At 42.0% G+C, this 57,671-nt stretch carries 39 protein-coding genes (1 of these 39 running past the window's edge); 34 read left to right on the forward strand and 5 right to left on the reverse strand.

Annotation, left to right across the window (positions count from 1 at the left end; translation table 11 throughout):
* The 3 genes from NST74_RS06975 to NST74_RS06985 all read left to right on the forward strand — a co-directional run.
* Positions 1 to 4,536, forward strand: partial view of an RHS repeat domain-containing protein gene (locus NST74_RS06975; RefSeq protein ID WP_341111133.1) — the 3' portion only. The gene continues 1,002 nt to the left of window position 1, outside the view; 4,536 of the gene's 5,538 nt are visible here — the last part of the coding sequence; the start codon falls outside the window, past its left edge; the stop codon is at positions 4,534 to 4,536.
* Positions 4,512 to 4,973: a DUF7878 domain-containing protein gene (locus NST74_RS06980; protein WP_341111134.1), complete on the forward strand. Its 462-nt coding sequence runs from the start codon at positions 4,512 to 4,514 to the stop codon at positions 4,971 to 4,973. Before NST74_RS06975 ends, NST74_RS06980 begins: the two co-directional genes overlap by 25 nt.
* Before the next feature lie 178 nt (positions 4,974 to 5,151).
* Positions 5,152 to 5,379, forward strand: a complete 228-nt coding sequence (locus tag NST74_RS06985) for a hypothetical protein (protein ID WP_341111135.1) — start codon at positions 5,152 to 5,154, stop codon at positions 5,377 to 5,379.
* A gap of 171 nt (positions 5,380 to 5,550) precedes the next feature.
* On the opposite strand, the gene NST74_RS06990 is transcribed toward NST74_RS06985, so the two are convergent.
* Positions 5,551 to 5,799 (reverse strand): hypothetical protein, encoded by a 249-nt coding sequence (locus NST74_RS06990; protein ID WP_341111136.1) that lies wholly within the window; start codon positions 5,797 to 5,799, stop codon positions 5,551 to 5,553.
* A 265-nt stretch (positions 5,800 to 6,064) separates the two neighbouring features.
* Here NST74_RS06990 and NST74_RS06995 point away from each other — a divergent pair, with 265 nt between their 5' ends.
* Entirely contained in the window at positions 6,065 to 6,424 is a 360-nt protein-coding gene (locus NST74_RS06995; RefSeq protein WP_341111138.1) for a hypothetical protein, read from the forward strand.
* A gap of 355 nt (positions 6,425 to 6,779) precedes the next feature.
* On the opposite strand, the gene NST74_RS07000 is transcribed toward NST74_RS06995, so the two are convergent.
* The 3 genes from NST74_RS07000 to NST74_RS07010 are packed head-to-tail and all read right to left on the reverse strand — an operon-like array spanning position 6,780 to position 10,209.
* Positions 6,780 to 7,769: a tyrosine-type recombinase/integrase gene (locus NST74_RS07000; protein ID WP_341111139.1), complete on the reverse strand. Its 990-nt coding sequence runs from the start codon at positions 7,767 to 7,769 to the stop codon at positions 6,780 to 6,782.
* A complete protein-coding gene (locus tag NST74_RS07005) occupies positions 7,770 to 8,867 on the reverse strand; it encodes a tyrosine-type recombinase/integrase (protein WP_341111140.1) in 1,098 nt (365 codons plus the stop codon).
* The gene (locus tag NST74_RS07010; protein WP_341111141.1) at positions 8,845 to 10,209 is read right to left on the reverse strand and encodes a tyrosine-type recombinase/integrase; all 1,365 of its coding nucleotides are present in this window, start codon (positions 10,207 to 10,209) and stop codon (positions 8,845 to 8,847) included. Before NST74_RS07010 ends, NST74_RS07005 begins: the two co-directional genes overlap by 23 nt.
* A gap of 649 nt (positions 10,210 to 10,858) precedes the next feature.
* On the opposite strand from NST74_RS07010, the gene NST74_RS07015 reads away from it, so the two are divergent.
* From NST74_RS07015 to NST74_RS07160, 30 genes are all read left to right on the forward strand, one after another.
* Positions 10,859 to 11,743: a hypothetical protein gene (locus tag NST74_RS07015; protein ID WP_341111142.1), complete on the forward strand. Its 885-nt coding sequence runs from the start codon at positions 10,859 to 10,861 to the stop codon at positions 11,741 to 11,743.
* A gap of 67 nt (positions 11,744 to 11,810) precedes the next feature.
* Positions 11,811 to 11,942: a hypothetical protein gene (locus NST74_RS07020; RefSeq protein ID WP_341111143.1), complete on the forward strand. Its 132-nt coding sequence runs from the start codon at positions 11,811 to 11,813 to the stop codon at positions 11,940 to 11,942.
* A gap of 525 nt (positions 11,943 to 12,467) precedes the next feature.
* Positions 12,468 to 14,138 (forward strand): recombinase family protein, encoded by a 1,671-nt coding sequence (locus tag NST74_RS07025; protein ID WP_341111144.1) that lies wholly within the window; start codon positions 12,468 to 12,470, stop codon positions 14,136 to 14,138.
* A gap of 208 nt (positions 14,139 to 14,346) precedes the next feature.
* Complete coding sequence (gene sigK, locus NST74_RS07030) at positions 14,347 to 15,048, forward strand: RNA polymerase sporulation sigma factor SigK (RefSeq protein WP_042125228.1); 702 nt, start codon at positions 14,347 to 14,349, stop codon at positions 15,046 to 15,048.
* Positions 15,049 to 15,498: 450 nt separating this feature from the next.
* The gene (locus NST74_RS07035; protein ID WP_076099596.1) at positions 15,499 to 15,684 is read left to right on the forward strand and encodes a hypothetical protein; all 186 of its coding nucleotides are present in this window, start codon (positions 15,499 to 15,501) and stop codon (positions 15,682 to 15,684) included.
* Positions 15,685 to 16,935: 1,251 nt separating this feature from the next.
* A complete protein-coding gene (locus tag NST74_RS07040) occupies positions 16,936 to 18,636 on the forward strand; it encodes a sensor histidine kinase (RefSeq protein WP_341111146.1) in 1,701 nt (566 codons plus the stop codon).
* A 2-nt stretch (positions 18,637 to 18,638) separates the two neighbouring features.
* Entirely contained in the window at positions 18,639 to 20,045 is a 1,407-nt protein-coding gene (locus NST74_RS07045) for a response regulator transcription factor (RefSeq protein ID WP_341111148.1), read from the forward strand.
* Positions 20,046 to 20,069: 24 nt separating this feature from the next.
* Entirely contained in the window at positions 20,070 to 21,701 is a 1,632-nt protein-coding gene (locus NST74_RS07050; protein WP_341111149.1) for an extracellular solute-binding protein, read from the forward strand.
* Between the two features lie 218 nt (positions 21,702 to 21,919).
* Positions 21,920 to 23,704 carry a glycoside hydrolase family 66 protein gene (locus NST74_RS07055; RefSeq protein ID WP_341111150.1) on the forward strand — a complete coding sequence of 595 codons (1,785 nt, stop codon included), beginning with the start codon at positions 21,920 to 21,922 and terminating at the stop codon, positions 23,702 to 23,704.
* Positions 23,705 to 23,752: 48 nt separating this feature from the next.
* Positions 23,753 to 25,339 carry an ABC transporter substrate-binding protein gene (locus tag NST74_RS07060; protein ID WP_042125234.1) on the forward strand — a complete coding sequence of 529 codons (1,587 nt, stop codon included), beginning with the start codon at positions 23,753 to 23,755 and terminating at the stop codon, positions 25,337 to 25,339.
* Positions 25,340 to 25,436: 97 nt separating this feature from the next.
* The gene (locus NST74_RS07065; RefSeq protein WP_341111152.1) at positions 25,437 to 28,436 is read left to right on the forward strand and encodes an extracellular solute-binding protein; all 3,000 of its coding nucleotides are present in this window, start codon (positions 25,437 to 25,439) and stop codon (positions 28,434 to 28,436) included.
* On the forward strand, positions 28,426 to 29,370 hold the full coding sequence (locus NST74_RS07070) for a carbohydrate ABC transporter permease (RefSeq protein ID WP_341111153.1): 945 nt from the start codon (positions 28,426 to 28,428) through the stop codon (positions 29,368 to 29,370). Before NST74_RS07065 ends, NST74_RS07070 begins: the two co-directional genes overlap by 11 nt.
* Before the next feature lie 39 nt (positions 29,371 to 29,409).
* Positions 29,410 to 30,270 (forward strand): carbohydrate ABC transporter permease, encoded by an 861-nt coding sequence (locus tag NST74_RS07075; RefSeq protein ID WP_076119313.1) that lies wholly within the window; start codon positions 29,410 to 29,412, stop codon positions 30,268 to 30,270.
* 1 nt (position 30,271) lies between these two features.
* Positions 30,272 to 32,308, forward strand: coding sequence for a YIP1 family protein (locus NST74_RS07080; protein WP_341111154.1), 2,037 nt, complete (start codon positions 30,272 to 30,274; stop codon positions 32,306 to 32,308).
* Positions 32,302 to 34,584: a DUF5696 domain-containing protein gene (locus NST74_RS07085; protein ID WP_341111155.1), complete on the forward strand. Its 2,283-nt coding sequence runs from the start codon at positions 32,302 to 32,304 to the stop codon at positions 34,582 to 34,584. The genes NST74_RS07080 and NST74_RS07085 overlap by 7 nt, the downstream gene beginning before the upstream one ends.
* Positions 34,581 to 35,450 carry a carbohydrate ABC transporter permease gene (locus NST74_RS07090; protein WP_341111156.1) on the forward strand — a complete coding sequence of 290 codons (870 nt, stop codon included), beginning with the start codon at positions 34,581 to 34,583 and terminating at the stop codon, positions 35,448 to 35,450. The genes NST74_RS07085 and NST74_RS07090 overlap by 4 nt, the downstream gene beginning before the upstream one ends.
* On the forward strand, positions 35,447 to 36,439 hold the full coding sequence (locus NST74_RS07095) for a carbohydrate ABC transporter permease (RefSeq protein WP_341111157.1): 993 nt from the start codon (positions 35,447 to 35,449) through the stop codon (positions 36,437 to 36,439). Before NST74_RS07090 ends, NST74_RS07095 begins: the two co-directional genes overlap by 4 nt.
* 89 nt (positions 36,440 to 36,528) lie before the next feature.
* Entirely contained in the window at positions 36,529 to 38,277 is a 1,749-nt protein-coding gene (locus tag NST74_RS07100) for a sensor histidine kinase (RefSeq protein ID WP_076099585.1), read from the forward strand.
* Positions 38,278 to 38,283: 6 nt separating this feature from the next.
* Positions 38,284 to 39,906, forward strand: coding sequence for a response regulator transcription factor (locus NST74_RS07105; RefSeq protein WP_042125252.1), 1,623 nt, complete (start codon positions 38,284 to 38,286; stop codon positions 39,904 to 39,906).
* 75 nt (positions 39,907 to 39,981) lie between these two features.
* Positions 39,982 to 40,944 (forward strand): ABC transporter permease, encoded by a 963-nt coding sequence (locus tag NST74_RS07110; protein WP_076273963.1) that lies wholly within the window; start codon positions 39,982 to 39,984, stop codon positions 40,942 to 40,944.
* Between the two features lie 12 nt (positions 40,945 to 40,956).
* A complete protein-coding gene (locus NST74_RS07115; RefSeq protein WP_042125254.1) occupies positions 40,957 to 41,835 on the forward strand; it encodes a carbohydrate ABC transporter permease in 879 nt (292 codons plus the stop codon).
* Positions 41,836 to 41,915: 80 nt separating this feature from the next.
* Complete coding sequence (locus tag NST74_RS07120) at positions 41,916 to 43,490, forward strand: ABC transporter substrate-binding protein (protein ID WP_042125256.1); 1,575 nt, start codon at positions 41,916 to 41,918, stop codon at positions 43,488 to 43,490.
* Between the two features lie 122 nt (positions 43,491 to 43,612).
* The gene (locus tag NST74_RS07125) at positions 43,613 to 45,328 is read left to right on the forward strand and encodes a glycoside hydrolase family 66 protein (protein ID WP_081382503.1); all 1,716 of its coding nucleotides are present in this window, start codon (positions 43,613 to 43,615) and stop codon (positions 45,326 to 45,328) included.
* Positions 45,329 to 45,339: 11 nt separating this feature from the next.
* Complete coding sequence (locus NST74_RS07130; protein ID WP_076099583.1) at positions 45,340 to 46,971, forward strand: glycoside hydrolase family 13 protein; 1,632 nt, start codon at positions 45,340 to 45,342, stop codon at positions 46,969 to 46,971.
* Positions 46,972 to 47,078: 107 nt separating this feature from the next.
* Complete coding sequence (locus tag NST74_RS07135) at positions 47,079 to 48,146, forward strand: Gfo/Idh/MocA family protein (protein WP_256717860.1); 1,068 nt, start codon at positions 47,079 to 47,081, stop codon at positions 48,144 to 48,146.
* A gap of 15 nt (positions 48,147 to 48,161) precedes the next feature.
* The gene (locus NST74_RS07140; protein ID WP_042125259.1) at positions 48,162 to 48,890 is read left to right on the forward strand and encodes a ThuA domain-containing protein; all 729 of its coding nucleotides are present in this window, start codon (positions 48,162 to 48,164) and stop codon (positions 48,888 to 48,890) included.
* Positions 48,891 to 49,068: 178 nt separating this feature from the next.
* Positions 49,069 to 50,055, forward strand: coding sequence for a LacI family DNA-binding transcriptional regulator (locus NST74_RS07145; RefSeq protein ID WP_341111158.1), 987 nt, complete (start codon positions 49,069 to 49,071; stop codon positions 50,053 to 50,055).
* 221 nt (positions 50,056 to 50,276) lie between these two features.
* Positions 50,277 to 55,379, forward strand: coding sequence for a glycoside hydrolase family 66 protein (locus tag NST74_RS07150; protein WP_341111159.1), 5,103 nt, complete (start codon positions 50,277 to 50,279; stop codon positions 55,377 to 55,379).
* Between the two features lie 317 nt (positions 55,380 to 55,696).
* On the forward strand, positions 55,697 to 56,269 hold the full coding sequence (gene sigK, locus NST74_RS07155; protein ID WP_445668176.1) for an RNA polymerase sporulation sigma factor SigK: 573 nt from the start codon (positions 55,697 to 55,699) through the stop codon (positions 56,267 to 56,269).
* A 457-nt stretch (positions 56,270 to 56,726) separates the two neighbouring features.
* Positions 56,727 to 56,876 (forward strand): hypothetical protein, encoded by a 150-nt coding sequence (locus NST74_RS07160; protein ID WP_341111160.1) that lies wholly within the window; start codon positions 56,727 to 56,729, stop codon positions 56,874 to 56,876.
* A gap of 583 nt (positions 56,877 to 57,459) precedes the next feature.
* Here NST74_RS07160 and NST74_RS07165 read toward each other — a convergent pair.
* On the reverse strand, positions 57,460 to 57,648 hold the full coding sequence (locus tag NST74_RS07165) for a hypothetical protein (RefSeq protein WP_341111161.1): 189 nt from the start codon (positions 57,646 to 57,648) through the stop codon (positions 57,460 to 57,462).
* Positions 57,649 to 57,671 lie beyond the last annotated feature (23 nt).

A 57,671-nucleotide genomic window follows, 5' to 3' on the forward strand; every position in this document is an offset into this window, starting at 1 on the left:
ATATACTACCACGATGGACAAGGGGCTGTGTACCGGGTTGATTTTAACGGAAGTGATTCTTTAAGCAACTACACACATTTAGTAGGTTATCAAGGAAAAGACATTCAATTCATTCAAGATAATGGAACATTTAGTAATAGTCTAACAAGCTCAGCTTACTATTTACAATATAGCGATAAAAAACGAGAGTACTTTGCTAGCGATGGTCGCTTGTTAGGAATTGTCGACCGATTTGGAAATACTATTAAGTTCGAGCATATAGATCGATTAACCTATGATGGACAAACTAATAAAGTTATCTCTACCATTACAGATAGCTTGGGGAGAGTAGTAACATTCAATTATGAAAGTAATCTAAATGCAACGGATACGTTTAATGGAGAAAACATTGTTATACGTGTTCTTAATACTAATGGAACTGATGCACAAAAGGTTACCTTGACTAAATGGAGAAATACGTTAACTTTTAATGGTATTCCTGATGGTTATGTTCCTACATTATGGAGGGTTTTAGACCAAATAGATCAAGCCACATGGTTTGATTATGATAGTGCAGTTGCAGCGAAATTCCACTATACCCAAAAAGAAGTGAATAGTTATTCAGGTTCTAACAGTTATCATAGATTAATAGGGGTCCATTATCCTATCTCAACTACTAATTACCAGTATGAACTAGTTACGAGAAATCTGGGCGTCTACGGCTTCGGAGAAGAGTATCGAATAAAATCTAGAAATGATATGGCAAAAAACACCTATAATCAGGTCAATTATACGTATTTGGGGGATTACACGGGATACTCTACTTATTCTGATCCCAATAATTTATCTGAATCATATAGATTTTCATCTACCTCTACAGTGCAGAGCACTTCAGCAACCAATGGATTGTCAACAACTACACACTTTAATGGACTACAGCAGAATATAGCTACTATAACGCAAGCACCAAATGGTGAGCGAAAAGAGGCACGTAATACAGCATTTCATTCAACATTCAAATATTTACCGACACGCACAACTAATGCAGACTTTGCAGTTGGTGACAATGTCAGCACTGCAAATATCTTGTATTCAGATATCTCATACACCGACTGGGGAGCAATTCAGAGTCAGACTCAACCCTTAACGTTAAGTCAAATCAACAACTCCAATACTAAAAGTAAATTTACGACGTCATTAGACTATGAACCTAATTATCATTTCATAAAATCAAAATCTTGGTACCAGAATGATTCCACTTATGTCACTGAAAATTATGAATACTATGATAATGGTCGAATAAAAAGCTATACAAATCCTAAAACTGAAATAACTAATTACACCTATGAATCAGTACCTGGTGATTATGGTAAAATAAGTAAAACAATTGAAGAGAAATCCATAGAAAATGGTCTGGTATATAGAGCGACAACGGTTTATGGACCTGATAGCAATTATGCTTACCCCACTGAAATAACCAACAACTTTACTAACATCTCCACTAGTGGTCAGGCAACGCCTTCTTTCGTCCAAAAAACGATGAAATATGATATGAGCTCAGGTGCACTGAAGGAAGAAACTGATCTAGATGGTAAGACAACGAAGTACACCTATGATCTATTAGGTAGGGTCAAAACCATTTCCTATCCAACGATAACCAATCTAAACGAAGAAAAGTATGATGTTGAAGATCAATATAACTACACTTCAGGTATGTTTAATTCTTCATTATTTGATTCAGAAAATCAATCGGTTTATATGCTTCAGGTCAATTCCAAGCGGAAATACACGCAGAAGTCGAATGGAGCGATCACGTATTTATCCAATCAAAATCAGTATTACGATGGACTAGGTCTCCTTAGACTAGAAGAAACAGTGGATTCAAAAGCTAGGACCCAATTCCATGTGGATGATTTATCCAGAGCCGTGTATGTGATAGATCCTGTTGAGAACGTAACTACCGTAAAATATAATGCTTGGGGTCAACAATATGAGGCTGAAGATACTTATGGTAATTTGTACATTAGTGAGTATCATTTGAAGCTCCGTAAAGAGACGAAATACACGGTTTCAGCTTCTGGAGTTGAAGCTTATCGAAGAACGAACGATGCCACACTGAAGAGCAGTTATATAGAACAAAATTATGATCAATGGGGTCAATTACTCTCCAATGTAACGTATAAAGACTGGCCCATTCAAAGTGAGTCTTATAAGATTTCCGAATCGTATAGTTATGATATTGCAGGCAATGTATTGACCTACACAGATCCGAAAAATAACAAAAACGATGAGGGAGTGACTACAAAGTATACGTATGATAAATTGAATCGCTTAAATACTGTAAAAGATTCGATGAATCAAATTACCAGTTACCAATATGATCGCAGCGGACAGGTCATAAATACTACTATGCAAAATAGTAGTAATGGGCCAGTGGTCAGCTTAAAGAGTAAAGCGAATAATGAATTGGGATTACTCTATAACAAGAAAGATGCCGCGTCGCTCAGCGAGAATCAAACCTATAATCAAATAGGGTTGCTTGCACAAAAAACTGATCGCAATGGTACGGTTTTTAATTATCAGTATGATGAAAGAAATCAGGTAGTCATTAGTTTACTCACGGGAAGTGGAGGGATTACACAGCAAAATAAGAGTATCTTTGGGAGTAGTGGAATCAAAAATGACACCAATGAACTTTATCTAAATGGAACAAAGGTAGCCTCGCAAACAGAAACTATAGATAATTTGAAAAGAGTAACAACAATACTCTCTTCAAATACAGCAGACTACTTAGCTTCGACAGCTTATGTCTATGATAAAGCAAATCGAACAACGAGGTTGACAGGTACACACAGTGGGATAAGTGCCTTTTATGTCAATTATCAATACAGTATGCAGCGCCTAGATAAAGTTCAAACAAACGGAAGTTCGACCCTTAATACTTCGGCAATGGTGAATGCTACCTATGAGTATTTTCCAACAGGACAGGTAAAAACTATTATCTATCCGACCTTGGCGAATGGTACTGTATTAAAAACAGAGTATACGTATAATAGTTTAAATCAGTTATGGACATTGAAGAATTCAAAAGGCACAGAAGTTCTCTCCTCATACACGTATTTTTACGACAACAACGGAAATATAACTATAGTGACAGAAACGTTAATTGATGGAACGGCTAAGTCGACAATTTATGGATATGACAAATTAAATCGAGTTAACAGTATTTCACGTCCTAATGGAGGTGGAACTATAACCTATGCTTACGATTTGCTAGGAAATCGACAGATTATTTCGGATACGTATTCTAACTCATATGAATATGCAGATACAAGCTATACTTACGACTTGCAAAATACATTAACTGGTGTTACGAAAAATAATACCACAACTACAATAAGCTATTTACCTAGTGGGTTAAGATACCAAAAAACGAGCGGTAACCTAAAAACGCAATATAACTATAATGGGAATGGAGAGGTGATCTCAGAGACCAAAAGTAATGGACAGAGAGCAACCTATATACGGGGAGATCGATTGCTAGTAAAAAAGGATGTCACCACAACTACAACGAAGGACTATTATTATTTATACAATGGTCACGGAGATGTGGTACAAATCTTAGATACAAATGGGAACGTTGTTAATTCGTATTCTTATGATGCATGGGGGAACATTACGAATCAGACGGAAGGAATCTCTAACTCTTTTAAGTATGCTGGGGAAATCTATGACGAAGAAACCGGGCTTTACTATCTGCGGGCGCGGTATTATGATCCCTCTATAGGGAGATTTTTAAATGAGGATACGTATGAGGGGCAGATTGATAATCCGCTTAGTTTGAATTTGTATACGTATGTGCATAACAATCCGTTAATTTACAGTGACCCATCAGGTAATTATTGCGTATCTTCTAATGGGAATTATACACATGCTGGGAATTGTACAAGTACATCGCAAAAAAATGAAATGTCTGATGTAATGATAGAAGGTATGCCATATATAAATAATGGAGTTCTGCGTGGTTACTATCGAGCTGATGCCTCCATAATATATTTATCAAACGATGAAACGAGTAAACAATCGTTTTGGCAGTTTATGTCCAAAAAACAGTATCAAGAATACGTAGAAGCAGTACCTTTAGGTCATATGATAGTAATGGGTGGCTTTAGTAGCTTAATGTCAGTCACCACGGCACCCTTATACGCTTCTAAGCCTGAAGTGATTAAGGGGACGGGTAATTCTGTATTGAAGAAAGCATCTGAAGCATCATTTAAGGCAGCAAATAATGTGGATAGTTTCAAAGTTTCCAACAAACATCTTCAGAGTGCTGGGGGAAACTATAGGAAATTTGCAACAGATAGTGTTGGCGATGTGAATAATATGGTAAAAGAAGGGCTTAAATCCCCCAATGCACAATTCTTAATGAATAACCAACCAAACTCCTATAAAGTTATTACGGATTTGGGAAGAAGTATTGGAACTAAAGGGGAAACTAAAATTCAAGTTATTGTAGGAGCTGATGGTAAGATATGGACTTCCTATCCGATAAAGTAACGATAATCTTTCAATTTTCATTAGGTAATGACAAGGAAATTGAGAGAGAACTAGTTTTAACAAAAAACTTTAAACTACTTGCCGATATTGAAGGTGAGCTAGATATCATCATTAACAACAAAATTTTCTTTTCAGAAAAATACTTTTTGCTATTAGAGTTTGGCATTGAACTTAAGAAGTGGTGGGTTAAGGTAAAATCTAATGAAAAGACGAGCTTTTCATATGAAACAATGTCCTTCAATGAAGGTCCGATATTAGAGCTTACGGACATAGCTGAGGGAAGCTGGAGAGTTTTCTCTCAGTGGCAGAAGTTCGATTGTAACCAAGAGATTCCTCAAAAGGTTTTAATGAACTCGGTCGAGAAATTTTTATGGGAACTTGAATCGCAGTTCGTAAAGTTATATTCTCTAAGAATTAGCGACTTTATCGACAAGTAATAGTACGGAGACCACAGATGACTTTGTTCTCTGTGGTTCTTTTTTTTGGTGGGAACTACCCAGTGTCGAATGAAACCCTCATTTAACCCATGTAATGCTGTTATAATAATTATTGAGTTCTTTTGTACGCACGATGGTTACTATTGAGACTACTCTAAGGGGAAAAGAGAAGTCCTTTATGGCTTTTTCAACTAAAATAGAAGAATGTTATGGGGTCGGTACGACGAAGCTTTTAGGTTATTTTGAGATGATCAGTGATCCTTACATTTGGGACAGCACAAGTAGATGGTCGTGGTATTTAAGGGATGGCATTCATGTTTTATTTACTTCAAAACCTGAACTCAGGGAGCAGTATATCGACGCATGCAGAGTATTCGAGGCTCTTACTGCAGACAGATTGTTGTAGTAAGAGCCGGCTTAAAATTCAGCAGCGTATCTTATCTGCATAGGTGAATTATATTGCCGTTCTAATGAAGCGGGGGAATTTCGAATTTATACTGCAAGGAAGAAAAGAACAGAAGTGATGTAGAAAGGACACATCACTTCTGTTCTTTTCAGGGGACGAGTTAATTACAGCTCAGCACGTAGGGTTTCCATTCTTTTGAATTGGATGATCTATCTTTTGGCGTACCCCAAAAATTAGGGCAGGATGAGCACGAACACAACCAGCAATTCGCTTGCGATTGTGAAAATCCACTTTAAATTGTTCTGCATTTGAGTAATCAGAAGCTTCATTCAGCAGCGTTGCTTTGTGGTTTCTTAAAGCTAAGTCTGATGTGGAACCCAGGCTACTTAGAATAATGTACGTCCCGTCTTTATCTGCCATCTCTCTGATAACCTGCTTAAGCTGATTGAGAGGATGCATTTCAGTCCTCAATCCACTAGCTAAATACTGCTAAGTGTGGTAATAGGTTTTCACTCTTAATTCCTAAACCTTCACTGATGAATTTATCTAGCATTTTATCTCCCTTGTAAAGCTGGCTAGTATAACTCTACGCAATATTGTCACCTTGTTTTATGCCTGATTCGATTCAGAATAGGACATCCTAAAGTTGACGCTTTTCAATACGTGGTAAAAGAGGTGTAATAACATGAGCCTGAATTTTTTGGATCACCGTGAAACGATTGCTAAAAACTTGGTAACCTTTATTCGGATGAAAGGTTATTCCAAATTAACTTTTTCGAAACTATCTGGCATCTCTCGAATTACCATTGATCGGATCATGAAAGGTGGAAGTTTTGAATCTGAGCAATACAATAGACAAATTGAAAAAATCAATAAAGCATTTGATTTGCCAAATAACTATTTCATAAACCCCCTCATTTCTACAGCCTCAACAACGTATACTCGCTCAAATGATTCCGTGGGTTCAGAGAGAGATCCACAAGTTGAAGAATTATTGGATGGATTGGATAATATTCTTGACATTTATTCACTGTACTTAAAGTGAAAAATGATCTAAATAGTACAAATTACAAGTGTAATTCAGATGAAATCTGGAACGCCATGTAATTATCTTATTGAAATCCTTTTACCGAATGAGAGTTGGGGGAGGAGAGATACGGAAGTCTGCACTGGGAAAACCCTTCGTTTATAAACACCTTACAATCCACATTTGTATTCACATTTCATTTACTGTCACGCAGCTAGTCAATTAAATATTATAAGTTTTTGTAATCGGAGACGGTCAGAGAATATGGCATATTGGGCTCAGCTATTTTTTGTGATATGAAATAATTATTCAAACACTATTAATGTCTAGTTATAATTATTTTCATCTGAAGTCGGGATCCTTTATGAGTTGCTCATAAACTACGATCTGTCTTATTCAATCGTTTTTTTCTCATATCTGAAAATATTGAATCGTACAGTGGAATATTTATGGTTTTGTTACGTACGATACCATCCCCAATATAGATTTTTGTAGAGTTTATAGTTTCATGATTTATGAGTTGTCTAATAATATCGATATCTGTGCCGTTCTCATACATGATGGTAGCGAATGAACGTCTGGTATCATGGATTCTTGCTGGAAGGATATTTTTTTTTTCAAGATAGTAATTTAATAATTTTCTGACACTACTCTGTGATATTGGTTTACTGTTACTTCCGTTAGTGAAAATATAATCTTCATTTTCTATATGGTTTTTTTGACAGTAAATTTCAATGGCTTTTGTTAATCCAATTCTTGTGACCACATATTTGCTTCTTTTGTTCTTCGTTTTGGCTAGAAAAAAAACGTGGTTTTCTGTACGAATATCTTTCTTTTTTAAATTAAGTACCTCGTCAATTCTGCATCCAGTCGAAAGTAAAGTGACGAAGAGAAGACAGTCTCTCTCAACATCTTTACTGTACTCGACAATACTCATCATCAATTTTAGTATTTCTTGTCTATTTAAAATACGCTTGTTTTTTGGTTCTGGCTTATGATCTTCTAATCGAAACTCAATTTCATAAATAGGGTTTTGAAAATCATAATTTGCACCTAGGTATTTAAAAAGACTGCTAATGGCTGACTTGAAGGCTGCTAACCACCTATATCCTTTGGCTAGATGTAACTCAAAATATTCATCTAAAATCGGAGCATCGATTTGATAAAAAATAGAATTCGCTTCAGCATCGTTCATTGAGATGTAGTATATCTTGCTTAGTGTGACTTGCTCTACAGGTTCATTAATTAATTTAGAGAGATACTCAGTAAAAGTAATGAGGTGTTTTCGATATCTTTGTTTGGTGATATTTACATAGTTTGCGCTGCTTAAAAACCTTTCTATCTCTTCGATTAACGGTCTCATCTAGTCTTCAACTCCTAATAAAGTAAAAAGAACTTCCTCAAGGGGAATAGGGTATTTTTGAACTTCTTTTAATAAATCCTCAGAAAGCATAGTAGTATAAATCATCGTTGTCTCAATATGTTCATGCCCCATTAATTCCGCGATGTACTCAATCTTCATGCCGGCTTTTAGGCAATTGACTGCAAACGTATGTCTAAAACAGTGGGTTGAATATTCATTGGCATAGCCTATATCCTTAAATAGTTTGAAAATCATTTTCTGAACAGAAGATTTGGTCATTCCATTCTCTTTTTTTCTATATGAAGTCGTAAATAGGTATTGGTTTGATGTGAGATTGCTTATTTGACGCAGATCAAGATAGGCAAGTAAAACTTTTTTTAGTAAAGGATACAGTGTCACAAGTCTTGTTTTTCTATACTTGCCTGTGAGTTTGATGAAATCTTTTTCAAAATTAACATCGTTGATTTTTATATTTACAAGTTCCTCTACTCGTGCACCAGTTGCAAGAAGTATACAGAGTATGGCGTGATTACGATAAGGGTTTTTGGTAAAGGTGGATGCTCGTAGAATCCTCTTAACCAACTCATCTGGTATACACCTTGGATCACGAGGTATGCGGTCCCATCGAAACTTATTTTTTATATGGTATTCTCCATCTTTTAAAAACAAATATCCATTATCCATTGCAAAATATAGCATTTTACGAATGAATTTTAAGTAGGTATTTTTAGTACCTGCTGTTACGGCATCTTTATTTTTAAAAGACTTGCATGTAATTAGATATTCGTTAAATATAACTATATCAAGCTTACTAATATCATATGTTTTATAGTTGCTCTCAATGAATTGAAGGAATGGTCTAAGAAAGTGGATGTAACTCTCAGCAGTTTTCGCTTCAATGATCCCCAGCTTTACATTTTTTCTTAGATATTCAATAAATTCTTGGATCACTTCGGATATGGTCTTTAGCGCATTCAATGAAAGCAGTTGATGCGATACAAATTCTTTATTCTCTTGAACAGCCTTTAATAGCTCAAATTCTATGTTTAAAGCATCACATAACTCTCTCAGACCATTAATTTTTTTTTGAATGGCCATCTTCAAACTCCCTCTCATATAACCCTGTGGGGTCATATTCAATAGTATTATTTTTCAAGCGTTCCGTACTTCTATATCTGTAGTAGTCTGTTGAACTCCATATTTTGTGACCTGCGGCTTCTGCTACTTTTCTTATGTCATTTAGACTGTCCAAAGCATTTGTTATATAAGTATGCCTGAGAGACTTGGGAGAATTAATCATCTTATTAAAAGTTTTTTTATTTACTCCCTGGAAGACTTTATAGATGTTTCTTTGATACATACCGTCACCATCTTTTTTGAGAAAAAGAATGTTGCTCTTGGGATTAAAAGTGTGACGTATTTCACAGTAATGTTTAAGATAATATACAACTTCACGGTCTAATTTTAATTTTCTCTTTCCTGATTTTTTAGATCTTAACAAAATTGCTCCTTCAGATAACCAAATATCAGAGGTACTAAGATTGCAAATTTCAATGGGACGACATCCTGTATTCAATAAAATCAGGAATATGGCTAAATTTCGATATAGGAATTTTGGGTTTCTGTTTGTTGCATTTATTTCTTTAAAGAAAGAATCAATCATTAATCTTATATCTGTTACTTCTACGTACTCGTTCGCCCGATTACTATCTCTTTGTAAGAAACTGGGAGGAACATACTTAATATTCGATATTCCTTTTTTTCTCAAATAATCGAAAAACATTCTCAATGAGCGTGTTATTGAATAAACATATTTTTTTGATATTTTTTTAAATGAAGCTCTTTCTAATTGATATTTTTCAAATTCTTTGATATGGTGCAATCTCACATTTGAGAAGTCTGATTGCTCGTCCAACTTTAAATTTGGAAAATGTTCTTTAAGATATTTATAAAAAGTTTTCAGATGTTTCTTGTTATTGATAGTTTGGCTGAACTTTTTAAAGTTATCTAGATAAGATATAAAATCTAAAATCTTTAGATTTTCAAGCTTTTTGTTTGGATTATGATTCATTTTTTTGGATCTAACAGATGGAAGAGTGAGTAAATGATCAAATTGATATATACCATAAAAATGAAAGACACTTTTAACTACAATTAATAGGTTAGACTGATAAGATACTGAATATTGTGATATTTTTTCTTTATAGTCCTTAAGATACCGTTCGTTCAAATTGGCCAACTGTTCATCAAAAGATACGGAGTCAAGGAAGTCGTTGAATTTTTTTAGATGAGAAAGCTTATTGGGGTTGATTATTCCTTTATTCTTCTGTTGAATTGTCTCCAAATATGAACGAATTTCGCTATTGAAATGATTGAGTTTTTGATTAGTTTCATGCTCAGAGGGGCTATTTAAATCAATATTTGATAAATTATTTAGCATTAATTTATCCTCCTTAGAAATAGTAGACGGATCACTAGATGTTAGGTATAATTTTCCTATATAAAAACAGTCTAAAATTGCTCTCCTGGCAAGCGCCTCAAGGAGAATTTAATTCTTAATTGCCGAATGGCTTGATTCTCAGCTTATTTGCGTTGTGGAAATTCACCTTACAGGTTGGGTTCGAACTCATTAATAACATTAGGTAAATCTTTTTCGCTTCTAATATTAGAAGTTGAAAAAGATTTTTTTGTTTATACCTTGAGTTATTGACCGATATTGGTAAAAATAAACATTAGTTTCCACCTTCTTTTTGGAAGGTGGAAACATGATCTCTTCTGTAACGAAGAAATCGTGTTTTCCGCCTTTTTTTATTGGTGGATTGTCAAATAGTATATATGTCACAGGTTTATCATGATCAGGACGAAAATCAAAAGGAGGTGCAGACTTATCAGGAGGAAACATGATATTGCTTTTTTAGATGTCTGGTTATGTGTTCAGTTTTTCTGTCTTACTCCTTGTCCTTTAGTTTCTCTGCATCACTTGATTGATCATGATACCCCTAAAAACAAGTTTTGGCCCTAATTCACCTTATAAAGTGAACTAGGGCCCGTGGCATGAGAGTGGTATATGCTTTTCTCGGTGATATAGTATGAGGCGAAAACGTAATAAGAATAAGTTAAAGGATATTATTGTGAGACTAGAAAGAATTCGGGATTTTTATTCTGAATCATCCAAACAAACTATTAAAGATTTTCTGGAGTACAAAAGAGACCCAAAAGATAGATTTACATATGATTGGCCTGAACTGTTCTTTTTAAGAATGGATCTTAATGAATTGGCTGTCTTTTTACTGAAAATAGAGGACATAAATGCAAGGCGATTAGTTATAATGCGGGAAGAATTAACTGGCTTTAGTAAGAACTCATTGTTTAATGATTTTCGAATAAACAACAATCAACTGACCAATTTTACAGATTTTGAGAATCGGAAACACAAAGATATAACTGAGTCGACCCCTTTAGACGAGTCATTTGGTGGGAGAAGAATCATCCCAGTTCCAAACTATCCGGGTGAATTTCTTGCTTTTATTGCCTTGATATCGAGGTTGCCACTTCAATGGCTTTTGTTATCCTTCCCAGAGAAAATTTGGAGTATTGAGCATTTTGGATTTTTCAATGATGCATCTCTATTTTATGGTAAGTCTGAATGGGAAGAATACTTAAGAGCACTATGCCACAACTCTCACGATGTAAGAGCAGTAATCCTGATAGATAAACAAACTAATCTAAAATTATATCTCCGAGTAGAAGTCCTTATGGGGACAGTTATCATAGAACTTTGTAATATAACTGCGAGTTCGAAAGAATACGAACTATTTATGAAGTTGTTTCACGGAGAAAGTTATATTTATGGCTATATGCCAACTGTAATACCTAGTCAAATAAATCATACGGTCATAATCAGACATCCTCATTCTATGCGACCTATTTGTTATCCAATCGAGTTTATCGTAAAGCCACCCTCACTGTATTGAGTGAGAAATATGATACTGATTAAGTAATGGGAAACCTCCAGATATTACGATATCGGAGGTTTTTATTTTGCCAAAAAAACAGCCTGTTGATGAATCAGTAAGAAAGAAAGCTCTTGAGATAATTGAACAATGGATCAGGGAGGAAGAAAAGAAAAATTCAAATAATGATGTTATTGAGGATACTAAGCAAGATGGATAAGGATAAGGATAAGGATGGGGAAAATCAGACTAATAAACTAATTGTATTGAGATCGGATATTTTAAAGGCAAAAGTAAACAAAGACAGAGCTATCGACTACATAATTAAAAAAAAATTTTTTAAAACCGACTGACCACAGTCGGTTTATTTTCTATTCAACTGGACATCATACATAGCAAGAACATATGTTCCTGTTTTGATGACTACCAATTGTCGTTCATTAAAGGTAAAGGCTTGATCACATCGCAAGGAATCAAATTCGGTGACAAGAGATATACATGTCCAATAGCAATCAAGGAGCAATGGTTCGAAAATAAGCTCGAAAATATGAACCTATCCAGTTCGATTTTTGTTTCGATTCGATGGATTTTTCAGAAGCCGCTTTATTAATGGGAGTCGGCTGAGTCATTGTCAGCCAACAGAACAACGTACCAGCTCGCACAATTGGAAAATATTCTCAAACTTTTTAGCAGCTGCGTCAAGTAAAAAACAAAAGAGAAAAGGAAGAAAGAAGGGGATGGATGCGTGTATACCGCAATATACGGACGAGTTTCAACGGGTATGCAGGTAGCTGAGGGACACAGTCTTGAACACCAAGTCGAACTCTGCACGAACAAAGCAAATGAGTTAGGCATTCATCCTGATTCTATTAAAGTTTTCCGTGAGGAAGGTTTTAGCGGAGAAGATGTAGATCGTCCGGCTATGAATGAACTACGGGAAGAAATTAGTGCTCGTTTGATCAACCGGGTTATCATTACCCATCCGGATCGTCTCTCACGTGATCTGACTGATAAGTTGTTCTTGTGCCGGGAGTTTGAGTCACGTGATGTTCATCTGATCTTTGTTGATACGGAGTATCAAAGTACTCCTGAAGGACAACTTTTCTTTAATTTGATGAGTGTTATTGCTCAATATGAGCTTTCTCTAATTAAGAAGAGGACTGTTCGAGGAAGGCTGAAGGCCGTAGAAAAGGACAAAAAGATCATGCCTATGCGCGTTGCCCCCTTCGGATATGATTGGGTTGAGGGGCAACTTATTGTGAATCAGATGGAGGCAGAGCATGTAAGACAGGTATATCACTGGTATCTGAATGAAAATATGACAATCCGACAAATTGGGAACAGGCTTTTCAAAATGGGTGTCCGCCCAAAACGTTCCGTCAGTGGAAACTGGGGAGGAAGTTCAATAAGTCGGATGCTTAGTTCGGAAATATATATCGGCAAGTATTATTACAATCGTAGAAAAGTGAAGAAACTCAAGGGACAAAAGAGTAAATTTGGAAATCCCAAAAAAACATACACAATACGAGAAAAAAACGACTGGATTATGGTTGAAATTGAACCGATTATAACCGATGAGTTATATGAACAAGCGCGCCAACGGCGTATTAAGAATTTTACTCGTTCGGGGAATGTACATTTTAATTACTTGTTGAGATCACTTATTCGGTGTGGTCATTGTGGTCGTAAATGGGGAGGGACTACATACACTGGGCGAAAGGATAAGAAGACAGGTAAAAGAGTTAAATACACTTGCTACCGATGCCTTAATCTTTTTCCTAGAGTATATGGGATATCCCAACCTTGCCCTTCACGCAGTATTCGAGCAGAGGTGCTAGAAGAGTTTATTTGGGATATGGTCATGGAGGCATTGTCTAATCCAGAAGACTATATGCAGAGATTAGCGGGGCAAGTAGAAGAAGTCATTGATGAATTACTTTTTACTGCTGGTATGATCCAAAGCCAGATCGTTGAAAAGAGAAAAGAAATGGATAAGTTGAAAATCATGTTCCGACGGGATGTAATTACGGAAGATGAGCTAGCAACTGATTCCTATAAGTTAATTCGTGAGATTAATGAACTGCAATCACAATTGGAGTTATATGAAGGGCAGAGCAAAACGCACAGAGAACAACACTACTCGCATGAGGCGAATCTTAAGATAGTCGAGCAGATAAACGATTTTATTAGCAGTAAAGGAGCAGAACTGGCATTTGAGGATAAACGCTTTATCATTGAAACACTCATTGATGAAATTGTTCTCAAAGCAGAAGATGGAGGATTTAACATTAGTGTAGTCGGGAGCCTAAGCGAGCTTACAGGAGGTCAAGATGGAGGAAGTAAGAGCGATATTCCACTGACGTTGAATAAGAAACTTTCCTTACCAACTCGGCGTAAGGGTAGCATTAATGGTTGATGCTACTCGTTTGCCAAACGTAAGTTTAACCTTTCATTATGATACTTAGCATAGTTAAGTGATTTTTAATGAGAAGACTATTTTTTTATGATGCTGCTTTCTTATGTACATGCACTTCTGGGCATCTACCCACATACAATAAGATGACCATGAACCCGTAAGGCAAACAGATCGGTTTCATTGTACAAGTGCGGGAGGTGTCGCCAAGTTGCCTGGATTCTTAAGTACGATCGCGTTGCTAATTAAAGAACTGACGTTGCTGGTATCTTACGTAAGGAACAACGCATTTCCACAGCCGCTCTCGGAGCAGGAGGAAAGCAAATACTTAGGCATGATGGCTGAAGGGGATGCTAAAGCCCGGAATTTGCTTATCGAGCACAATTTGAGATTAGTAGCTCATATAGTGAAAAAATTCGATAATACTGGGGAAGACATGGAGGATCTGATCTCCATCGGAACTATTGGCTTGATTAAAGCTATTGAGAGTTACCGTCCAAACAAAGGCACAAAGCTGGCCACATTTGCAGCACGTTGTATTGAAAATGAAATCCTGATGCATCTTAGATCATTGAAAAAGACCCGCAAGGATGTTTCATTACATGATCCGATAGGGACTGATAAAGAGGGGAACGAAATTACACTCATCGATATCCTTGGCTCCGAGGCTGATGATGTCATTAAAGAGGTCGATCTTAAGATTGAGAAAAGCAAGATTTATCGTAACCTTGATATTCTGGATGACCGGGAAAAAGAAGTCGTAGTGGGCCGCTTTGGATTAGACACGGGTGGTGAGGAACGAACGCAGCGGGAGATTGCCAAGGAGCTTGGTATCAGTCGCAGCTATGTGTCGCGGATTGAGAAGCGAGCGCTCATGAAGCTGTATCATGAGTTCTATAAGGCGAAGCGCTAGGATCTTAGATAATAACTGAAGATTCACAATAGATTTTGTTAAAAGCGACTTGCCAACAAGGGGGTTGCTTTTTTGTTAATTCAAATAGTTGGGCTAATTGAACATAAAAAAAGCAAATTCAGAAAATTAACTTTTAACTGCTGAGGGGTGCTATTATGTCATATAAAGAAATATATGATCTACATATTCAATTGTTACATGTATATGAAAATAATGAAAAGTACCAAGGTCCATATCAGAAGCAACATAATTTTTTTAAGAGACAGTTTTTTATAGCTGAAGATATAGTTCAACGAATTTTTGTTTTAAACCAGTTAATAAAAATTCATGAAAAAAGTAGAGAACTAATGATAAAGTGGTGTTCAGAAGAATACTTTAAGTGAAGATATACATTAAGCCTAAATTAAAGACCAATGAGTAGATTAAGGAAAAGAAATGGAGTTAATTAGCATGGACAATTCGAAAAGCAGACATATGATGGATAGACCCTATATTAAAGAAGTCATTCGTGAACTTAGTCTTCTTGGTTATGAGGAAGTTCAAGCTAAACAGATACTAATCAAATACTATAGACCGCTAAAGAGGACGTTGGGATTCCGACTCAATTCTTACGATTTTGCTAAGGAATTGATTTAATTAATAAAGCAGTTAACCGAAAATATGATCCGTCTGACCCTAATCAAATCTTCATAGGAGATTTAAAAAGTCGGAAAAGTCATATTATTAAAGGTAAATAAAAATACCAAGAGCAATGGGCAACTTCCTTTTGAAGAAGCTCTTGATTAATTCTATGTATCGTTGAAAGTTATAACAACGCTCGCTATTAAAGGTGCGCATATAAGTAAGGATACGTTCTCACCGTTCAATTTGTATTGAACGGAATTAACCCTTCAAGGTCTTGTCTTTAGTGGGGCTACCCAGTGCGGAGGAAACTATTAGTGATTAAGAGATTGAATTGAAGAGTTAGAAGGATCAGTAGATGGACTTGTTAAAGATATAGATAATTCGGAAAATTTTTCTTATTTGATTAACTTACTTTCTTTAGTTAATATCAATTTCAATAAGGATGTTAGTTTAATTGGTAGAATAATCAACCGGAAATTTGATTTTTCTGATTCCTAATCGAATCTATAATAGAACATCTGAAAAGAAAACTATTAAAGATTTATAGTGATATGTCAGATAAAGGTGAAGGAAATACATCTTCAAGTCGTTGAAGATCTATCACAAAAATATAGAGTAGTTTTGGAATAACGAACAGACTTCAATTGAAGGCTTGGATTAAGAATATCAGGAACTTGGAGAGTTTGGACTTGGGGATCAGCGAGGACTAAGAGGAAATATGTCGACAAAATAGGTAAATCGAGCGGTTGAAGTAGAAGAAAGAAATGCTAAAAAGTGCTCGTAGGTCTGGATGCAGGACATGAAAAAGAGTGGTATGAAAAGATTGAAAAATTCGAAATGAATGTCTAATTACTCATCATTGCAAGGTTTTGTGGTCGCAAGAAATGGGTATCACGCTCCTCTAAAACACAAAGAATTCGATCGAGATCTTGATGATAAGACACTGATAAAGAAGGTCTACGAGCAATACAATAGGGTCAGTAAATATCTTATCTAGGTCCTTAATTTTCAAAAGTGTTGAATTGAAAGTTATAACTAAATATTAACTGACTTAGTTCAACTCCTTATAGTTAGTATGTTACAATCTGGAAAGGTATCGTTTCCAGTCTGTCATAATACACTAAATCTATTGCAGAGATATAAGTTACTTTTACATACATAGTATATTTCTCAGTGATAGAGCTTTTATACCAATCTACTAAGGGAATTGAAAACACTGATATCTCTTGACTACGATTCTATAGAAAACAAGGTGTTCCTGATATGACTTTGAAGAAAAGGATTTTTTTCATTTATTTAATAAGTTCGTTGATTCCGTTTGTTTTTATCAGCTTGATCTCATATTATACGATCAATTCGATTCTAACCAATAAACTTGAAACAGGTATCCAAAGTAATCTTAAGCAAGTGACCTTATCCTTGGATAACTCGCTCAGTAGCCTTAATCACATCTCGCAACAGTTTGCTTACGAAGGCACCATCCTGAAAGAATTGGATGAGCTAATGCGAACGGAGGAACCGTTTCGTCGGATGAAATTGCAGCATCAATTCAAAAGTAAATTGAATTTGATCACCTTCACTAATCCGGAGATCGGCCTTGCTATGTACTATTTTGATAAAGATCAAACCTATCATTTCACCAATTTCCCAGTAAAGTATAGTTTTTCTCCTAACAAACTGCCTCTTTTTGCCCAATCTTATGGCATTACTTACTACGGGCCGCACGAAAGTTTTAACCGGCTTGATAATGAATACGTATTGTCTGTACTTAGAAAAGTGAATTTTCCCGGACGGGATGATGTGTATGTCTATATTGAATCAGGATTTCAATTATTGAAAAACATGCTTGATAATGAGGAGGCACAAAACAACTCTTCACGCTTGATTCTTCTGGATGCGGAGGGGAGGATCATATACAGTGAAGTTCCACGTCTGTTCAAGAGTGGAACATATTTCCCTGAATCTGACAAAGGAAAAAATTCCGGCCACAGCAACGATTATTACTGGTTCCAACAAAAGAGTAAGCAAGGTTGGAGCGCAATTTCAGTTTTTGCGGAAGCGGATTTCAACCGGGAAAAGAACAGGTGGTTCCTTCAAATTTCTCTATTCTCTTTAGTGTTCCTTAGCGTGGCATTAATCATGGCCTGGGTCTTGTGGAAAATGGTCTACAGGCCGCTTAATTTGTTCCATAACGAAATCAAGATGATGACGCACGCCGAGCATCAAGTGACTCTTAAGTCAACGAAGATCCCGGAATTCGACAGTTTACTGCGACAATTTCAAAATATGAAGAAAAACATTTGGGAATTGTTCGGCGAAGTTAAGGAAAAAGAAAAGCAACGCGTTGATCTGGAAGTGGAAAAGCTGCTTTACCAAATCAACCCCCATTTCTTGATGAATACCTTAGATACCGCACACTGGCTGGCGGTTATGAACGGTCAGCATGAAATTGACCGCCTGATCCAGGCTTTGAATAAATTATTATATTATAATCTGGGGAAATTAGGCCGTCCTTCTACCATCGAGGAAGAGATTAATGCTATTAAGCAGTATTTGACGCTGCAGCAAATTCGATATGATTTTCAATTCGATGTCCGTATCCAGGTTGACGAAGTCTTGCTAAAAAAAGAGGTACCCCGGTTTATCCTTCAACCGCTCGTTGAGAATTCCCTGTACCATGGGCTTGACGATGAAGGATACATCCTGGTTATTGTCAGGCTGAACCAAGGTATAGAGATTGCCGTACATGACAATGGAGTGGGAATGTCCGATGAACATATTCAAAAACTGTTGACCAACAAGACATCAGAGCAACAGAAGTCAGGGATGGGAATCGGAATGAATTACGTTAAACGGACGATTGAATCCCGTTATGGTCAGCTGGCCAAGCTGGAGATTAAAAGCGAACCAGGCAAAGGAACTAGTATTTTCCTAACGCTACCGCTAGAAGAGGAGAGAGTATAAACATGATTAAGGTACTTGTTGTGGATGATGACAAATTGGTCCGTAAAGGACTAATTTCAATGATGCCATGGCAGGAATTTGATATGAAGGTTGTTGGTGAGGCGAGCAATGGGGAAAAGGCCCTCCAGTTTTTAGAGTCTCATTCTGTTGATTTAGTATTGACTGACTTAGGCATGCCAGTCATGTCGGGCATTGAGTTAATGCGGGTTTTACGCAAACGTTATTTAGAACTTCACGTTGTCGTTCTTACGGTGCATCAGGATTTTGAATATGTGCAAGAGGCGCTTCGGCTTGGGGCTATAGATTATATTTCCAAGGTCGATCTAGATTTAGAGAAGGAGCAGCTTGAAGACATGCTCGGAAGAATTGCCGACAGAATACAAGGGCAAGCACGTCAAGGAATAGTCCACCAAGATGGGGCATTGGAGCAAGGATATTCCGTCGTGGTTCTTGATCACAAGGATTTAAAAGACTGGGCCGAGGAATTGAAATATATCCCTGATATCAAGGTGGTTGAAGTGGATCGAAACAACTGGTTAGTGCTTGCTTTAAATGGAAATGAGCGCGATCTATTTGATGAACTATCAAAACGTATCCGTTTGTTGCAGAACGTTGTGCTAATTCAATTGTCGGATCTGCAACAATTCACATTGACTCAAGTTCAGCGATGGGTTAGAAGCTTTACGGAAAGAGAGTTATTCTATGAATATAATCCCGACAACACGATTCTGTCGTTGTGCATTAATAAGAATTATGACGATCTGTATGAACAGAATCGGGGAGTAGGAGATCAACTGGAAGAGCCGAAGGAACTGTTGTTGTCTGGGGAGTGGCTTTACGATGATGTATTGTTCCAGCGGCTTTTAATACAATTAAAGATGCTTCGTATACCGCAAACGCGACTGATCGGTTTATTATATTCTTTTGTTAACGAATGGAACAGAGCTTTTGCCGGAACGGTGTTTGGAAAGATCAAGCTTGATGAGACACTTCATTCCTGGTTTCAGATTGAGCGATGGCTGGAGGATACCCGCACAATGATTCGGTACACAGCGCTTCAAACTAATTACTCCCCGGAGATTGTCAACTGTGTGCTGAAAGCGGAGAAAAAGGTGCGGATGAGATTGGATCAACCGTTGACCTCTGCCGAGGTGGCGAAAGAAATGAATATGAGCCGGAGTTATTTTAGTCAGTGCTTTAAAGATATCATTGGACGTACTTTCAAGGATTACGTTCGTGAATTACGGATGGAAAAGGCGAAGCAGTATCTGGTGCATACGAACAATACGATTCAATGGATTGCCGAGCATACTGGATATACGGATGAAAAATATTTCAGCCGCACCTTTCGCGATTTAACCGGACTACTTCCGAGTGAATATCGGGTTCGTAAACGTATTCCCCAATAAATCGTTGTGTTTAAGGAGGACCGCATGCTGAAAAGAAGTTTAATGATTCTGTTACTCATATCGCTAATATTATCTGTATCCGCTTGCAGTCAGAACAAAACCGATATCATCAAGGAAAGGGGGGAGGATCCAGCGTTCGAGAAATACGAAGTACCGACTACGCTGAATATCGTAATGGGAGTTGATCCCAACTACAAGTCATATACAGGGGAAACCCCCGCTAATAATCCGTGGATTAAGACAATTAAAGCCAAGTTGAATGTGAATATCCATATCGACTGGTTTGCTACACATGAGAATATGGATCAAAGAATTGACTTGGCGATTTCCAGTAATGTGCTTCCTGATGCAATGGTGGTTTCTCCCTATCAATTTAATCAAATGGTTGAGGCGGATGAACTGGAGGATCTGACAAAAGCTTATGAGGAGTACGCCTCACCGGTCATGAAATGCATTATTGAAGGCACTAACGCGGGACTAAAGGAAGACGTTATGATAAACGGAAAAATGCTTGCTTTACCTTCAGCTAATCCTGAAGATTTTAGCATGATGTGGATACGGAAAGATTGGCTGGACAGATTGGGATTGGCACCTCCATCCACAATGAAAGAATTGGAGAGTGTAGCGAAGGCGTTTGTTGAACAAGATCCTGATGGCAATGGGCAAAAGGACACAATCGGCATTGCCGCTGGAACTTCCCTTTATGACAAATACAATGCAGGGCCAGGAAGTTTTAACCTGAATCCAATATTCTCTGCCTATGATTCATACCCGGGTTTTTGGCTGAAAGGTAAGAACGGAATGCCAGTTTACGGATCGATTCAGCCGGAAACCCGAACTGCGCTGGCCGCACTTCGTGAGCTGTATGCCAAGGGGCTGATTGATCGTGAAATGGGAATCCGTGAGACGGAGGCGGAAGTCGTGATCGAGGGTAAGGCAGGCATATTCTTCGCTCCTTCCTTCGGGGGAGATTGGCCAATCCCGGAAGCGCTGAAGAATAATCCGCGGGCGAACTGGCAGGCTTACGCCTTGCCACTTGATACCGCAGGCAAATTTAATGTGAAGATATTCCGGCCGACGCAATCTTATATTGTTGTGCGCAAGGGCTATGAACATCCTGAGGCTATTATCAAAATTGCGAACTTGACATTGAGAGACAGGGAGAAATATGGGGATGTTTTTCAACCTTTACAGAATATGCTCGTACCACGGGATGAAATTGCCTTTTCGGTAAGAGCTATTCAAGACGTGATGGCCGGAAGGCAGGAGGCGGGCAATTTTCAGGGGAAGGAAGAGTATCCGATGCTGGCAAGTGATCTGGAAACTATTTATAATGTCAAACGGCCTCCTTACGATAACACCGATATTCAATATTGGAATCTACGGGACGGTAATTTCAGACGTGCCTATTCCTTGCTGGTCGGAGGAAAGAACCTGTATGATCCGAATTTGAATAAGGTTTACAGCATCTACAATGAAGGCAGGAATTCTTTCGCCAAACAATGGAAGTATCTTGCGGATGAGGAGATGGATGTGTTTACACAAATCATTATGGGGGTGGTTCCGCTGGAAACGTTCGATCAGTGGGTCCAAAATTGGAAGCTCCAGGGAGGCGAGCAGATTACCGATGGGATTGCAAAGGCAATATCCCCTTAAGAGGATCTGAAGGTAGACATACGTCGCTCATCAGGAGGGGGAATGTCGTCTGGCACTAATCATTTATCCACCTTATCTCGGGACGGATTCCTATCTTAGGAATCCGTCCTTTCCTTGTATCCTTAATATATAGGAATCGAATTGAATTGAAAGCGATTGCAAAACTGTTTTGCGGCTGCAGCAGTATTCCTTTATTAATATGAGAGGTGTTTAAATGGATGAAATTGCATTTGACGAAAGTGAAACACTCCCGAATTTTGCTGGCCTGCTTCATGACGCTCGCAGTATCTGGATGCAGGCCGATCAGTGAAATTTCCGCTGTGCAAGTGGTAAGTCAAGGAGGGGTGAAGGCTTTAACAACAGATAAGGCCAACTATAAACCCGGTGAATCTGTGAGCTTCTCCCTCCAGTTGAGTTCGCCGGCGCCTAAGGCGGAGCTGATCATCCAGTACCGGCATTTAGGTGAGAAGATTGGCAGTCAAAAGGTGAAAACGGATGAAGGTCAGGCCTCCTGGAGCTGGACTCCACCCAAGGAAGACTATAAAGGATACATGGTGGAAGTTTTTGTGTCCCGAGATAACAAGATTACAGATCAGATGAATATTGCGGTTGACGTTTCCTCGGATTGGAGCAAATTTCCGCGTTATGGTTACTTGTCTGATTTCCCGAGTATGGGTCAGGGACAAGTGGAGAAAGTCATTGAACGCTTGAACAGATTCCATATTAATGGAATCCAATTCTACGATTGGCAATACAAGCATCATGACCCGATCAAAACCTTTGACGGCAAACCTGCGAAAGAATGGGAGGATATCGCGAGCAGGAAGATTTCCTTCAATACAGTGAAAAGCTATATCAATCTGGCCCACAGCCGAAATATGAAGGCCATGAATTATAATCTCATTTTTGGCGCTTATGAGGATGCGGCCAAAGATGGGGTCAGTAAGGAATGGGGGTTGTTTAAAGACCGCGACCTAACTGATCAGGATAAGCATCCACTTCCGGGCTGGATCAGTGATATTATGCTGTATGACCCGAGCAATCCTGAATGGCAGAGCTATCTGGTTGCGAAAGAAAAGGGAGTGCTTGAGCACTTGCCGTTCGACGGATGGCATGTTGATCAATTGGGAGACCGGGGAACGCTCTATAATTCGGAGGGGCAGATCGTCAAGCTTCCGCAAGCTTACGTTTCATTTCTAAAAGCAGCTAAAAAAGAGCTGGACGTCGATTATGTCATGAATGCGGTTGATCAGTACGGACAAGGATTACTGGCGGCATTGGCACCTGTTGATTTTCTCTATACAGAGGTCTGGTCCTATCCTGAATATGGGGATCTGAAAGAGGTTATTGACAGCAATAACCGCGCCGGCAGAAATAAATTAAATACGGTCCTAGCTGCTTATATGAACTATGAGCATTCCAAATCCGGACAGGGAATGTTCAATACACCGGGCGTGCTGCTGACGGATGCAGTGATATTTGCATCGGGCGGGTCTCATCTGGAGCTTGGGGAAAATATGCTGTCAAATGAATATTTCCCCAACAAAAATTTGTCTGTGCCGCCTGAGCTTGAAGCACAGCTGATTCGTTACTACGACTTCCTCACAGCTTACCAAAACATTTTACGGGACGGCCTGAAGAATTTGGAGCTTAAGGTCTCCGGGTCGGCAGACGTTGAAATCAAACCGCAACCTGAACAAGGGAGAATTTGGTCGTTCACAAAGCACAAGGCTGATACTGATATTATTCATTTCATCAATTTCATCGGTGCGACAACGATGGAGTGGAAGGACAATCAGGCGGAGCAAGCTGAACCGCCCGAGCTTGAAAAGGTGGACGTTGTCTTCCCTGCGAAACGGAAGGTAAGCAAAGTCATGTTTGCTTCCCCTGATTATTATCAGGGCTCCCCAATCATACTGAAATTTGAGCAGAAGGATGGAAACGTATTCCTGCAACTGCCGAAACTAAAATACTGGGATCTAATCACCGTCGAATACGAATGATGGAGCTTAAGCTTCAACGAAATCAATATGCAAATTATGGAGGGTCTTATGAAAAAGAGAATAACTGTTGTTTCTTCAATCATGTTAGTTTTCTCACTTCTGCTATCCGCTTGCTCCGGTAACGCTAACACGAACTCGGCAAATGTAAACAACTCGGAAGTCTATGGTGGAAATAATCAGAATACAGAAGGCCAGGAAGCCGAAACGAACTGGACAGACGAGGATGGAAACGGCGTAGCTGACTGGCAGGAAAAGCAAATTGAACTGGATTATGCCATGCGCTTCTACGGTGAAAATGATGATACGAACCCGATGTTCTTGAACATCCGCAAATTCATGGAGAAGTATCCGAACATCACGGTTGTCCGTGATTCCCAGTTCGCCATTGAGCAGTCAGATACGGATGAACTCGAAATTCTGACGGCGAGAGCGATGGAGGGAACGCTGCCCGATATTTTCTATTCGCCGCTGGCCGCCGAATCCTATGACCGTGAGCTTACGCTAGACTTAACATCCTATCTTGACAAAGACCCGGAGTCCAAATGGATTTCTGAAAATGCGAAAAGTTTTATGACCACGTATGACGGGAAGGGGATTTATGGGATTCCGTTCCAGTCTGTGTCCGAATTCCCTGCAGTAAACCTGAATCTGCTGAAGGAAAATAATATCGCTATACCGCCTTACAACTGGACCTATGCAGATTATGAACACCTGCGTTCGGAGGTCGCCAAACTTACTCCGAATAATCCGGTGTTCCCGGGAGGCATCGGTTTTATCGACCATGGCCCACACTATTTTGACGGTATTCCAAACGGCTGGAAAGGGTTTAACTCCGAAACCAAGAGATTTGATTTCGCGAACAGCAAGAAATACGGTATGTGGCTAGACCAGTTCGCAAAGGAAGATAAGCAAGGCTTATGGTTCTGGGATTTGCCGGAAGATGTCCGGAAGAAGAAGGTTGGCGAATCTACCAACCCTTGGGCAGACGGTTTGGAAGCGGTCGGAAACTTCTGGCTGTATTCACTGAGTACGGATGTGAATGAAATGATCAAAACCCGGAAAATGGATATCGATATTTACCCGATGCCGACTGCACCTGAGGGGGGCATCACGGATCTGCATGGATATTATGACACATTAAGCTTGTCCAGCGCACTGGATGAAGATCCGGTCAAAGCTGAAGCAGCCTATCAATTGCTTAAATGGCTGACCTACGGCGAAGAGGGGTTGAAATCCCGCTGGGCATTGATCGACGAGTATATGGGTCTTCCCGAAGATGCGCCAATACGGGCGGAGGATCAGCTGATGGACTTCATTCAGGGCTGGCCGGTTACGACCAATCCTGAAGTATTGAAGAACCACCCCCTGGTTAAGGGCTTCCCGGAAGATAGTGAATTGGCCATCTTTAACTTCCAGGCATTCCAGAATGTCGACTTCCAGCAAATGCTGTCCAATCCGGTGCCTTACCCGAGACAGCTTCCGGGCGTCGTTAAAGCTTATGATACCTTGAACCCGTGGGAAATCAGAAATCAGATCAGAGACAAAGGCAAAAAGTACAGTGATGTCGCAGCGGAATGGGATTCAATGATGAACAAAACGCTTGATGATTACCTGGGCGAGTATAACGCTAAATAAAACAAACACTGCAATACCCATAACTACCGGTTAGGCGGAATCCGATCGGTAGTTATGGTCACTTTAGTAAAACTTGACGATGTAAGGTTGTGATCAAGTGCAAACCAAGGGAAAAATCGGGTATGTAATAGCCGGTTTTGGATTCATTGCAGTGGCTGCCGGAGTACTTGCCGTCAGCTTAACGGATAACGATGCCCGAACCGTATTGTCGCAAGCCGAATCTCAACGGAGCATAGCGGCTGTCGAGGCCTATATGACCAACAAAAGCGGTGACAGTAACTACTACAATGTTCTCAAACAGTGGACCAAAGACCAGGTTGCTGCTCCGATACTGCCTGAGAGCATTCCAATGAAGCTTGTCAAGGGCGGGCAAATCTATAGTTCTTCGCGAAGTGAAGGCTATGGCGGCGATGTCCTTTACGCTGCACCAAAGGATGTTCTGACTTATGAAGTAGAGGTCCAGGACGAGGGTCTGTATGAAATTTGGCTCGACGACTATATTTTAGAGCAGTCTACTTTAAACCCTGAGCTCCAGGTAGAGATCAACGGCAAGAAGCAGTATAACGAAATGAATGAGCTGAAGCTCGCAATAGATTGGAAAACACAGAATACGGAGCACAAGGTTGACCGTTACGGGGACGAACTGACTCCCAAGTCGGTGATCTCTGCGTCCTGGCGGAATGAAGGACTTTCTGATCCTAACTTCTTTTATACGGAGCCCATGAAATTCCATTTGAACAAAGGCAAAAATCTTATTTCGTTCACGCTGAAGGAGGGATATGTGCTGATCGGGAAGGCGTGGTTGAACAATACGGCCAGTCCCGAGCTTTCTTATAAAGAATATGCGGCGGCACATGGGGCAGAGAAGCCGGTTTCAGAACCTGTTGTGACGATTGAAGCCGAAGATATCGCCGTGAAAAGCAGACAAAGCATTCGGGCCAAATATGTCCGTAATTCGAGTATTACTCCCTATTCATACAAACACCGGCTGTTGAATGTGCTGGATGGTTATTCGTTCGGAGAAAGCGGTGACAAGGTCTCTTATCCGCTTGAGGTTAAGGAAAGCGGCTTCTATCATCTGACCTTCAAGTATTCCCAAGATACCAATAACGGGATGCCGACACACCGGCGTATTGAAATTGACGGAGAAGTTCCCTTCAGTGAACTGAAGTCTTATTCATTTGACTATTCCAGCGGCTGGACGAATGCAACTCTTCAGGATGAACAAGGTGTTCCTTATGAAATATATCTGGAAAAAGGGAAACATACCCTGTCGCTGTCCATTGATAATACTCGGATAAGAGATATTTATCATGAACTGCTCAAAACGGCTGAGATGATTGATTCCACAAGCCAAAGCGTTAACCGCTTGACAGGAGGGCTTGTCGATAAAGAGAGGAAATGGAATATACAAAAATATATTCCTGAAATCTCAACCTATCTGGAAGGAATTTCTGCAAAGCTTGAGGAGCAGAAGCTCGCCCTGATCGAAGAGACAGGTAATAGGGATTTACCTGCGCTGTCACAGCTTGAAGTAGCCAAGCAATTGGTGGAGGAATTTATTGGGGATTCGAATGAGCTGCCCCATTACATGGGCAAATTTATGGGCGACCAATCCTCCGCTTACGGACGGATTAAATCGGTCCTGCCTATGCTGGTGTATAATCCGATGCATCTGGACAAGATCTATGTTGGCAACAGCGAGGAATTGCCCAAGGCAGATTCCGGCTTGCTTACAAGCTCTGTCGAGAATGTTAAAGCTTTCTTCTATTCCTTTGGCAATCCCCGGTATGCAAAGGCCGGAGAGATAGATGATGACACGGTTGAGATTTGGGTCAATCAGTCCAGATTGTATGTAGAAATTATGCAGCGGATGATCGATGAGGAGTTTACGCCTGCTACTGGAATCAAGATCAATCTGTCCATATTGCCGGACGAAAACAAGATCGTGCTCTCCAATGCGGCTAACAGCACCCCTGATGCAGCGATGGGTGTCAGCTTTGGCAAACCCTTTGAATTGGCCATTCGGGGAATTATTGAGGATTTAAGGGGTTACGACGGTTTTTACAAATTGGCTGAAGAGTTCCATCCTGGAGCGTTTATTCCTTTTATTTACGATGAAGGTGTTTATGCATTTCCGGAAACTCAGGATGTCAAGCTGTTATTCTACCGGAAGGATATCCTAAAATTTCTGGGTGAAGAGCCTCCGCAGACCTGGGAGGATGTAGCGGGCCTTGTCCCAATGCTGCAGAAATATGATATGAACTTCTATACTCCGCTGGGATCAAATAATTCCTTTAAGGGATTCGATACCACGACGCCATTTCTATACCAGTTTGGCGGGCAATTGTACGATGAAACCGGAAGTAAGACCGCCATCAACAAAGAAGGCGCCTACAAGGGTTTTGAATTCATGACAGACCTATTCACGGTCTATAACGTGCCGATTACAACCTCAGAATTCTTCCAAAACTTCAGAAACGGGAAGGCACCAGTAGGAATTGGCGATGCTAATACCTACATTCAATTGAAGTATGCTGCACCGGATCTTGCAGGACAATGGGGAGTTCTTCCGATTCCGGGTGTCAGAAATGATGCGGGTGTAATTGAACGCTGGGATCCTACGTACGGCTCCTCCAGCATCATTTTTAAGAACAGTGACAAGAAAAAGTCGGCTTGGGAGTTTATCAGGTGGTGGGAAAGCGCAAATGTGCAAAGTGAGTTCTCTTACAATATCAAATCGACCCTGGGAGAGAAGTTCCTCTATATGACTGCGAATTTGAAGGGCTTTGCCGACAGTGCATGGCCTTCCGATTCGAAGGACGCGATCATGGAGCAGTGGGAATGGATTCAAGCGACCGGGAAGGTCCCGGGCGATTACGTGGTGGAACGTGAGATCAGCAATGCATGGAATGCGGTCGTCTTTAGTAAGCAAAATCCGCGAACGGCTCTGGATAATGCGGTCAAAACCATCAACCGGGAGCTTGAAAGGAAGCTGAAGGAATTTGGGTACATTGCTGACGGGAAATTGGTCAAACCCTATAAGGTTCCGACCATTGATAATGTAGAGAATTGGGTGAGAGAAAATGGAAAGTAGCCCCCCGATTAACCGGAGATTGAAGCCTGGCCTGAGCGGAAAAACCGAAAGCCGCTTTAAACGCGTAGCAGATTCTCCTTATCTGTTCATCATGCCTTATGCCATATTGTTTTTGTTGTTGATTGTACTTCCGGTAGTCATTGCCGCGGCGATGTCATTTACGTACTTTAATACCGTTGAATTCCCTAGATTTGTCGGGTTCCGGAATTACATCGACTTGTTTACAGGTGATACGGTGTTTCTCCAGAATGCGGTGCCGAATACGCTGCTGTACGGCATTATCGTAGGGCCCTTCGGATACATGCTGGCTTTTATGCTGGCATGGATGCTGTCCCAGGTGACTCACAGAATGAGAACCCTGTATACCGTTATTATCTATTCTCCTTCCATAACAGGCCCTGTCATGATGGCGGTTGTATGGAAAGTGCTGTTCAGCGGAGATCAGGCCGGCTATCTAAACTACTGGCTGCTGAAGCTGAACATCGTCCGGGAGCCGGTGCAATGGTTGCAGTCTCCGGAGCTGTTGATGCCGATCATGATATTTATCGCGCTTTGGGGAAGCATGGGTGTAGGCTTTCTGGCGATGCTGGCTGGTCTGCTCAATATTGACAGGACATTGTACGAGGCTGCTTATATTGATGGCATCCGCAACCGTTGGCAGGAGATATTCTACATTACGATTCCGTCCATGAAGCCGCAAATGCTGTTCGGTGCAGTGATGGCTATTATCGGCACATTTAATGCAGCGGGGATGGCCGCTACACTTAGCGGAGGGACACCGCCCCCCCAATACGTTGGATGGCTGATCGTTGACCATGCCAACGATTTCGGTTTTGTTCGTTATGAGATGGGCTATGCCTCTGCGGTTACTGTAGCTTTGTTATGCATTGTTATTTTATTCAACAAGGTCAGCTACAAGCTGTTCGGAGAATAAATAAATAGTGTTTATCCTTTCGTTAGTGTGGTGAGAAGAATGGTCAAGTTCAATCCCGATAAACTGCATAAAGACCAGCTGGGCTTTCATATATTTTTGCTTGTGTTGTCCATATTTATGGTCCTTCCGATTGTGTTTATTATTAATAATTCATTCAAACCGTTTACGGAGTTGTTTGCGTATCCGCCTAGGTTTTTCGTAAGCCAGCCGACTTTTGAGAATTTCCGTCTACTGCTTCATTTTTCGGCGGAATCAGGACTTCCGTTATCCAGATACGTATTTAACAGTGTCCTCACGACAACGATTGTTATTCTGTCGACGTTAGCGGTTAGTTCCATGGCGGCCTTCGGACTGTCGAAGCTGCATTTCAAAGGCAAGGAAACCTTTAACAAGATTAACACGCTGGCTCTGATGTTTGTGCCGGTCGCTGTAGCGATTCCGCGTTTTCTCATTATTGAGAAAATGGGTGTGTTCAATACCTACTTCGCGCACATTATCCCGATGCTGGCGATGCCAATAGGTATTTTCTTGCTCAAGCAATTTATGGATCAGGTTCCGGATGATCTGATTGAAGCCTCCAAAATGGATGGAGGAGGAAACTGGCGAGTATATTGGAGCGTGATGCTGCCGATGGTGAAGCCGGCCCTCGTGACTGTCGCGATATTGACCTTCCAGGCCAGCTGGGGCAATGCTGAGAGCTCTGCCAATTTCATGAACGATGAATCCCTGCGCACACTGCCCTTCTACTTGAACACCTTGGTGGCGCAATCGGGGAACATCGTTGCTGGGGCGGGATTGTCGGCCGTAGCCGGACTAGTCATGTTCCTGCCGAATCTGATACTGTTTATAATTTTACAAAATAAGGTCATGGATTCCATGGCTCATACGGGGATTAAGTGATATGGGAAAGTGGACAATGCAAAGAACGCTGAAATTGGTGACGGTTGCGCTGATCATGGTGTTTCTCAGTACGTCACAGGCTTATGCGGCCTCGGATGCTCCCTACTTCACTTACACCAGTGACAGTGAAGGGTATACGATCCGGACGCAGGACGCCTATACGCCAGTCACGCAGATTGGAGAAATCAACGGGCAAAGACTGGATACGCCCGAGCATGTGTTTGTGGATGAGCAAGACTACGTATATATTACGGACAGCGCATTGAACAAGGTATTTGTTTTGGACGGGAAATTACGCTTCTACAAGGAACTCACAAGTGATAAGTTCTCCGCAGTCCAAAGCACATTTGTAACGAAGGATTCCATCTATGTGGTGGATGCCGGGGCAGGACAGATTTATATCTTTGACAAATCCTCTTTCGCATTCAAAAAGGAAATCAGCAAGCCGGATTCGCCGATTTTTACTGAAGGCTACGATTTTAGCCCGACCCATATCGCGGTTGATTTAAGAGGCAATATTTACGTAAGAAGCGCTGGTTCGGTCAACGGTCTGATCATGTTGAACAGGGATGGAGAATTTATCACTTTCTTTGGAGGGAATCCGTTAAAGGTTCCTTTTCTTGATCAATTGCGGTCCAGTCTTCTGACCAAGACTCAGAAAGACAAACTGGAGAAGGTTCTTCCTGACGTTCCCAGCAATTTAGCGATTGACAAGAAGGGCTTTATTTACACTGTTACATCTTCTGTGGAATCTAACCCGATCAAGAAGTTCAATGTCTCGGGAACGAATTATTATCCGGATGGTATCATCGGGACCTATTCCATGGAAAGTGTATGGGTTGGAGGTCATAACACTGTCTATTCCGTGAGCTCGGATGGCTGGATCTTTGAATATGATGCCAATGGCAACCTGCTCTTTATGTTCGGAGGGAAGGATTTCAACTCCAGCCGCCTCGGGCTTCTGAATCGGCCTGTAAGCATTGCCTCCAATTCGACGGATGAAGTGATCGTAGTCGATCAAGGGATGAAATTGCTCCAAATCTACCGTTCGTCCGAATTCTCAAGTGCGGTACATCAAGCAATGGACGCCTATCAGAACGGGGAGTACGCCAAGAGCCAGAAGCTTTGGGAATATACGTTGAAATACAATTCAACTTTTGACAAGGCGCGAATTGGTCTGGGTGAGGCTTACCTTCGGGATGGAGAGGCTGGTGAGGCCTATGAAGAATTCAAGGATGCCCAGTACAAGGCAGGCGTATCGGAAGCATTCTGGGAAATCCGCCAGTCCTGGCTGCAGAACCATCTGGATGTTATTTTCGCACTGTTACTTAGTTTATTGATTACTGGATATGCCCATAAATTTACGAACCGGAAATATCAATATTGGACCAAGATTAAGGATCGGCTGAAGGTTATCTACAAGGTCAAAGTCATTAGCGATCTGATGTTTATCTTCACCTTTCTGAGGCATCCGCTGGATGGATTCTACCAAATTAAATATCAGAACAGAGTATCCAGAAAATCGGCCACTCTGATCTACATGCTGATATTCGCCGTATTCATTCTGCATCATGATCACACCAGCGGTCTGTTTGTTGAAAAACAAGGGTACTTTCTTCATCAGTTATGGATCATTTTCGGGCTTGCGGTGTTATGGATGGTTTCCAATTATCTCATTTGCTCCATCAGCGATGGGGAAGGTAGATTCAGGGATGTCTATAATGCCACGGCATATGCGCTGAGTCCAATTCTGGTTGTTTTGCCTCCGCTTGTTTTGTTCAGCAACGGCTTGACGCTGGAACAATCGGTCTTCTATCACTTGCCGATTCAGGCCATGATGCTATGGATTGCCTTTCTGATGTTTTTTATGATCAAGGACATTCACAGCTATGAGGTTGGAGAGACGGTTAACGTCGTGTTCAAGAGTACGTTTACGATGCTTATCATCGGATTGTTCCTGTTTGTATTGTACTCGCTGGGCAGTCAATTACTTGATTTCGGGTATGACGTGATTACGGAGGCGAGCAAAAAATGGTAAAGAGATGGTTGAAATACGGAATAGTTCTTCTGATTGCAGCGGCACTCGGTATAAATTATTTAATTGGCGACAGCCAGAAGATCGAATACGGCATAGCCGCTGCCCAGAATGATTATAAAGATATTATTGTGAACAATGCACAGCAGACTTGCTTCAATAGCGGCGCTGCCGCCGGCAGTGCCGCTCCAATTCCGGCTGCCTTCAGGATGGTGGCCGGCAACGAGAAGCTGGAGCTTTATCTGGAGGAAGAAACGGCAGCCATAGCGGTTAAGGACAAGTGCAACGGCAGCACGTGGTTCTCTTATGATGTCAGTGTGAATACGAAAGGTAACAAGTACAGCAATGAGGTTGCAGCCTATATTAAATCCGGGATTTCCATTGTCACGTATAACAAATTCACCTCCGGCCGAAGAACTATATTGGGAGATAATGCGAAGCTGACTTACCAGTACAGGGACGAGGGCTTTACAGCAACGATAGATTTCGCCAAGGCTAAGATCAAGTTTGACCTTGTTGTTGCACTGCAAGAGGGAGATTTAATTATTCATGTCCCGCGCAGAAGTATCGAGGAATATAACCCCAAGCTTGGCAAGCCGGGAAACAACGACATCCGGCTAAGCGAGATTATTCCATATCCGTTTTTTGGCAGTGCTACTCATAAAGAGAACGGTTATATCGTCTTGCCTGATGGGGCCGGAGCTATTGTGAAGCTGAGAGAAATTCCGAAGTATGCGACTGGCTATTCGGCACCTGTCTATGGTCCGGATCCGGGATATGAAGATACTCCGGAGTTCACACCCAGGCGTACCGTTGTGAAGCCGCTTGAACGGATAACGCTGCCGATTTATGGCATTATTCATGAGGAAGGCCGCTCCGGCTTGCTTGTGATTGCCGAGGGCGGTGAGGGGTATGCGAATTATAATTATGTATCCCGTGATTTGCAGACGAATTTCTATCAGTCCTATTTTACTTATACCTATCGTACACAGTATGCGCAGGTGCAGAGTCGGACAAATCAGGAACAATCTGTTCTCAGCTTTCAGGAGGAGCCGAATCGGTTTGAGCTGGTGCAGCGCTATGTTTTTCTGGAGGGCGACCAATCGAACTATGTCGGGGTAGCCAAGGGCTTCCGCAGCTTCCTGATCCAGCAAGACGGGCTGCTGAAACAAGATAAGGGGAGAACACACGACCAGGTTCCGATGAAAATTGATTTCGTCAATAATGAATTGGCGATGGGAACACTGGGCGTGGAGAACGTACCGGCAACAACCTATATACAGGCGCAGGAGCTCGTAAGGAAATTGAAGGAGAAGGGTTACTCAGAGCTGAGTGTTTCATTCAAGATGTTCGTCAAGGATGAGTGGGCTTATCGTTTCACCATGATGAATCAGCTTGGCGGAAGCAAGGCGTTTAAAGAAGCCGTGGATTATTTCTCCGTGAATGATATCAAGTTCAGCCATTATGTGGACTACGCGAGATCCTGGTACGAGGAGACGAAATATACGGCGAGCAAGTTAAACCGCAAGGATATGAGCGTGCTGAATGAAAACAAGGCACAGTATAATTATCTGAATAATCCTAAGTACTATTCTTTCCTCGCTGAACGGGATCTGGAGACATTCAAGAAATATAAGATCGGCGAACTGGCCCTGGACGGATTCGGGAATAGTCCATTTACTCACTATGATCATGGAACAGTCGGTTATGCGAATGAGGGAATGGCGTACACTGAGAAGACTCTGAAGTATTTGAATGATAATGGAATTAAAACAGGCCTGTATATGCCTGATGCTTATCTGTTCAAATATGCCAGTGATTATTACGACACGTCGATCGTATCCTCCAATCTGATTTTCATTGATGCTACAGTTCCATTGGTGCCGTTAGTCCTGAGCGGTTATATGGATATGTATTCGCCTTACATGAACTTCTCATCCAATGATGCGGAGGCCATTCTTAAGCTGATTGAATTCGGGGTATTCCCTTCGTTTGTACTGACAGGTGAATCGACGTATGAGATCAAACGGACAGGTTCAAGTGATGTCTATGTCTCGCAGCTGAAGACTCTGGAGGACCGTATTGACAATTATTATTCGGTTGTTAGTGAAGCTCTAAATAATGTAATGGGTAGTGTAATGATCAACCATACGATCATTGACGACGGTGTTGTCCTTGTAGAGTACGACAACGGCCGCAAAATAGTGATTAATTACAAGGATACGGAGTATCGCTATCAAGACGTTAGAATTAAATCAAAAGGGTTCGTGATTCTATGAAATTGAGCATAAAAACCAAGCAAGGTTTAATGGGCGTTCTCTTTATAAGTCCCTGGATTCTCGGTTTTCTAGCCTTTGTCGCTTATCCGCTGTACAGAACGATCTATATGAGCTTCTACAAGGTATCCTTCGGATCGAAGTCCGGGTGGAGATACAATTGGGTGGGTATAGAGAACTACAAACGAATCCTGTTAGAGGAGCCAGACTTTGTCGTTGAAGCACAAAATTATTTTATCGGCACATTAGTGTATGTCCCGGTTATTATTGCTCTGTCCATTATTGTGGCGATGCTGCTTAACCAGAAAATAAGGGGAAAGGCAATCTACCGGTTGATGTTCTTCCTGCCGATTATTATCTTGAATGGAAAACTGATTGAGAATATGAGCACATATGGAGGCATGTCCATCACTGCCAATCACTTCATCCTTGAGACGCTGGGGACGATTATTCCATCTAAGGGAGCTTTGCTGCTGATTGTGAATCTGTTTGAGCTGATTCTGCAGTTGATGTGGTATAGTGCAGTGCCAATCCTGATTTTCCTCGCGGCGCTGCAAAAAATCAGCAAGGATATGTACGAAGCGGCATCCATCGACGGGGCATCGCCGTGGACTTCTTTCTGGAAGATTACCTTGCCCACCATTTATCCACTGGTAAGCATATGCGTAATTTATCTGGTGGTTTTCCTGGCAAATTTTGATTTGAATCCGATCAATACCATCATTATGGAGTCCAAATTCGACGGGTCCAGACGTGAAGGCTATGCTTCCGCGCTATCCCTGCTGTATTCCTTAATCCAAATCGCACTCATACTTATCCTGTATTTTGCGACCCGCAGCAGAAATTCCAAAGAGGGGGTGGCCAAATGACTCAACAACCGGTCCAAATCAAGCCGTATAAGCAATTGAAGCAGCAAATCGGAAGAAGCACGCCTCCGCTCAAGAAGTTTCTGTTCGGTATGCAGATCAGCGACGGATTCGTATATAAGGCGGCAACCTATACGATTCTGACTATCTTCGGATTTATATTCCTGTATCCGCTGCTTTATATGTTATCGGCCAGCTTCATGTCAAACGTGGACTTGGTCGACAGCACGGTGAAATGGCTGCCTAGCAGTCTGTATACGTTCAACTATGAAATGACCTGGAAGGCATTGCAGCTGCCCGGCTCATTCCTGACAACGACTATTGTGGCGGGTGCTTCGACAATAAGTGTAATCATTTCTTCCGCTCTAGTGGGCTACGGACTAGCGCGTTTCCAGTTCAAAGGGAAAAATATCGTGTTGCTGCTGCTGTTGTTCACCTATATCGTCCCGAAGACTTTGTTTTTTATTCCGCGGTTTCAGATTTTTATGGAGCTCGGTCTGAAGGGGAATCTGGGTGCGCTTATTATACCGGCATTGACCGGACAGGGAGAGCAGGCGGCTTTGTTTATTTTGATCTTCTTCCAGTTCTTCAAAATGATTCCGAAGGCGCTGGAAGAGGCGGCATTTATCGATGGGGCAGGTGCATTCAGAACGTTCTGGAGAATCGCTATCCCTATGGCGGGGCCGGCCTTTATTATCGTAGGCGTCTATGCCTTTTCGCTCTATTGGAATGAGACCTTTCTGACTTCATTCTATCTGGACGGCAAAATTCGGACGGTTCCGATGCTGCTCGGAGATCTACAGAACACTTACGGCGCTGCGGTCAAAGCCAGTCAAAGCGGAGACTTCAACCAAAATCCGAATTTGAACTTTACGGAGGCGAAGGCCTTTGCGGGAACGTTATTATCCATTATTCCGCTCGTTACCTTATATCTGATTGTTCAAAGATGGTTTGTGGAGAGCATTGACAAAACAGGGATTACCGGGGAGTGACAACAGAAGGAAGAAGGAACAAATCTGTCGGGGTCACAATAGTGGCCCTTTCTTTTTGTTGTGGAACAAACAAACGGAAAGGACGAATTATGAAAAATAAGAAAAATTCGCTCGGTGTAAGGCTTATTCAACTGTTTGCTGCTATAACGATTCCGCTTCTTTCCGTTCTTTTTGCAGGGGGATACTATGCCAAGGAAAATGTATTGGCTCAGGTATCCAGATCCTATCAGAATTTGGTCAACTCCAATCTGAAAATGATGGAGAGAAGTCTCGAGGATATAACTATTAATCTGGTAGATATTGTTGATCATGACGAGAATTTCCTTCAATTCAACCGTCCGGGGCTGAAAGATTCCGATTATTATTTTGCCCGTATGGGAATTATGCAAAGAAATCAAGCCTATCAGGCCTATTATCATAGCGTGGATATGTTCTATCTGTACTCCGGCGTCAATGATATGTTGACATTATCCAATGTATTAGGGAACACGGAGGAATATATGGATGAAATCAGAGCCTGGATCACGGGCAAGGTTCACAATGAAGATAAAATGGAACCACTCCGGTACAAATGGACAATAGTTAATATAGCCGGGGATTACTATATAAACCGGACAGTCGGTAATAACCTGAGCAATCCCAGTTATATCGGCGCGCTCATCCGAATCGATTCTATGCGCTCACCGCTGGGCAATCTGAACCTGCAATCAGGCGGTGATGTGCTTATTGTGGATAATGAAGGAAATATCTTAACCAGTTCTTCGAAATCGATGGGCTACGACTTCAAGCTGCCACACGAGAAGATGAATCAGAATTCTTCATTTTCTTATATGCATGATGGCCGGAAATGGTTAGTTGTGTCTAGCCAGTCATCCACCCTGGGGATCAATCTATCTGTGGTAATCCCCGATTCCGAGCTACTCCAGGGCTTGAATACATTCCAAATGATTATTAATGTACTGCCCTTCTTTATTTTGATCATTTTACTGGTTTACTTATATTATTTTCGCCGTATAGTCATTCGTCCGATTCTGGATTTGTTGGGCGGCATTCACCGCATCAGAAAAGGGTCTATGGAAGCCCAGCTTCCTTCTTCTAACTTGTTAGAGTTTCAAGCGCTGAATCAGGCCTTCAATACCATGGTTGTAGAAATACAAAATCTGAAAATTGACGTGTATGAGGAACGGCTAAATGCTCAAAAAGCGGAAATGAAGCATTTGCAAATGCAAATTAATCCTCACTTTTTTCTAAATACGCTCAATATCATTTTCCAACTCGCCGATCTGAAACGCTTTGAATTAGTAAAAAAGACAGTACGGCATCTGGTGCAGTATTTCCGATTCATGCTTCAGGTAAAGGATAACAGCATTACTTTGGAACAGGAGCTTGATCATCTCCGCAATTATCTTGAAATTCAAAAGATGCGATACCAGCAGTCTTTTGATTTTCAAATCACAATAGATGAAGACATTATCCTCGCTTCTATACCGTCCTTGATTGTACAGCCCTTTGTAGAAAATGCCATGCTTCATGGCATAAGTTTGAAAGCAGAAACATTCTATCTGGAAATTTGTGCAGTCAAGTCAGAAGAGAACACCGATACAATGATTATTGAAATCTCGGATAACGGAAGAGGTAGTACTCAACAAAAACTACAAGAGCTGAATTCACCTGATTATAGGCCAGAAACTGATGACGGCCACATTGGTATCTGGAATGTGAAACAAAGATTGGCTATGCGCTATCAGGGCAAAGCCAACATTCACTTCAGTGAAAATGAGCCGTCCGGATTCCGTGTGCGGCTTAGCCTGCCCATTGAATATATGGAAGGAGAATGATGAGAGATGCGTTTATTGATTGTAGATGATGAACAGTTCGCTGTGGAGGGGCTTCTCTACTGCTGCGAATGGAAAGCGTATGGGATTGAAGAGGTCTTGACGGCGAATAGAGCCGACAAGGCCAGGGAGATTATGAATGAACACAGAATAGAATTGCTGATTTGCGATATTGAAATGCCGGATGAAGATGGGCTTTCACTGGTTGGCTGGGTGAGGGAATATTCTCCCTGGACGGAATCGATATTTCTGACCTGTCATTCCGAATTTTCCTACGCCAAGAAAGCCGTTAACCTCGGGAGTTTTGATTATTTGCTGAAGCCTGTTGACACAGATGAGCTGTTGTCTGTCGTATCAGGTATGATAGCAGCCAACCGTGAGAAGGAAGAGTATGCGTCCTACAATCAAATGTATCATAAGTATCTAAATTTATGGCAAAAAGAAAAGCCGAAGCGTGTGGAACGTTTCTGGCAGGATTTGTTGTCCCGCAGTATCCTGTCTTTTGGGGATTTTGTTGACCGGGAGCTGGCGGAGGCTGGCGTGGGGTTAAATTCTGACGATCTGGTGCTTCCTATTCTGATCAGTATTGAGGAGTGGTCTAAACCGCTCAGTCCGCGGGATCAGGAAATCATGGAATATGCCGTGAAGAAAGCGGCGGAGGAATTTTTTACAGAAGAGCATCAAGGGGAGGCCGTCACAGACAAAAACGGGGTTTTGTTCATTCTGCTGTATGCCAAAGGCGCGATGGGAGAACAGGCGACTAGGAAGCTCAGAATTCAGCAGCTCACGGACATAGGTAAACGTTTTATCAAAGCTTGCCGGGAGCTGTTCTACAGCATCGTAACCTGCTATGTCGGCTCATTCAAACCCCTTCAAGAGCTGCCGGGAATGTGCGAAAGCTTAAAAATCATGGAGCGTGACAATATTTCTCGCACACAATCGGTGCTTTTATACATGCCACAGGACCAGATGTTATTATCACCTAATTCGGATGATATCCTGCTCAATGATTTGATCTCTTATATGCTGAATGGCAAGCGTGAGTCCGCTGTGCAGTTTATTCATAATCTGACAGAGAAACTGGAAGCCAATCCTTGCTTTCAGGGAAGAAATCTAGACGCCTTGCATCAGGATACCTTGCAGATTATATATCACTTCTTGCAGGTAAGAGGAATCAATGCGGGAAGCATAGTCCTGTTTACAGACTGGACAACCGCCCGCATACGGGGACTGCTTCAGTACAGGCATTGGGCAGAAGGGATTGTATCGGCGGTCATGGAGGCGGAATTCGAGCGGCAGGAAAAGGGCGGTGTAATTGAGCGGTCCATTCGCTACATCCAGCAGAATATAGAGGAAGAGATCTCCAGGGTCAGCGTCGCTGATTATGTTGGATTGAACCCGGCGTATCTCTCCAGACTGTTCAAAAAAGAGACCGGCCAGAACCTCATTGATTTCCTGATCTCAGTGAAGATGAACCGCACCCGCGAGCTTTTGGATACCACGGATATGTCGGTAAGCGCGATAGCGCAGCAGGTAGGATACAGTAATTTTTCACATTTCACCAAAATGTTCCGCAAGCAGTTCGACGTCAATCCTCAGGAATATCGCAAAGTCACAAAACGATTAGACTGAGGTTATAAAAACGGCAGAGCAGTTGTTGGCATCTCCTTATAATAAAGCCATAACCCAATAAGAAGGTGTGGAACTATGGCTTCGGAAAAAGCAACACTGACACAATCTGGCATCTCGCAGCGCAACTCAAAATGGAAAATCATATGGAAGTACAGAGCCTTGATCGTTCTGGCACTGCCAGGTGTGCTGTTGATGCTGATCAATAACTATCTGCCCATGTTCGGTATTTTCTTGGCTTTCAAGGACTTGAATTATACGGCAGGGATATGGGGAAGCAAATGGATCGGACTGGACAACTTTAAGTTTCTGTTTGCTTCAAACGATGCTTGGCTGATCATTAGGAATACATTGCTGTACAACATTAGCTTTTTGCTTATCAATACGATATTGGCAGTGATGCTGGCCCTTCTCCTCAACGAGGTCAAGAATAAATTTGCCTCTAAATTCTTTCAGAGCACAGTGATCCTGCCTAACTTTATTTCCATGGTCATTGTCGGCTACATCGTTTATGGATTTTTAAATCCGGAACTGGGGTTCATCAATAAATTTATTCTGGAGCCCTTCGGGATAGATCCTAGAAACTGGTATGCGGAAGCGCAGCATTGGCCTTATATTTTGACCATTGTCAACACCTGGAAGGGTGTGGGCTACTCGGCCGTAGTTTACCTCGCAGCCATTGTCGGGATAGACTCTGAATATTATGAAGCAGCCGTCATTGATGGAGCCAGCCGCTGGAAGCAAATGACGAAAATTACGATTCCGCTGATTGCTCCGATCATTATCATCATGACATTGCTGGCGATTGGCCGGATTTTCAACGCCGATTTCGGTCTGTTCTATCAGGCAACCATGGCATCCGGGATGATCAAAGAGACAACTGATGTTATCGATACCTATGTATACAGGGCGTTAATGGTTACCGGCGATACGGGACTCGCCTCCTCGGCAGGGCTGCTGCAGTCTGTTGTTGGTTTTACACTTGTCATTACCGTCAACCTGATTGTCCGTAAATTCAGCAAAGAAAATGCTTTGTTCTAAAAGGAGAAAACCATGGAAAAAAAACGAACTAATCCCTTTATCATTATTTTCCTGTCTTTGTTTAGCCTTGCCTGCTTGATCCCGTTTTGGCTTGTATTCATGATCTCGGTTGCTGATGAAGACTGGGTAACTGTTAATGGATACAGCTTCTGGCCCGGCAAATTCAGTCTTGTCGCTTATCAGTATTTGTTTGAAGATGCCGAAAAAATATTGCGGGCTTATGGCGTTTCTGCCTCGGTAACGTTGATTGGTGTTGTCATCAGTTTGTTTGTGACTTCGGCAATGGCCTATGCGCTGTCGCGGAAAGAGTTTCCGCTCAGGGGGGCGCTGAGCTTCTACATCCTGATTACGATGTTGTTCTCGGGAGGCTTGCTGCCCTGGTATCTTATCTACACCCGGTTCTTGCATGTTCAGGATACGTTGATGGCCCTTATTATTCCGGGTTTGATCGGCGGCTTCAACGTTATCATCATGCGGACATTCTTCACGAACAGTATACCGCCTTCACTGATTGATTCTTCCCAGATAGATGGTGCAGGTGAATTCCGGACATACTTCAGCATTATTCTGCCGCTGTCCTTGCCTGTAATGGCTACAATTGGACTATTCACCACCGTATCCTACTGGAACGACTGGTTTACAAGCCTGGTCTTCATCCAGAATGAGAAACTGTTCTCTCTGCAATATCTATTGACCAAAACCTTAATGAACGCTTCGTTCCTGCAGACGATTGCGAATAAGGCTTATAGTTCCACCGCACAGGTCACAACACCGCTGGAATCCATTCGGATGGCGATGGCGATGATTGCAATCGGACCGTTGGTGCTGGTATTCCCTTTCCTGCAGAAGTATTTCGTAAAAGGTCTTACCGTAGGCGCTGTGAAAGGCTGATCCCAGCATAATGCTGGATTAGTATATGCAAGTAAAGGATTTAAAGAAAAACAGAAGTATTCCAGGGAGGTCTACTATTTATGAAGTGGTTGAAAAAGAGTTCTGTTGTACTGACATCGTTGGTGCTGACTTCAGTTGTGGCAACCGGCTGTGGCGGAAATAATGCTGCGAATTCTCCGGCGGGCACAGCTCAGCCGGAGGGGACGGCCAGCTCCGAATTGAAGCCTTACGAAGTCGTAATGGTATTCCCCGATGCGCCTCAGAATGACAATCAGCTGGTACAGGATGCAATGAATGATTATCTGAAAAAAACATATCCGGAAATGAACATGACGGTCAAACTGAATCCCATCGACTGGGGCGCATGGAGCGATAAAACAAACCTGATGATGGCCTCCGGAGATAAAATGGATCTGCTGTTTACAGCGGATTGGCTCGGATTCCAGCAACAGGTGACAAAGGGCGGCTTGCTGCCGCTTGATGATTTGCTCGCCAAATACGGCCCGGATATCGAAGCTGTTGAGAAGGATTATCATGATCCGGCTAAACGCGGCGGCAAGCTGTACGGTATCCATACCCACCAAGAGCTGGGCGGCACACAAGGAGTTTATTTGAACAAAGAGTTGGTGGACAAATACAACTTTGATCTCAGTGTCTTGAAGTCCGGAAAGGTCGAAGATCTGGAACCGATGCTGCAGACAATCAAGGAGAACGAACCGGGGATTACGCCTTTGGTAGCGCCAAGCTTTCCGCTTGAAGCTTACTATTCATCTACGAATCTAGATTCCATTGCAAGCATTGCGGTTATTAACACCGTGGGAACAGCAAAAGATGACTATACTGTAATCAACTCGTTCACTACTCCACGTTATATGGAGCTTGCCAAGCTGACCAACAAATGGTACAAGGCGGGGTATATTAACAAGGACGCACTGACACCAGGTCTGGATGCCTGGAAAAAAATTCAAGCGGGTAAAGGATTTGCATTTGTTACTGACATGGATATTATCGCTGATATGGAGATTGGCAAAGCTGCCGTTTCACCGAATGGTTCGATTAAAGCGGGCCGCGAGATGCTGCAGATTCCGCTCAATATTGACCGTCTGCAGACCGGTAAAATGACGGCAACCATGTATGCGATTTCAAAAAGCTCTGAAGATCCGGAACGCGCCATGATGCTGCTTAATCTTTTCTATAAGGACAAGGAGCTTCTGACCCTTTTCAACTTCGGTATTGAAGGAACACATTATGTGCTTAAAGACGGACAAATTGCGCTGCCGGAAGGCAAAACTACAGAAAATGTCGGCTACTACCATGATATTATGTGGCAAGTGGGCAATCAAATGCTTAACTATACACGTGTAGGCGAAGACCCGAATAAATACCAGAACTATGAGAAATTCAACGAACAGATTACCGCAAACCCTTCGCGGATTTTTGGATTTATCTTTGATCCGGAGCCGGTCAAAAATGAACTAATCTCGATCGACAACGCAAATAAAACCTTTGTTGACGGGTTGAAGTCCGGCCAACTCGATCCGGAAGAAGCTCTTCCTAAGATGCTGGAAAAACAAAAAGCAGCGGGATCAGACAAAGTAATTGCGGAAGCGCAAAAGCAGTTGGATGCTTGGCTGGCTGAAAACGGCAAGAAATAAGCAGAGTGTGATCAATAATTTCATTTGTTAAACGGATCTGACGGACAAAAGGGGCATAATGCGTTAGTTATGCCCCTTTTGATTGTAATGGATCATACAGCGAAGAGGAGTGGAGTATTCATATGGAATATTCGATGCTGACTTATATAGATATGTATCCCGATCAAGCCCAGTACAAATCCGGCCAAGCAGGCAGTATTATAGTCGAGCTGGAGACCCAAGAGGATAGGGTTCTGGAACTGGTTGTTGAGTTCTACAAATTAGAAAAGCAGGTTGCTGAAGAAACATTTGAGATCAGCCTGGAAAAAGGATTGAGAAAAATTGCGCGCATTCCCCTGTTCACTGAAGATACCGAGTGGGCTGGGTACGGGGTCAAGGCTACAGTTTTTTACGATAAATTTGCAGTGTCAACAGCTTATACTTCGTACGATATTGCCGATCATTGGAGTCGGGCGCCTCGGTATGGATTCTTAAGCGATTTTCGCAAGGAAGAATCCGAAGAATTACGTGACGTCGAAAGTATGAACAAATTCCATTTGAATGTTATACAGTTCTATGATTGGATGTACCGACATGATGATCTTGTACCGCATCAAGATGAATTTCTCGATCCGATGGGTCGAATGATGTCCTATAAAGTTGTTCGTGAAAAATTGGCAGCCTTGCACGATAAAGGGATGGCGGCCTTGGCCTATGGCGCTGTATACGCGAGCCTTAAGGATTTTTTACAAGCACGGCCGGAATGGGGGCTTTATAATCGCCAAGGTGAGCCGTTTCAATTAATAGACTTATTTTATATTATGGACATTACACCAGGGTCCCCTTGGACTGATCATATTGTTGAACAATTCCGTCAAGCAGTAAAGGTAGGATTTGATGGAATTCATATGGATCAATACGGTTTTCCAAAGAAAGGGATACGTAGGGTCGAAGGAAGGGAAGAATTGGTTGATCTGGCGGAATGTTATCCGGCGCTTATTGATCGAACCAGCGCGGCAGTGAAGGAAATAAAAGCAGAGGCTGGGGTCATATTCAATAATGTGGGTAATTACCCCATTAGCAAAACGGCATCTTCAGATCAGGAAGCACTTTATATTGAAGTATGGCCGCCAATAGTCCGATTGCGTGAGCTTAAAGGACTTATCGATAATGCAAGATCATTGGATAAAGACAAGCCGATTATCCTCTCCGCTTATCTTCCCTCTTTTTACCCGAAAGCTGGACATGACAAGGAATGGGCTGAGAACGGGGCGCTACTAACGATGGCATCTATATTTGCTAGTGGTGGATATCATCTCTTATTAGGTGAGGATAATGGAATGCTGACGATGCCTTACTATCCCGATTATGCAGTGATGCGGCCTGAATTTGTCGTTGAGGTGAGACGCTACTATGATTTCATAGTGCGGTTTGGTACTTTGATACACAATCCGCAATTGGAAGATGTGTCTTACACCTATACAGCAGGGGTTAATACCGAAATCACCTTCGAAGGCAGAGTGCCATTTGCACCGAATGGAGATATTGGCTCCGTATGGACCATCATTAAACGGATGCAAGGTTATCACATCTTACAGCTAATTAACCTTGTTGGCCTTGAGGATGATTATTGGGAGCATGGCAAGAAAAAGCGTCCTGAACCTCAAGATGGAGTTGTCTGCACATTGCTGATTGAACAGCCGATTGAGTGCATCTTCACAGCCAGCCCTGATGATCATAACCAAGAAGTATGTTTTTTGGATTATGAAATTGTACCTCATGGACAAGGGCTAGCTGCCAGATTTACTCTACCGTCTTTGGAGGTTTGGTCCATGGTTGTAGTGAAATTAAGCGAATAGGAGTGCGTGATATGAATAATACAAGATGGTGGCAGACAGCTGTTATATATCAGATTTATCCTAGAAGTTTTCAAGACACGAACGGGGATGGAATCGGCGATCTCAGGGGAATTATCAACAGACTTGACTATCTCAAGCAACTCGGCATAACTGCAATATGGCTTAGTCCTGTATACAAATCACCCAATGACGATAACGGCTATGATATCAGCGACTACCAGGATATTATGACCGAATTCGGAACCATGGAGGATATGGATGATTTAATCGAAAGAGCCAAGCTACATAACATTCGAATTATTATGGATTTGGTTGTTAATCACACCTCCGATGAGCATCCCTGGTTCGTTGAAGCAAGTAAGGGAAAGGACAATCCATATAGAGATTATTATATCTGGCGGGATCCTGTAGATGGCGGCGTTCCCAATTCCCTGCGTTCGACATTTAGCGGATCAGCTTGGGAATTCGACGAAGCGAGCGGTCAATATTATTTGCACTTGTTCAGCCGCAGACAGCCTGATTTGAACTGGGAGAACAGTAAAGTCCGGCAAGAGGTATGGGACATGATGAATTTCTGGCTGGATAAAGGCGTTGGCGGATTCCGCATGGATGTGATTGATCTGGTCGGGAAAATACCGGATCAGGAAATTACAGGAAATGGTCCGAAGCTTCATGAATATTTACAAGAAATGAACCGGGAGACATTCGGAAAGCATGATGTTCTGACTGTAGGAGAGACTTGGGGAGCGACTCCAGAGGTGGCGAAGCTATACTCCAATCCGGACCGTAACGAGCTGTCGATGGTATTCCAATTTGAACATATTGGTCTGGATCAGCAGGATTGGGGAGAAAAGTGGGATCTAAAGCCCTTGGCTGTAAGCGAATTAAAACGGGTACTGGCGAAATGGCAAACTGAATTGGGAAACGAGGGCTGGAACAGTCTGTTCTGGAACAATCATGATTTGCCGAGAATTGTGTCCCGTTGGGGAGACGACAAGCAATATCGAGTAGAGAGCGCAAAGATGTTCGCGATTCTTCTACATTTGATGAAGGGTACACCTTACATTTATCAAGGTGAAGAGCTCGGGATGACCAATTATCCGATTCAGGATATCAGCGAAGCGCAAGATATTGAGACCATTAATATGTACCATGAACGGATTGCCCAAGGCTACAGTAAAGAAGATATTATTAATTCCATTAATGTGAAGGGAAGAGATAATGGCCGAACCCCGATTCAGTGGGATTGTAGTCCTAACGGAGGATTTACAACAGGAGAGCCATGGTTACATGTGAATCCAAATTATACGGAAATTAATATGGAAGCAAATCTGAAGAATCCAGATTCAGTTTTTCACTGCTACCGTAAATTGATTGAACTAAGGAAGAATAACCCAATCGTTGTATGGGGTGACTTTGAACTAGTGGCGGGCGTGCCGGATCAAGTATTTATGTATCTCCGCAGGTATGAAGAACAGACTTGGTTAATAGCGGCCAATTTTAGTGGAGAAATAACGAAGCTGGAATTACCAGAGCTGGGGCCGGTCAAAGAAATGATTATTTGCAATTATTCTAGAGATAACATGGAATTTAAGCAACTACAATTACAGCCTTATGAGGCATTTGCTGTCAAACTCGCGTAGGTTAACTTGCCCGGTTTAGGTTATTGGTATTGCTGCCTTCATAATTAAATTCTTCTATATATAGAAGAATTTCGTTAATAGCATGAAACAGAGGTGGAAGATTTTTTTTGAGAAAGGATAGGGTGGTGAAATTGGCAAAGCTGAGAATTGGTGTAATTGGTTTAGGTGGAATAGCAGACATGCATATTTCCGGTCTGTTGGCGAATGAAGAGGCGATCCTATGGGCGATTTGTGATTGCAAGGAAGAGGTACTAGCGAGAAGGGGAGAACAATTTAATATCCCGGAAGCACGAAGATATTTGAATTACAAAGAAATGTTATCGGACCCAGAACTTGAAGCAGTGACGATCGCTACGCCGAATTATAACCATTTTGAAATAGCCTGTGAGGCAATCAAGCATCGTAAGCCGTTTGCCCTAGAGAAGCCGGTGACTCTCGATGTACAGGAAGCTGCCGCGTTGCGTGATCTGCTGGCTGAGGCTCATCTACCGCATATGATTTGTTTCAGTTATCGGTACAAATCGGCAGTAAGATATGCGAAATGGTTAATCAATCAGGGCAAAATAGGAGAGATCAAGCATGTCTACGGTCAGTATTTACAAGGCTGGGGGCTTAACGAGCGGCTTCCGCTAGTCTGGAGATTCAGAAAGAAGCTGTCCGGTTCAGGCGCGCTTGGAGATTTAGGTTCGCATTTGCTCGACCTTCAACGTTTTCTTGTGGGCAATGTAGAACGGGTGATGGCAGATGCCGATACGATTATCAAGGATCGCACCCTACTTGAAGGCGATGGCATGGGCGAGGTGGATGTTGATGATTTCTGTCATGTGCTGGCTCGGCTTGAAGGGGGAGCCTCGTCCACGATGGCCATTTCGAGATTCGCATTCGGGCGGGGAAACTTTCAGCAAGTGGAAATTTTCGGCGATCGGGGAGCGATTCTTTATAACCTGGAAGAAGAGGATGTACTATATGTTAAGTCTTCTGAGGATGGCGGCGAGGTCTTCATAAAAGTAGATATTCCTGAAGAATTTCATGTGGATCAAATGACATCTTTTATTAATCTGGTTAATGGACAGGGCGACGGATGCGACGCCAATATGGAAGACGGATATATAAACCAACATGCCATTGATTCAATTATTGTCTCATTAACTGAACAACGGTGGATTTCAATATAACGGGGAGGGCATATCATGTCTAAAATCAAAATTACAGTATGGAACGAGTACCGCCATGAAAGACACAACGAAGAAGTTAAAGCTATATATCCAGATGGTATTCATATGGCACTTGCCAACTATTTGAACACACAAGAAGATATGGAAGCAAAAACAGCGGTTCTGGATGATCCCGAACACGGATTAACTGATGAGGTGCTAGAACAAACAGATGTATTGTTATGGTGGGGGCATTTAGCCCATGATGAGGTTAGTGACGAAATTGTGGAAAAGGTACGTCAAAAGGTGCTAAATGGCATGGGATTAATCGTTCTCCACTCTGGACATAACTCCAAAATATTTCAATCTTTAATGGGTACCAATACTGGTGCTCTGAAATGGCGTGATGAAGGTGAGAAGGAGCGAATCTGGGTCATTGAGCCGGGACACCCGATTGCCAAGGGCCTTGGAGAGTATATTGAAATTAACAAGGAAGAAATGTATGGTGAACGTTTTGAGATTCCGGCGCCGGATGAGCTTATTTTTATTTCCTGGTTCGAAGGCGGAGAGGTGTTCCGTAGCGGATGCTGCTACAAGCGAGGACAAGGCAATATCTTTTACTTCAGACCAGGGCATGAGACTTTCCCGGTATACCACCAGCCTGAGGTACTTCAAGTCATTAGTAACAGCATTCGTTGGGCGGCAAAAGATGAACTTCCTAAAGTTTCTTACGGACGTGTAGCCCCGTTGGAACTTATTCCTTAAAGCGTGAACAATGGTCACCATATCATGATTATTTTGTGTCAAGACTTTGCTCTCCCTTGATAAGGAGGGCGAGTCGTTTGTTATTGAGATTAAGGGCTCAGAGGATGCAAACGTTTATTTTATAGTTAAATGCATTCGCAAGAAGGAGGAAAGTGTCATTACTCCAACAATTAAAGATGTGGCTAAGGCAGCCAATGTTTCAGTATGTACAGTATCAAGGGTTATTCATAATCTAGAAGGTTACTCTCATAATACTAAGCTCAATGTACTTCAGGCTCTGGAAGAACTGGGTTATTATCCTAACGGAATAGCTAGAGGACTCATTAATAAACAAACAAGAACTTTAGGAGTGCTTTTCCCCAGCGTAGCAAGTGATTTTTTTTGTGGTATTCTTCATGGGATTGAAAAGGCTGCCTATGATAAGGATTATATGGTCATTGTTTGCAATACTGGTGAGGATGGCAAAAGAACAAAAAACTGTCTGGAGATGCTCCAGGAAAAACAAGTGGACGGAGTAATATTTACAAGCGAAGTTTTGAAGGATGAATATTATCTTCAATTACGACAGAAGAAAACTCCCTTAGTGCTCGTCAATGCATATTCTTCAAAGTACACCATCCCTTTTGTAAAAGTAGATGATAAACTTGCTGCCTATCAAGCTACTTCCTATTTAATCAATAAAGGGCACTATAATATTGCTATGATTGCTGGAACGCCATCTGATATGATAGCGGGAATTCCTCGTGTGGAAGGTTACCGGCAAGCGCTCGAGGAACAAGGATTTATATTTAACGAGGCCAGAATAGCTTACGGAGATTTTCATATGGAAAGTGGCCGTGTGGCTATGGAAAAACTATTGAGTGAAGCCCCGCCGTTTACTGCAGTATTTGCAGCTAGTGATGAAATGGCAATTGGAGCCATGGGAAAGGCCTTTGAGAAAGGGTTGAAAATACCAGAGGATCTTTCTATGATTGGCTACGATGATTTGATGTTATCAAAAATTATATCTCCTCCCTTAACGACAGTACATCAATCGTTGGATCAAATGGGGCGATTGGCGGTGGAAAAGTTATTATCTCTGATAGAGAAACCTCTGGAATTACCAAACAGCACTCTCATGAATCATTATATTGTTGAGCGGGAAACAGTGCGTACAATAATTTGATTTTTATATTATTTATTGGGTAAACGTTTACATTCATTTCAGAGACATTCAGACGATGTGACATAAAGTTGTTTTCTAAATATAAATCTCGTCAAAATATAGTTTTTTATACTACGGTTGATCTAATTGCTGACGGAAAGACACTTGCTTCATAAACAATATAGAAGTAGGACTGGGCAATGTGTCCTACTCTAAATAAATCACAAGATGGAGGAAATATAATGGTGAACAAGAAGAAGCCTTACATTGCATTACTCACACTTATCCTTTCGGCGCAGTTAGCACTCCCTCTGTCTGCGGGTCCGCTGGGACCATCAACGGTGCATGCAGACAATGAGAGTGGGAGCACATTAAGCAATCAGTCAATTTTGAAAGCGATTACATACCTTGGGGTCAGTAAAGCTCGTTATTCCCCAGGTGAAGAGGCCGAACTTATCCTCAAATTGAAGGATGACGAACAGTGGCAGGGAAAGCTGAACGTTGAGATCTACAACCTGAATACGCTGATCGCCAAAGGGAGTAAACCGATTACCGTCTTGAAAGGACAAGGTGACTTGTCGATTAAATGGAAGACCCCTGATGATGATTTTACCGGTTATCTGGTAAAAGCGTGGGTAAGCGGAGCAGCTGATCATGATTATGTTACGGCGGCTATAGATGTTTCAAGTGACTGGAAGAGATACCCGAGATACGGGTACACAAGTGAATTCAGCAGTGAGACTGCAGCGCAGAGTGATGCCAAACTAAAACAGTTGTCACAAGATTATTATCTTAATGGTTATCAATTTTATGACTGGATGTGGAGACACGATGTGTCCGTTTACTCCAAAACTGATGCAGATGGTAAACCGCTAAAGGACAGTGAAGGAAATTTTGTCGATGAGGAGATCAACGCTGATACTCATTATCTGGATCTGTTAAACCGGGAATTGTATCCGCTTACGATTAAACAGCAGGTAGAGGCTGCCCAGAAATACGGCTCAGCGGCAATGGCTTATGAGATGAACTATGCGGCTCGGGAAAATTATGAAGACTATGGCGTTAGTCCGGAGTGGGGGCTTTATGGCAGTGAAAATATTGATAAAACCAATCCGCAGCAGAGCCAAAACGGTTATCACTTCGATTTCAACGGTAAAGAAACAGCCCTCTATCTTCAGGATCCTGGGAATGTAGAGTGGCAGAATTATATTACCAAACAGTTTGACCGTGCTGTAAATGTCTTTGGATTTGACGGCATCCATCTGGACCAATGGGGAGCCAATGATAATAGTCATCTCTATGATTACAATGGAAATAAACGCTATTATTCCCTGGATTATGACAAGCTGATAAACTCGGTTAAAAAATCACTGGTAGAAAATAATCCGGCAAAAAGTGATGTCACATTCAACATGGTGGGAGGGAATTTAGATTACAGTGCTGTGCCAGATCCGGATACAAAGACAGACTTTGATTACAGCGAAATATGGCATGACCGTAATCAGTACAGTGATCTTCAGAAGGTAGTGGAGGATACACGGGCGAAAAACGGCGGCAAGGCAATGGTAATTGCGGGTTATATGAATATGAAAGAGGCTACAGGTGTGAAAACACGTGGAACGGAAGCCGAGGATGTTCCTGCTGCTGTAAATTATCAATCCCGGATCTCCAAAGTTCAGGACAGCTGGGTAGGGAATTTCGGTCGCAAGGATACGGATGCGGTTACATTTACGGTTAATGCGCCTGCCACCGGTATGTATAAGCTTCTTCTCCATTATGGACAGGGTAACGACTCAGGTTACCCTGAAGGAAAGCTTACTGTTAACAATGAAATTGCGGCTGCTGCAATTCCATTCAGTGCTAACACCGGTTGGGGGAATCCTTCGGCGACAGCCGAAGTGACGGCAACGCTGAAGGAAGGTAACAATACGGTTAAGCTTACACTGAATACGAACAGTTTGTGGCTTAATCTGCATAGTCTCGAGGTACAAGGACAAGACATTAAGCAATCTTACGATGCAGTGGATGCAAAACTCGATACCGTAAAGGTGGACCAGTACAGCCATGTTTACTATTTTGATACCAAAAATGATTATGTGACATTCCATGTACAGGTTCCTACTGAGGGTAACTACCCGCTCGGATTTAGTTACGCTTCCGATTGGCAGGAAGTCAGCCGTACACTCATGGTCAACAATTTATCCCAAGGCGAAGTTTCTTTCCTTGGACAGGGAGACTGGACAAAGTTTGCCCGCAAGGAGAATATGGCAAGCGTCTATCTGAATGCAGGCGTCAACACGATTACACTGAAGGCTCCCAAAGATGACTTGGGTATTAAGTTACGCTATATGACCCTTAATGGACAGCGATATGAAGCAGCTGAAGCTGAACTGCCGCAGACCAACAGCGTTACTTTCACGGAGAGCAAAACTGACAATTTCGGCCAAAGCGGCCAGACGGTAACATACTCGGTGTATGCCGAACAGCAGCTGAACACGTTGACGGTTATGTACCATGGAGGCAACAGTCCGGTTATGTCGGTGCTTGTTGATGGAGAGCCTGCTCCGGATGCCCAGAATATAACTTTTGCTAAGACGCCGGGAGAATGGGATGGTCCTATGCAAGCAAAAGAGTTGTTCGTAAACATTCCGCCCGGGAAGCACAAGATTACACTGAAGATGGAATCCTCCGGAAAGTATATTAATGTTGGCGGGATTGTCGCCGGTGATTATGAATACAGTACAGGCGACGCAGAAATGAAGAATGGTGTAGTTGCGGTTGTCGGTTATGTCTCGGAGTTCAACAATGAGAATGACCGGATTGTATTCAATGTAAATACGGTTGAAGCTGGACTGTATACACTCGGTTGGGTCTATCAAAATAATGGAGCAGCAACAGTCAGCCGCAGCGTGTATTCAGGCGATCCTGCAGGAACTTTGGCATCTTTTGCACCAACGTCAGGCAGCCAATGGGGGGAAACAGTCCAAACCGGAATTTCCCTGGTTCAAGGGTGGAATCAGATTGTGATTCAAATGACGGAAGGGACAGACAGCGGTATCAAAGTGGACAAACTGAAAGTAACCGGTGATGGGCAGGAAGCAATAACCAGAATGTACGAAGCGGAATCCACTCAGGAGAAAAATGATTCGGCCTTCTTCCTTTATAAGGATACGGTACTCAACTTCAACGAGGTAGGGCAGCAGGTTACTTATCCGGTATCCATTCCTCAATCGGGAGAACAAAGCCTGATCTTTACGTACTCCAATGCCGGAGAGTATACAAACCGTTCCCTTTATATTGATGGAGTACGGGCGAAGGACAGCAATGGCAATGATCTTGATGTTGCATTTAACGGCACAGGCAGTCTGGACGATTATTCTGAAGAGGCCTATGTGATTGTACCGTATATGGAAGAAGGCAACCACAAGATCACGCTGAAAATGGAAGAGGATGACACTCCAGGCATGATCCGGCTCCGAGGTGTGACTACAGGCTATTTCAACGAGCCGTCCGTTCGGTTAATGGACGCTGCGCTCTCAGTTATGGGGGCAACTCATATTGAACTCGGGACGGCCGATCATATCGCTGAAGGGCCCAATATGCTTGCCAACGAGTATTATCCGAACCGTAGTAAAAAGATGAATCAGAGCACCAAGACAATAATGAAGGATTATTACAAATTCTTTGCCGCATATGAAAATCTCTTGTATGACAGCCAGGCAGTCAATGATAGAGAGATTGCTGTCAAAGATGCCGCGGGACAGCAGGTCGAGCTGAGCCGAGACGGTTCAGAAAATACGCTATGGTACACCGTTCGATCTGACAATAAGAACGAGCGTTATCAATCCTATGATGTAGTCCATCTGGTGAACCTGCTGAACAATGACTCTAACTGGAGAAACTCAGCCAATGAGCCGGATGTGCAGCACAATTTGCAAGTGACTTTTCCGGTTCGACTATCTGCTCAAGATGCTTCTGGACTCAAGGTTTTTGCGGCAACCCCTGATCAAAACGGGGGAACGATGCAGGAATTGGATTACACTTGGGATGGAGATCAGATTGTGTTGAATGTTCCAAGCGTCGAATACTGGACGATGCTTGTGGTGGATTATCAACCGCGGCAGTCAGAGGCTCAGAAGCTGTTCACAGATACAGGGAACGAACCTTCACCAACGCCAACAAATCCGGCAAAGCCAGGAACTTCTGCAGATGTAGCGCCGGTAGCGACTGCGGTGCAGATGGGTGAAACACGGATGATCACCGAGCAGGAGCTGAAATCCGCTCAAGGAGAAACTGTTAATATTGTGTTGAATGAGCAGGTCAAATCCATACTACTACCGCTAAATGCTGGAGAATTAATTGGCTCACGCAATTTGGTCATCCAAACAGATGGACTCTCAATGGTTTGGAAGGCAGACAAGCTGAAGGAGATTGCCGCGGCAGATTCTAGCGGTAAGGGGGCTTATCTTGAGCTGAGAATAGGCAATGCGGGGGCTCCGTCTAACGGTGTTTTGAGCCCTTCTCAAGAGTATACTCTGAAAAGCAAGGTGTACACACTCGTGTTAGGAATCAAAGATAAAAACGGAAAAAGCTTAGCGACGCCGGGATTAAGTCTGCAAGCAACTGTGAAACTAGAGGTAACGAATGCTAAGCTTAAGGGGAAGTTGTTGGGGCTCTACATCAAAGAACAGGGAGATGGGCTATACCGTTACGCAGGGGGAGTATTTGATTCTTCTGCCGGCACCCTGCAGGCCCAACTGAACAATCAAGGTGAGTTCGCTGTTTATGAGAGGTTGAAGACATTCTCCGATGTACCTAGTACCCATTGGGCTTACGAAGCAATATCTTCACTGGTGGCCAAACACGTCGTTACTGGCAGGACAGCGAATCATTATTCTCCATCCGTAAGCATTACACGGGCGGAAGTTACAGTTATGCTGGTGCGTGCGCTGGGTCTTCAGACTAGCGGAGACAAGGCTGTATTTGCAGACGTGCCTGACTCCTCGTGGTACGCGGCGGAGTTATCAGCCGCTTACAGCAACGGACTAATTCATGGTCGGACAGCGGAGAAATTCTCACCTGATGCACCTGTCACACGCCAGGAATTGGCGGTCTTGCTTTTACGGGCGTATCAATATGCCGGAGGACAGGCTGCAGGCAATATTACTGCTGAGTATTCTGATGCTTCAGATATTGCTGAATGGGCTCGGCTGGCGGTACGTCTCGCAACTTCATCTGGATTGTTTGTAGGAAATACAGACGGTCAGTTTTCTCCTCTGAACCCAAGCACCCGTGCAGAGATTGCACAAGCAATTGATCGGATGCTGAATCTGATAAACCGATAGATTCTATTAATTTAAAGAAGCGGCGGAAATTTGCCGCTTCTTTTTTACTAGCTGTTCTGTTCAAAGATTTATTTACTTGTGGTCGCTTTTTACTATCCCTCAGGTCATACGGACAAGGTATGGAGTATCATATTGCTGCTGAAAATTCAGCTTTAGGAGGCTGCTTTGAAGAAAAAATGCTTGAATTGCAGGCACCTTTTCAGAAGATTAGGAATCGTTTACTCGCCGCGACGATAGATTTGGATTTATTTTTCGGAAAGCGAAGAATGTTGCCTAAAACTACTGGTAGGAGCTTCGGAGGGAAATTAGGGTGGTGAATACTGTTTTGTACGATCGAACACTCGAGTTACCTAATAAACTTGACATCATATCGTGTCCATAACCTCAAGAAATTCGATAACACCGGAGAAGACATGGAGGATTTAATCTCCATCGGCACGATCGGCCTGATTAAAGCCATCGAGAGCTACCGCCCGAACAAAGGGACGAAACTGGCTACATTTGCGGCTCGTTGTATTGAAAATGAAATCCTAATGCACCTTAGATCCTTGAAGAAAACGCGTAAAGACGTATCTCTCCACGATCCAATTGGGACAGATAAAGAAGGTAATGAAATTACACTTATCGATATCCTCGGCTCTGAGGCTGATGATGTCATTAAAGAAGTCGATTTGAAGATCGAGAAGAGCAAGATATATCGTAATCTTGATATTTTGGATGATCGGGAAAAGGAAGTTGTCGTGGGGCGGTTTGGATTGGATACAGGTGGTGAGGAACGAACGCAGCGGGAGATTGCGAAGGAGCTGGGGATTTCGCGGAGTTATGTGTCGCGGATTGAGAAGCGAGCGCTCATGAAGCTGTATCATGAGTTTTATAAGGCGAAGCGATAAGTTCAAAATAGTGTAATTTTACTTATATCGGTAGAAGCTTGATGTTTTGAAAGCAACTTTTCTACGGGAAAGTTGCTTTTTCATTATCATATTAGGAAAGTACTTATATAGTACATAAGAACAAGAGGTTTAATAACTTTCTAGCTATTAGAGGAGTGCTACAATGAGATACAAAGAAATTTATGACCTCCATGTTCAACTGTTTCATGTATATGAAAATAATGAGAAATACCAAGGTCCATATCAGAAGCAACTTAATTATTTAAGAGACAGTTTTTTATAGCTGAAGATATAGTTCAACGCATATTTGTTTTAAACCAGTTAATAAAAAATCATTAGAAAAGTAGAGAACTAATGATAAAGTGGTGTTCAGAAGAATATTTTAAGTGAGACTTAATATTAAGCTAAATTAAAGACCAATGAATAGATTTAGGAAAAGAAACGGAGTGTAACTTGCATGGACAATTCGAAAATCAGACATATGATGGATAGACCCTATATTAAAGAAGTCATTCGTGAACTTAATCTTCTCGGGTATGAGGAAGCTAAGGCTAAACAGATATTGATCAAATACTATAGACCTTTACGATTTTGCCAGGGAGATTGATTTAATTAATAAAGCTGTTAACCAAAAATATGACCCTTCTGACCCTAATCAAATCTTCATAGGAGATTTAAATAGTCGTCAAAATCATATTATTAAAGATAAATAAAGAGAAGGTAGACATATATATAGGCAAGTGCAAAGACAACTATCTATTGAAGCCGCTCTTGAGATTAGTTTATTCTAGCACGATCAGAGTTGCTGATTGTGTTTTCCATCAAAGAAATAGGCCAAGCAGTATTCATCGATAAGACAGGTTAAAGGTTAAGATACGTTGACGCATAGAACTTAAAATCCTGCGGTACGTGAGTACCGTACGGGTTCGACCCCCATCCTCGGTATCCTAGATGTATAAGGGTTTTTCCCGAAAAACCTTGGTTTTTAAAACAGCCTTGGAGAGAACTTATTATCGAGTTCTCTCCTGCAGTTCGCTCCTTTTTCCGAAGGAGAGAACGAGGAGAAGATCGCATGACTCTCATGTTGAGAGGAGTGTGATCTTTCTTTGTGTTATAAATAAGTCTTCTTTCTAATAAATTTAAGGAACGTAATACTTCAAATAATGAGTTTTCTTCTTCGGAAATTGAAGTTAGTGTTGTAAATCCATTAATTCTTGTGAGAGCTTTTTCATTAAAACCGTTGAGAGACCTGAAGCGAATCCTTTCCTGATCATAGCTTTTAAATATTTTACTGCTTTTATGAGCAAGGCAAGACTTAATATAGCTACTAAATCCTTTTTCGACAGAAAAAATAACTCTCTGTTAGTCTCAAATACCATATTGACCACCTCCTTTATACTTA

Source organism: Paenibacillus sp. FSL F4-0125 (assembly GCF_038008565.1).
GTDB lineage: Bacteria > Bacillota > Bacilli > Paenibacillales > Paenibacillaceae > Paenibacillus_AQ.

Bases quoted from the DNA above. Each gene is read 5' to 3' on its own strand.
- NST74_RS06980 (WP_341111134.1), top strand. From the start codon at position 4,512: ATGGACTTCCTATCCGATAAAGTAACGATAATCTTTCAATTTTCATTA.
- NST74_RS06985 (WP_341111135.1), top strand. From the start codon at position 5,152: ATGGCTTTTTCAACTAAAATAGAAGAATGTTATGGGGTCGGTACGACG.
- NST74_RS06990 (WP_341111136.1), bottom strand. From the start codon at position 5,799: ATGGCAGATAAAGACGGGACGTACATTATTCTAAGTAGCCTGGGTTCC.
- NST74_RS06995 (WP_341111138.1), top strand. From the start codon at position 6,065: ATGAGCCTGAATTTTTTGGATCACCGTGAAACGATTGCTAAAAACTTG.
- NST74_RS07000 (WP_341111139.1), bottom strand. From the start codon at position 7,769: ATGAGACCGTTAATCGAAGAGATAGAAAGGTTTTTAAGCAGCGCAAAC.
- NST74_RS07005 (WP_341111140.1), bottom strand. From the start codon at position 8,867: ATGGCCATTCAAAAAAAAATTAATGGTCTGAGAGAGTTATGTGATGCT.
- NST74_RS07010 (WP_341111141.1), bottom strand. From the start codon at position 10,209: ATGCTAAATAATTTATCAAATATTGATTTAAATAGCCCCTCTGAGCAT.
- NST74_RS07015 (WP_341111142.1), top strand. From the start codon at position 10,859: ATGAGGCGAAAACGTAATAAGAATAAGTTAAAGGATATTATTGTGAGA.
- NST74_RS07035 (WP_076099596.1), top strand. From the start codon at position 15,499: ATGGACAATTCGAAAAGCAGACATATGATGGATAGACCCTATATTAAA.
- NST74_RS07040 (WP_341111146.1), top strand. From the start codon at position 16,936: ATGACTTTGAAGAAAAGGATTTTTTTCATTTATTTAATAAGTTCGTTG.
- NST74_RS07045 (WP_341111148.1), top strand. From the start codon at position 18,639: ATGATTAAGGTACTTGTTGTGGATGATGACAAATTGGTCCGTAAAGGA.
- NST74_RS07050 (WP_341111149.1), top strand. From the start codon at position 20,070: ATGCTGAAAAGAAGTTTAATGATTCTGTTACTCATATCGCTAATATTA.
- NST74_RS07055 (WP_341111150.1), top strand. From the start codon at position 21,920: ATGAAATTGCATTTGACGAAAGTGAAACACTCCCGAATTTTGCTGGCC.
- NST74_RS07060 (WP_042125234.1), top strand. From the start codon at position 23,753: ATGAAAAAGAGAATAACTGTTGTTTCTTCAATCATGTTAGTTTTCTCA.
- NST74_RS07070 (WP_341111153.1), top strand. From the start codon at position 28,426: ATGGAAAGTAGCCCCCCGATTAACCGGAGATTGAAGCCTGGCCTGAGC.
- NST74_RS07075 (WP_076119313.1), top strand. From the start codon at position 29,410: ATGGTCAAGTTCAATCCCGATAAACTGCATAAAGACCAGCTGGGCTTT.
- NST74_RS07080 (WP_341111154.1), top strand. From the start codon at position 30,272: ATGGGAAAGTGGACAATGCAAAGAACGCTGAAATTGGTGACGGTTGCG.
- NST74_RS07085 (WP_341111155.1), top strand. From the start codon at position 32,302: ATGGTAAAGAGATGGTTGAAATACGGAATAGTTCTTCTGATTGCAGCG.
- NST74_RS07090 (WP_341111156.1), top strand. From the start codon at position 34,581: ATGAAATTGAGCATAAAAACCAAGCAAGGTTTAATGGGCGTTCTCTTT.
- NST74_RS07095 (WP_341111157.1), top strand. From the start codon at position 35,447: ATGACTCAACAACCGGTCCAAATCAAGCCGTATAAGCAATTGAAGCAG.
- NST74_RS07100 (WP_076099585.1), top strand. From the start codon at position 36,529: ATGAAAAATAAGAAAAATTCGCTCGGTGTAAGGCTTATTCAACTGTTT.
- NST74_RS07105 (WP_042125252.1), top strand. From the start codon at position 38,284: ATGCGTTTATTGATTGTAGATGATGAACAGTTCGCTGTGGAGGGGCTT.
- NST74_RS07110 (WP_076273963.1), top strand. From the start codon at position 39,982: ATGGCTTCGGAAAAAGCAACACTGACACAATCTGGCATCTCGCAGCGC.
- NST74_RS07115 (WP_042125254.1), top strand. From the start codon at position 40,957: ATGGAAAAAAAACGAACTAATCCCTTTATCATTATTTTCCTGTCTTTG.
- NST74_RS07120 (WP_042125256.1), top strand. From the start codon at position 41,916: ATGAAGTGGTTGAAAAAGAGTTCTGTTGTACTGACATCGTTGGTGCTG.
- NST74_RS07125 (WP_081382503.1), top strand. From the start codon at position 43,613: ATGGAATATTCGATGCTGACTTATATAGATATGTATCCCGATCAAGCC.
- NST74_RS07130 (WP_076099583.1), top strand. From the start codon at position 45,340: ATGAATAATACAAGATGGTGGCAGACAGCTGTTATATATCAGATTTAT.
- NST74_RS07140 (WP_042125259.1), top strand. From the start codon at position 48,162: ATGTCTAAAATCAAAATTACAGTATGGAACGAGTACCGCCATGAAAGA.
- NST74_RS07150 (WP_341111159.1), top strand. From the start codon at position 50,277: ATGGTGAACAAGAAGAAGCCTTACATTGCATTACTCACACTTATCCTT.
- NST74_RS07160 (WP_341111160.1), top strand. From the start codon at position 56,727: ATGGACAATTCGAAAATCAGACATATGATGGATAGACCCTATATTAAA.
- NST74_RS07165 (WP_341111161.1), bottom strand. From the start codon at position 57,648: ATGGTATTTGAGACTAACAGAGAGTTATTTTTTCTGTCGAAAAAGGAT.